At 70.3% G+C, this 55,259-nt stretch carries 53 protein-coding genes (2 of these 53 running past the window's edge); 23 read left to right on the forward strand and 30 right to left on the reverse strand.

Annotated features, from left to right (window positions below; all coding sequences use genetic code 11):
• Together H9L41_RS19480 and H9L41_RS19485 are read right to left on the reverse strand one after the other, a co-directional pair.
• Positions 1-502, reverse strand: partial view of a DUF934 domain-containing protein gene (locus H9L41_RS19480; RefSeq protein WP_051318749.1) — the 5' portion only. Its footprint begins 14 nt before the window's first position; only the first 502 of its 516 coding nucleotides appear in the window; the start codon lies at positions 500-502; the stop codon falls past the left edge of the window.
• A gap of 239 nt (positions 503-741) precedes the next feature.
• Positions 742-2,409, reverse strand: a complete 1,668-nt coding sequence (locus tag H9L41_RS19485; RefSeq protein WP_028445002.1) for a nitrite/sulfite reductase — start codon at positions 2,407-2,409, stop codon at positions 742-744.
• Positions 2,410-2,752: 343 nt separating this feature from the next.
• Here H9L41_RS19485 and pepN point away from each other — a divergent pair, with 343 nt between their 5' ends.
• The 3 genes from pepN to H9L41_RS19500 all read left to right on the forward strand — a co-directional run bounded on the left by pepN (position 2,753) and on the right by H9L41_RS19500 (position 8,573).
• Entirely contained in the window at positions 2,753-5,413 is a 2,661-nt protein-coding gene (pepN, locus tag H9L41_RS19490) for an aminopeptidase N (RefSeq protein ID WP_034606101.1), read from the forward strand.
• Between the two features lie 410 nt (positions 5,414-5,823).
• Positions 5,824-6,258 (forward strand): response regulator, encoded by a 435-nt coding sequence (locus H9L41_RS19495; RefSeq protein WP_028445000.1) that lies wholly within the window; start codon positions 5,824-5,826, stop codon positions 6,256-6,258.
• A gap of 188 nt (positions 6,259-6,446) precedes the next feature.
• Positions 6,447-8,573 (forward strand): putative bifunctional diguanylate cyclase/phosphodiesterase, encoded by a 2,127-nt coding sequence (locus H9L41_RS19500; RefSeq protein ID WP_028444999.1) that lies wholly within the window; start codon positions 6,447-6,449, stop codon positions 8,571-8,573.
• Positions 8,574-8,729: 156 nt separating this feature from the next.
• Here H9L41_RS19500 and H9L41_RS19505 read toward each other — a convergent pair whose 3' ends face one another.
• The 4 genes from H9L41_RS19505 to nadA form a co-directional block, all read right to left on the reverse strand.
• Positions 8,730-9,152: an Mpo1 family 2-hydroxy fatty acid dioxygenase gene (locus H9L41_RS19505; protein WP_028444998.1), complete on the reverse strand. Its 423-nt coding sequence runs from the start codon at positions 9,150-9,152 to the stop codon at positions 8,730-8,732.
• A gap of 98 nt (positions 9,153-9,250) precedes the next feature.
• Complete coding sequence (locus H9L41_RS19510; protein ID WP_211236815.1) at positions 9,251-9,922, reverse strand: AraC family transcriptional regulator; 672 nt, start codon at positions 9,920-9,922, stop codon at positions 9,251-9,253.
• Between the two features lie 567 nt (positions 9,923-10,489).
• On the reverse strand, positions 10,490-11,608 hold the full coding sequence (locus H9L41_RS19515) for a bifunctional nicotinamide-nucleotide adenylyltransferase/Nudix hydroxylase (RefSeq protein ID WP_034606100.1): 1,119 nt from the start codon (positions 11,606-11,608) through the stop codon (positions 10,490-10,492).
• A 121-nt stretch (positions 11,609-11,729) separates the two neighbouring features.
• A complete protein-coding gene (gene nadA, locus H9L41_RS19520; protein ID WP_034606098.1) occupies positions 11,730-12,680 on the reverse strand; it encodes a quinolinate synthase NadA in 951 nt (316 codons plus the stop codon).
• A 263-nt stretch (positions 12,681-12,943) separates the two neighbouring features.
• Here nadA and H9L41_RS19525 point away from each other — a divergent pair, with 263 nt between their 5' ends.
• The 11 genes from H9L41_RS19525 to H9L41_RS19575 all read left to right on the forward strand — a co-directional run bounded on the left by H9L41_RS19525 (position 12,944) and on the right by H9L41_RS19575 (position 22,991).
• Positions 12,944-14,824, forward strand: a complete 1,881-nt coding sequence (locus tag H9L41_RS19525; RefSeq protein ID WP_028444996.1) for a DUF4178 domain-containing protein — start codon at positions 12,944-12,946, stop codon at positions 14,822-14,824.
• Between the two features lie 2 nt (positions 14,825-14,826).
• Entirely contained in the window at positions 14,827-14,967 is a 141-nt protein-coding gene (locus tag H9L41_RS19530) for a hypothetical protein (protein WP_157461869.1), read from the forward strand.
• 14 nt (positions 14,968-14,981) lie between these two features.
• Positions 14,982-15,194 carry a DUF350 domain-containing protein gene (locus H9L41_RS19535; RefSeq protein WP_028444995.1) on the forward strand — a complete coding sequence of 71 codons (213 nt, stop codon included), beginning with the start codon at positions 14,982-14,984 and terminating at the stop codon, positions 15,192-15,194.
• A 71-nt stretch (positions 15,195-15,265) separates the two neighbouring features.
• The gene (locus tag H9L41_RS19540; RefSeq protein ID WP_028444994.1) at positions 15,266-16,765 is read left to right on the forward strand and encodes a polyamine aminopropyltransferase; all 1,500 of its coding nucleotides are present in this window, start codon (positions 15,266-15,268) and stop codon (positions 16,763-16,765) included.
• Complete coding sequence (locus tag H9L41_RS19545) at positions 16,762-18,363, forward strand: NAD(P)-binding protein (protein ID WP_028444993.1); 1,602 nt, start codon at positions 16,762-16,764, stop codon at positions 18,361-18,363. Before H9L41_RS19540 ends, H9L41_RS19545 begins: the two co-directional genes overlap by 4 nt.
• A complete protein-coding gene (locus tag H9L41_RS19550; RefSeq protein ID WP_187523547.1) occupies positions 18,360-19,997 on the forward strand; it encodes a molybdopterin-binding protein in 1,638 nt (545 codons plus the stop codon). Before H9L41_RS19545 ends, H9L41_RS19550 begins: the two co-directional genes overlap by 4 nt.
• A 4-nt stretch (positions 19,998-20,001) precedes the next feature.
• The gene (gene moaD, locus H9L41_RS19555) at positions 20,002-20,259 is read left to right on the forward strand and encodes a molybdopterin converting factor subunit 1 (RefSeq protein WP_028444990.1); all 258 of its coding nucleotides are present in this window, start codon (positions 20,002-20,004) and stop codon (positions 20,257-20,259) included.
• A 1-nt stretch (position 20,260) separates the two neighbouring features.
• Positions 20,261-20,773 (forward strand): molybdopterin synthase catalytic subunit MoaE, encoded by a 513-nt coding sequence (moaE, locus tag H9L41_RS19560; RefSeq protein WP_211236814.1) that lies wholly within the window; start codon positions 20,261-20,263, stop codon positions 20,771-20,773.
• Position 20,774: 1 nt separating this feature from the next.
• Complete coding sequence (gene mobA / locus H9L41_RS19565; RefSeq protein ID WP_028444989.1) at positions 20,775-21,377, forward strand: molybdenum cofactor guanylyltransferase MobA; 603 nt, start codon at positions 20,775-20,777, stop codon at positions 21,375-21,377.
• The gene (moaC, locus tag H9L41_RS19570) at positions 21,374-21,859 is read left to right on the forward strand and encodes a cyclic pyranopterin monophosphate synthase MoaC (RefSeq protein WP_028444988.1); all 486 of its coding nucleotides are present in this window, start codon (positions 21,374-21,376) and stop codon (positions 21,857-21,859) included. Before mobA ends, moaC begins: the two co-directional genes overlap by 4 nt.
• Before the next feature lie 145 nt (positions 21,860-22,004).
• Positions 22,005-22,991 carry an OmpA family protein gene (locus H9L41_RS19575; protein WP_034606095.1) on the forward strand — a complete coding sequence of 329 codons (987 nt, stop codon included), beginning with the start codon at positions 22,005-22,007 and terminating at the stop codon, positions 22,989-22,991.
• 317 nt (positions 22,992-23,308) lie between these two features.
• Here the strand turns inward: H9L41_RS19575 and H9L41_RS19580 are convergent, their stop codons facing one another.
• The 10 genes from H9L41_RS19580 to H9L41_RS19625 form a co-directional block, all read right to left on the reverse strand.
• A complete protein-coding gene (locus H9L41_RS19580; protein WP_028444986.1) occupies positions 23,309-24,529 on the reverse strand; it encodes a GGDEF/EAL domain-containing response regulator in 1,221 nt (406 codons plus the stop codon).
• Between the two features lie 53 nt (positions 24,530-24,582).
• Complete coding sequence (locus H9L41_RS19585) at positions 24,583-25,716, reverse strand: protein-glutamate methylesterase/protein-glutamine glutaminase (protein WP_034606094.1); 1,134 nt, start codon at positions 25,714-25,716, stop codon at positions 24,583-24,585.
• Positions 25,717-25,739: 23 nt separating this feature from the next.
• Positions 25,740-26,249: a chemotaxis protein CheD gene (locus H9L41_RS19590; RefSeq protein WP_034606093.1), complete on the reverse strand. Its 510-nt coding sequence runs from the start codon at positions 26,247-26,249 to the stop codon at positions 25,740-25,742.
• Positions 26,250-26,251: 2 nt separating this feature from the next.
• The gene (locus tag H9L41_RS19595) at positions 26,252-27,100 is read right to left on the reverse strand and encodes a CheR family methyltransferase (RefSeq protein ID WP_051318747.1); all 849 of its coding nucleotides are present in this window, start codon (positions 27,098-27,100) and stop codon (positions 26,252-26,254) included.
• Positions 27,100-27,633, reverse strand: a complete 534-nt coding sequence (locus tag H9L41_RS19600; protein WP_028444984.1) for a chemotaxis protein CheW — start codon at positions 27,631-27,633, stop codon at positions 27,100-27,102. The genes H9L41_RS19595 and H9L41_RS19600 overlap by 1 nt, the downstream gene beginning before the upstream one ends.
• A gap of 79 nt (positions 27,634-27,712) precedes the next feature.
• A complete protein-coding gene (locus tag H9L41_RS19605) occupies positions 27,713-29,458 on the reverse strand; it encodes a methyl-accepting chemotaxis protein (RefSeq protein ID WP_051318746.1) in 1,746 nt (581 codons plus the stop codon).
• Positions 29,455-31,671, reverse strand: a complete 2,217-nt coding sequence (locus H9L41_RS19610) for a chemotaxis protein CheA (protein WP_028444983.1) — start codon at positions 31,669-31,671, stop codon at positions 29,455-29,457. Before H9L41_RS19610 ends, H9L41_RS19605 begins: the two co-directional genes overlap by 4 nt.
• Positions 31,668-31,994, reverse strand: a complete 327-nt coding sequence (locus tag H9L41_RS19615) for an STAS domain-containing protein (RefSeq protein ID WP_051318745.1) — start codon at positions 31,992-31,994, stop codon at positions 31,668-31,670. The genes H9L41_RS19610 and H9L41_RS19615 overlap by 4 nt, the downstream gene beginning before the upstream one ends.
• A complete protein-coding gene (locus tag H9L41_RS19620; protein WP_028444981.1) occupies positions 31,991-32,374 on the reverse strand; it encodes a response regulator in 384 nt (127 codons plus the stop codon). Before H9L41_RS19620 ends, H9L41_RS19615 begins: the two co-directional genes overlap by 4 nt.
• A 133-nt stretch (positions 32,375-32,507) precedes the next feature.
• A complete protein-coding gene (locus H9L41_RS19625; protein WP_028444980.1) occupies positions 32,508-32,846 on the reverse strand; it encodes a hypothetical protein in 339 nt (112 codons plus the stop codon).
• Between the two features lie 214 nt (positions 32,847-33,060).
• On the opposite strand from H9L41_RS19625, the gene ompR reads away from it, so the two are divergent.
• Together ompR and H9L41_RS19635 are read left to right on the forward strand one after the other, a co-directional pair.
• Entirely contained in the window at positions 33,061-33,726 is a 666-nt protein-coding gene (gene ompR, locus H9L41_RS19630) for an osmolarity response regulator transcription factor OmpR (RefSeq protein ID WP_308419539.1), read from the forward strand.
• Between the two features lie 349 nt (positions 33,727-34,075).
• Complete coding sequence (locus tag H9L41_RS19635) at positions 34,076-35,398, forward strand: ATP-binding protein (protein WP_034606091.1); 1,323 nt, start codon at positions 34,076-34,078, stop codon at positions 35,396-35,398.
• A gap of 273 nt (positions 35,399-35,671) precedes the next feature.
• Here the strand turns inward: H9L41_RS19635 and H9L41_RS19640 are convergent, their stop codons facing one another.
• On the reverse strand, positions 35,672-36,496 hold the full coding sequence (locus tag H9L41_RS19640; RefSeq protein ID WP_028444978.1) for a phosphate/phosphite/phosphonate ABC transporter substrate-binding protein: 825 nt from the start codon (positions 36,494-36,496) through the stop codon (positions 35,672-35,674).
• Between the two features lie 124 nt (positions 36,497-36,620).
• Here H9L41_RS19640 and H9L41_RS19645 point away from each other — a divergent pair, with 124 nt between their 5' ends.
• Positions 36,621-37,154 (forward strand): SRPBCC family protein, encoded by a 534-nt coding sequence (locus H9L41_RS19645; RefSeq protein WP_028444977.1) that lies wholly within the window; start codon positions 36,621-36,623, stop codon positions 37,152-37,154.
• Between the two features lie 150 nt (positions 37,155-37,304).
• On the opposite strand, the gene H9L41_RS19650 is transcribed toward H9L41_RS19645, so the two are convergent.
• The 3 genes from H9L41_RS19650 to H9L41_RS19660 all read right to left on the reverse strand — a co-directional run bounded on the left by H9L41_RS19650 (position 37,305) and on the right by H9L41_RS19660 (position 41,327).
• Complete coding sequence (locus tag H9L41_RS19650; protein WP_034606089.1) at positions 37,305-37,685, reverse strand: hypothetical protein; 381 nt, start codon at positions 37,683-37,685, stop codon at positions 37,305-37,307.
• Between the two features lie 85 nt (positions 37,686-37,770).
• Positions 37,771-40,611, reverse strand: a complete 2,841-nt coding sequence (gene uvrA, locus H9L41_RS19655; RefSeq protein WP_028444975.1) for an excinuclease ABC subunit UvrA — start codon at positions 40,609-40,611, stop codon at positions 37,771-37,773.
• A 236-nt stretch (positions 40,612-40,847) separates the two neighbouring features.
• A complete protein-coding gene (locus tag H9L41_RS19660) occupies positions 40,848-41,327 on the reverse strand; it encodes a VapA/VapB family virulence-associated protein (protein ID WP_028444974.1) in 480 nt (159 codons plus the stop codon).
• Positions 41,328-41,549: 222 nt separating this feature from the next.
• Between H9L41_RS19660 and H9L41_RS19665 the strand changes: the two genes are divergently transcribed.
• Both H9L41_RS19665 and H9L41_RS19670 read left to right on the forward strand, forming a co-directional pair.
• Positions 41,550-42,983, forward strand: a complete 1,434-nt coding sequence (locus tag H9L41_RS19665; RefSeq protein ID WP_028444973.1) for an MFS transporter — start codon at positions 41,550-41,552, stop codon at positions 42,981-42,983.
• A gap of 77 nt (positions 42,984-43,060) precedes the next feature.
• On the forward strand, positions 43,061-43,603 hold the full coding sequence (locus tag H9L41_RS19670) for a single-stranded DNA-binding protein (protein ID WP_028444972.1): 543 nt from the start codon (positions 43,061-43,063) through the stop codon (positions 43,601-43,603).
• 130 nt (positions 43,604-43,733) lie between these two features.
• Here the strand turns inward: H9L41_RS19670 and H9L41_RS19675 are convergent, their stop codons facing one another.
• From H9L41_RS19675 to H9L41_RS19700, 6 genes are all read right to left on the reverse strand, one after another.
• Positions 43,734-44,021, reverse strand: coding sequence for a hypothetical protein (locus H9L41_RS19675; protein ID WP_028444971.1), 288 nt, complete (start codon positions 44,019-44,021; stop codon positions 43,734-43,736).
• A 65-nt stretch (positions 44,022-44,086) separates the two neighbouring features.
• Complete coding sequence (locus tag H9L41_RS19680; protein ID WP_051318744.1) at positions 44,087-44,833, reverse strand: hypothetical protein; 747 nt, start codon at positions 44,831-44,833, stop codon at positions 44,087-44,089.
• A 43-nt stretch (positions 44,834-44,876) separates the two neighbouring features.
• Entirely contained in the window at positions 44,877-45,134 is a 258-nt protein-coding gene (locus H9L41_RS19685) for a hypothetical protein (RefSeq protein ID WP_028444970.1), read from the reverse strand.
• 8 nt (positions 45,135-45,142) lie between these two features.
• Positions 45,143-45,472: an ArsR/SmtB family transcription factor gene (locus tag H9L41_RS19690; RefSeq protein WP_028444969.1), complete on the reverse strand. Its 330-nt coding sequence runs from the start codon at positions 45,470-45,472 to the stop codon at positions 45,143-45,145.
• 211 nt (positions 45,473-45,683) lie between these two features.
• Positions 45,684-47,849 carry a UvrD-helicase domain-containing protein gene (locus H9L41_RS19695; RefSeq protein ID WP_028444968.1) on the reverse strand — a complete coding sequence of 722 codons (2,166 nt, stop codon included), beginning with the start codon at positions 47,847-47,849 and terminating at the stop codon, positions 45,684-45,686.
• Positions 47,846-48,607 (reverse strand): DeoR/GlpR family DNA-binding transcription regulator, encoded by a 762-nt coding sequence (locus H9L41_RS19700; RefSeq protein ID WP_051318743.1) that lies wholly within the window; start codon positions 48,605-48,607, stop codon positions 47,846-47,848. Before H9L41_RS19700 ends, H9L41_RS19695 begins: the two co-directional genes overlap by 4 nt.
• Positions 48,608-48,745: 138 nt before the next feature.
• On the opposite strand from H9L41_RS19700, the gene H9L41_RS19705 reads away from it, so the two are divergent.
• The gene (locus H9L41_RS19705; protein ID WP_028444967.1) at positions 48,746-49,129 is read left to right on the forward strand and encodes a VOC family protein; all 384 of its coding nucleotides are present in this window, start codon (positions 48,746-48,748) and stop codon (positions 49,127-49,129) included.
• Positions 49,130-49,167: 38 nt separating this feature from the next.
• Complete coding sequence (locus H9L41_RS19710; protein WP_028444966.1) at positions 49,168-49,425, forward strand: SemiSWEET family sugar transporter; 258 nt, start codon at positions 49,168-49,170, stop codon at positions 49,423-49,425.
• A gap of 151 nt (positions 49,426-49,576) precedes the next feature.
• On the opposite strand, the gene H9L41_RS19715 is transcribed toward H9L41_RS19710, so the two are convergent.
• The 3 genes from H9L41_RS19715 to H9L41_RS19725 all read right to left on the reverse strand — a co-directional run bounded on the left by H9L41_RS19715 (position 49,577) and on the right by H9L41_RS19725 (position 52,161).
• Entirely contained in the window at positions 49,577-50,728 is a 1,152-nt protein-coding gene (locus tag H9L41_RS19715; protein WP_028444965.1) for a CaiB/BaiF CoA transferase family protein, read from the reverse strand.
• A 63-nt stretch (positions 50,729-50,791) separates the two neighbouring features.
• On the reverse strand, positions 50,792-51,424 hold the full coding sequence (locus H9L41_RS19720; RefSeq protein WP_028444964.1) for an FMN-binding negative transcriptional regulator: 633 nt from the start codon (positions 51,422-51,424) through the stop codon (positions 50,792-50,794).
• A gap of 122 nt (positions 51,425-51,546) precedes the next feature.
• The gene (locus tag H9L41_RS19725; RefSeq protein ID WP_084299859.1) at positions 51,547-52,161 is read right to left on the reverse strand and encodes a pyridoxamine 5'-phosphate oxidase family protein; all 615 of its coding nucleotides are present in this window, start codon (positions 52,159-52,161) and stop codon (positions 51,547-51,549) included.
• Positions 52,162-52,229: 68 nt separating this feature from the next.
• Between H9L41_RS19725 and pdxR the strand changes: the two genes are divergently transcribed.
• A complete protein-coding gene (gene pdxR / locus H9L41_RS19730) occupies positions 52,230-53,723 on the forward strand; it encodes a MocR-like pyridoxine biosynthesis transcription factor PdxR (protein ID WP_051318742.1) in 1,494 nt (497 codons plus the stop codon).
• 142 nt (positions 53,724-53,865) lie between these two features.
• Here pdxR and H9L41_RS19735 read toward each other — a convergent pair whose 3' ends face one another.
• On the reverse strand, positions 53,866-54,474 hold the full coding sequence (locus tag H9L41_RS19735) for a TetR/AcrR family transcriptional regulator (RefSeq protein ID WP_028444962.1): 609 nt from the start codon (positions 54,472-54,474) through the stop codon (positions 53,866-53,868).
• Between the two features lie 126 nt (positions 54,475-54,600).
• Between H9L41_RS19735 and H9L41_RS19740 the strand changes: the two genes are divergently transcribed.
• Positions 54,601-55,259: the 5' portion of an MBL fold metallo-hydrolase gene (locus tag H9L41_RS19740; protein WP_034606221.1), read on the forward strand. The gene runs 424 nt beyond the window's last position; 659 of the gene's 1,083 nt are visible here — the first part of the coding sequence; it begins with the start codon at positions 54,601-54,603; its stop codon lies beyond the right edge, outside the window.

A 55,259-nucleotide genomic window follows, 5' to 3' on the forward strand; every position in this document is an offset into this window, starting at 1 on the left:
GACGGAACAGCGGCAAGGGCTGGTCGACGCCGCTCTGGTAGAACTCGCTGAAGTCGTCGAGGCCGCGCGCGGCGTCCTCGACGTCCTTGTCGGCGCGGATCTCGAAGGCATCGAAACCGCAACGCCGCAGGTAGAGCAGCGTGTCCTTGAACACGTCGCCGACCGCGCGCAATTCGCCGGCGAAACCGTAGCGCTCGCGCAGCAGCCGGCCGATGCTGAAGCCGCGGCCGTCGGTGAAGGCCGGGAAGTCGACCGCGATCAGCGCCAGGCGCGCCGCATCGGCGCCGAGCGCCTCGGGCTCGTCGTCGGGCGCGAACCAGACGCCGACGTCGGCGCGGTCGAGCAGCTCGTCGCGCCGCTCGAGCCATTCCTTGAGCGGCAGCAGCGTGTGCGCCGGCACCGCGTCGTCGCAGCCCTCGGCCACGCGGATCCAGTGGTTGGCGACGATCTCGCGCGCGCCGGTGGCGCGGTCGAGCTTGACGATGTGGGGATGCTTACCCATGGGACTGGCCTATTCAGATACCTGCCGCACGCCGGTTCCAGGAACCGCGAACGCGCGTCGGCGAGGCTCCCTCTTGCCCACCCCACAAAGTCTCCGACTTTGCGGGGACCCCAGGGGCGGCGAGGGCGGGGGAGTTGGAATCGATCAGCGAAGGTCCACCGAACCGCCGCTGCCCTTGAACACCCGGCTCCGCCGGGCGCTGCACCGCGAATCGAGCCGACACTGCGGCCTGGGCGACTTCACCCATGGGCGCGCTCCTTTTGGTAGATACGCGCCTTGAAAGGGTCGATTCCCAAGCGGTCGTAGACGTCGAGGAAGCGCTCGTCGCCCTGCCGGTTCTCGACGTAGACGTCGATGATCTGCTTGACCACCGCCGGCACGTCGTCCTGGGCGAAGCTCGGGCCGATCACCTTGCCCAGCGTGGCGCCGTGGCCCTGGCGGCCGCCGAGCGAGACCTGGTACCACTCGGAACCGCTCTTGTCGACGCCGAGGATGCCGATGTGGCCGACATGGTGGTGGCCGCAGGAATTCATGCAGCCGGAGATGTTGAGGTCGATCTCGCCGAGGTCGAACAGGTAGTCCTGGTCGTCGAACACGCGCTGGATGCCTTCGGCGATCGGGATCGACTTGGCGTTGGCCAGGTCGCAGAAGTCGCCGCCGGGGCAGCAGACGATGTCGGTGATCAGGCCGACGTTGGGCGTGGCGAAGCCGAGCGCCTTGGCCGCTTGCCACACCGCCGGCAGGTCGGACTGCTTGACGTCGGCCAGGATCAGGTTCTGCTCGTGGCTGACGCGCAGCTCGCCGTAGGCATAGCGGTCGGCCAGGTCGGCCACGGCGTCGAGCTGGGCGTCGGTGGCGTCGCCCGGCGCGATGCCGGTAGCCTTGAGCGACAGCGTGACGGCGGCATAGCCGGGCTGCTTGTGGCGGAACACGTTGCGCTGCACCCAGCGCGCGAAGGCCTTGTCGCTGGCCTGCAGCGCCAGGAAAACGGCGTCGTCGCCGGCCAGCGCCTCGTAGGCCGGCGCGGTGAAGAAGGCCGCGACCCGGTCGATCTCGGCCTGGGTCAGCGTCATCGGGCCGTCCTTCAGGTGCACCCACTCGGCCTCGACCTTGGCGGCGAAGGCCTCGGGCGTCATCGCCTTGACCAGGATCTTGATGCGCGCCTTGTACTTGTTGTCGCGCCGGCCGTAGCGGTTGTAGACGCGCAGCACGGCGTCGAGGTAGCTCAACAGGTGCTGGCGCGGCAGGAATTCGCGGATCACCGCGCCGACGATCGGCGTGCGGCCGAGGCCGCCGCCGACGATGATCTTGAAGCCGACCTCGCCGGCCTCGTCGCGCACCACGTGCACGCCGATGTCGTGCACCCAGGTGGCGGCGCGGTCCTCGACCGAGCCGGAGACGGCGATCTTGAACTTGCGCGGCAGGTGGGCGAATTCGGGGTGGAAGGTCGACCACTGGCGGATCAGCTCGCACCACGGCCGCGGATCGATCAGCTCGTCGTAGGCGACGCCGGCGAACTGGTCGGTGGTGGTATTGCGCACGCAGTTGCCGCTGGTCTGCACCGCGTGCATCTGCACGGTGGCGAGGTCGGCCAGGATGTCGGGCACGTCCTCCAGCCTGGGCCAGTTGTACTGGATGTTCTGCCGGGTGGTGAAATGGCCGTAGCCGCGGTCGTACTTGCGCGCGATGTGGGCCAGCATGCGCAGCTGGTCGCTGCGCAGGTGGCCGTAGGGAATCGCGACGCGCAGCATCGGCGCATGGCGCTGGATGTAGAGGCCGTTCTGCAGCCGCAGCGGGCGGAATTCCTCGGCGCCGAGCTCGCCGGCGAGGAAACGCCGCGTCTGGTCGCGGAACTGGGCGACGCGCTGGTCGACTATCTTCTGGTCGTAATCGTCATAGACATACATGGGGTCAGCCGAATCGGGAAGCTGGCGGGAGCGTTGCAGGATAGCAGCGGCCCCATATGCAAAAAACGAATCTTTGCGTCTATCCATATCGTCGCAGCCACTCTAAACCCCGTGCCGCGGCAGACATGCGACGCGCTTGCCTTTCCGTACCCATGCGACGGCGTCGGCCATCCGACCCGTAGACCGAACGCCTGCGACTGGCGGACCAGGCCGCAGCGGGCATTTCCATGCTGCGCCGCCACGAGCCCTGCGAGGCGCGCAGGTCTATAATCCGCGCTTTCCGAATTCCCTCCCCCGGGCTGCGGCGATCCCGCACCCGCCGCAGCCAGAGAAACCGACACCCATGGCCAAACTCGACGCCACCGCCCCGCAGCCGATCCAGCTCAAGGACTACCTGCCGCCCGCCTTCCTGATCGACAAGGTCGACCTGACCTTCGACCTGGACGAGGACCACAGCCGCGTCACCTCGCGCCTGGTCCTGCACCGCAATCCGGCCCACCCGGATACGCGCGCGCCGCTGCGGCTCGACGGCCGCGAGCTCGAGCTCGAAGCGCTGCGGCTCGACGGCGAGCCGCTCGACGGCAGCCGCTACGAGCTCGACGCCGAGTCGCTGACCATCGCGTCGATGCCCGACAACGCCATTCTCGAGATCGTCACCGTCATCCACCCCGAGACCAACACCAGCCTCAACGGCCTGTACCGCTCGGGCGCCAACTTCTACAGCCAGTGCGAGGCCGAGGGCTTCCGCAAGATCACCTACTACCTCGACCGCCCCGACGTGATGGCGCGCTTCACCACCACCATCGTGGCCGACAAGGCCAAGTGGCCGGTGCTGCTGTCCAACGGCAACAAGGTCGGCGAGGGCGCGCTCGACCGCAACCGCCACTGGGTCAAGTGGGTCGATCCGTTCAAGAAGCCGGCCTACCTGTTCGCGCTGGTGGCCGGCAAGCTGTCGAAGCTGGCCGACAAGTTCACCACCGCCAGCGGCCGCGAAGTGGCGCTGGAGATCTGGGTCGAGCCGGCCGACCTCGACAAGTGCGACCACGCCATGGCCTCGGTCAAGAAATCGATGGCCTGGGACGAGCAGCGCTACGGCCTCGAATACGACCTCGACACCTACATGATCGTGGCCGTCGGCGACTTCAACATGGGCGCCATGGAAAACAAGGGCCTCAACATCTTCAACACCAAGTACGTGCTGGCACGGCCCGACACCGCCACCGACATCGATTTCGACGGCATCGAATCGGTGATCGCGCACGAGTACTTCCACAACTGGACCGGCAACCGCGTCACCTGCCGCGACTGGTTCCAGCTCTCGCTCAAGGAAGGCCTGACCGTGTTCCGCGACCAGGAATTCTCGGCCGACATGGGCAGCGCGCCGGTGCAGCGCATCGAGGCGGTGCGCGCGCTGCGCACCCACCAGTTCGCCGAGGACGCCGGCCCGATGGCCCACCCGGTGCGGCCCGAGAGCTATATCGAGATCAACAACTTCTACACCGTGACGGTGTACGAGAAGGGCGCCGAAGTCGTCCGCATGTACCAGACCCTGCTGGGCCGCGACGGCTTCCGCCGCGGCATGGATCTCTACTTCAAGCGCCACGACGGCCAGGCCGTCACCTGCGACGACTTCCGCGCCGCCATGGCCGATGCCAACGGCTACGACCTCGACCAGTTCGCGCGCTGGTATTCGCAGGCCGGCACGCCGCGGCTGACGGTGCGCGGCCGGTACGACGCCGCCGCGCGCAGCTATACGCTCGAAGTCGCCCAGAGCTGCCCGGCCACGCCGGGCCAGGCCGAAAAGCTGCCCTTCCACATCCCGCTGGCGCTGGGCCTGGTCGGCCCGGACGGCGCCGACCTGCCGCTGCGGCTGGCCGGCGAAACCGAAGCCACGGCCGGCACCCGCGTGCTGTCGGTCAAGGGCGCGCGCGAAACCTTCGTGTTCGAGGACCTGGCGGTCGAGCCGGTGCCTTCGCTGCTGCGCAATTTCTCGGCGCCGGTGCAGCTCGACTTCCCCTATACCCGCGCCCAGCTGATCCACCTGCTGGCCCACGACGGCGACGCCTTCTGCCGCTGGGAAGCCGGCCAGACGCTGATGCTGCAGGATCTGCAGGGCCTGATCGAAGCGGCCCGCGCCGGCAAGCCGCTGGCGCTGGCCGACGATTTCGTCGCCGCCATGCGCCAGGTGCTGGCCGACGAGGCGCTCGACCCGGCGCTGGTGGCGCTGATGCTGACGCTGCCGGCCGAGACCTACCTGGCCGACGGCCAGGCCGGCCACGGCCTGGACATCGACCCGGACGCGATCCGCGCCGGCCGCGAGGCGATGAAGCTCGGCCTGGCCCAGGCGCTGCGCGGCGAATTCAAGCAGGCCTACGTCCGGCTGCAGGACGACGGTCCCTACCGCTTCGAGGCCGCCGCGGTGGCGCGCCGCTCGCTGCGCAACGTGGCGCTGTCCTACCTCGGCGAGCTCGACGAGCCGGTGCTGATCGAGCTGGCCGGCAAGCAGTACGCCGCCGCCAACAACATGACCGACGCCCAGGCCGCGCTGGCGGTGCTGGTCAACTGGGCCGAGGGCGACGCCGCGCTGGCCGCCTTCGCCGCCAAGTGGGCCCACGATGCGCTGGTGATGGACAAGTGGTTCACGCTGCAGGCCGGCAGCCGCCGGCTCGGCACTGTGGCGCAGGTGCAGCGGCTGATGCAGCACCCGGCCTTCTCGCTGGCCAACCCGAACAAGGTGCGCTCGCTGGTCGGCGCCTTCGTCCACAACAACCTGGCCGGCTTCCACGCCGCCGACGGCTCGGGCTACGACTTCGCCGCCGACACCATCCTGGCGGTCGACAAGCTGAACCCTCAGATGGCGGCCCGCCTGGCCGGCTGCTTCAACCGCTGGAAGAAGCTCGAACCGGGCCGCCGCGGCCTGATGCATGCCGCGATCGAACGCGTCGCCGGCCACGCCGGCCTGTCGCGCGACGTGTACGAGATCGTGTCGAAAAACCTGCAGTAAGCGCCGATCGCCGGCCGATCCGATCGGCCTGCGAAGCCCTCGGGCGAAGCGAGGTTTCCCCTGGACCGCCCCGCGAAGTCTCCGACTGCGCGGGGCCCCGCTGGCGGCGCGGGCGGGGAGCAGGAATGGACCGGGGGAGAGCCGACGATCGACCGCGCATCGATCGCGAACGCCCGGCCATGCCGGGCGCTGCGCTTCCGCCAGATCCACCGCGGATGGCGATCGAACCGCCGGCTCTCTTGCCCGCGGGGCGGGGCGTGGTCTAATGTTGGGACGTTTCGCGTCCGCGTTCGATCACGCACGCCCGTCGTGCGGTATCCGTGACGCCCGGCGCAAGCCGCCGCCGCAACACCCTATCTCCGCCCGATCTCGCGACACGCGGGGCAGCCGCCCCGGACAAGGACAGCGCCATGCACGCGCCGATACTGCTGGTTGAGGACAATCCGGACGACGAGGCGCTGACCATCCGCGCCTTCAACAAGAATTCCATCCAGAACCCGATCACCGTCGCGCGCGACGGCCAGGAGGCGATCGACTGGCTGTTCGGCCTCGGCGCCCATGCCGGCAACGAGAACCGCGACCGGCCGGTGCTGATCCTGCTCGACATCAAGCTGCCCAAGCTCAATGGCATCGAAGTGCTGCGCCAGATCCGCGCCAACGAGGCGACGCGGCTGATCCCGGTGGTGATGCTGACGACCTCGAAGGAAGAGGACGACCTGGTGAAGAGCTACAGCCTCGGCGCCAACAGTTATATCCGCAAGCCGGTCGACTTCATGCAGTTCATGGAAGTGGTCAAGCAGGTCGGCATCTACTGGCTGATGCTGAACGAGCCGGTACAGAACTGAGCCGGTGCGGACCCGTTGCGGAAACCGATTCCAACAGGATGCCGACCTGCCGGTGCCGGGCATCCGCCGCAGTACGCCGCAGCCGGTGGCCGCGCGGCGAAGAGGAAGGCAGTGAGCGACATGATGATGAGCAGGACCGGTGAGCAGCGCCGCCGAAGCATGGCGGATCGCGGACAGGGCGCGCACTGATGGTCGAGCAGCCGGAAAACAGCAAGCAGCTGCGCGTGCTGGTCGTCGACGACTCGGAGGACGACGCGCTGCTCAACGTGCTGGCGCTGCGCCGCCAGGGCTTCGAGGTCGACTACAGCCTGGTCGACACCGCCGAGACCATGGCGGCCGCGCTGCGCGAGCGGCCGTGGGACCTGGTGCTGTCGGACTATTCGATGCCGCAGTTCTCGGCCCAGGAAGCGCTGCAGGTGTTCCGCCAGCACGGCCTGGTGGTGCCCTTCATCGTGGTCACCGGCACCATCGGCGAAGAGTCGGCGGTCGCCATGATGAAAGCCGGCGTCAACGACTTCGTGCTCAAGACCCACCTCAAGCGGCTGGCCAGCGTGGTCGAGCGCGAGCTGCGCGAGACCGGCAACCGGGTCGCCAAGCGCGAAGCCGAGTCGGCGCTGCGCGAAAGCCAGGAACGCTACGAGCTGGCCATCCGCGGCGCCAACGACGGGCTGTGGGACTGGAACATCCGCGACGACACCATCTATTTCTCGCCGCGCTGGAAGGCGATGCTCGGCTACCGCGAGGACGAGCTGATCGACCCGCTGCCCGAGACCTGGCTGGCGCTGGTGCACCCGGACGAGGGCGAGGGGCTGCGCATGCAGCTGATCCGCCACCTCAAGGGCGATACGCCGCACTTCGAGGCCGAGCACCGCATGCGCCACAAGGACGGCAGCTGGCGCTGGATGCTGACGCGCGGCATGGCGATGATCGACCCGGCCAGCCGGCTGGCCTACCGCATGGCCGGCTCGCTGACCGACATCACCGAACGCAAGCGCGCCGAAGAGCAGATGCTGTACGACGCGCTGCACGACAGCCTGACCGGCCTCGCCAACCGGGCGATGTTCACCGACTTCCTCGGTTTCGCGCTCGGCCACGCCACCCGCGATTCGGGCTACCTGTGCGCGGTGCTGTGCCTCAACCTCGAGCGCTTCCGCTACATCAACGACAGCTTCGGCCATGCCACCGGCGACCGCATCCTGCGCGTCACCGCCGAGCGGCTGCAGCAGGTGCAGCGGCCCGGCGACGTGGTGGCGCGCTTCGGCGGCGACGAATTCGCCATCCTGCTCGACGCGATCGACGAGCCGGCCGACGCGATCCGCTACACCGAGCAGATGCTGGTCGAGCTGGCCAAGCCGATCGACATCGAGGGCCACGAGATCTACCCCGGCGCGCGCGTCGGCATCGCGCTGTCGTCGGGCGGCTATGCCCACCCCGAGGAGATGATCCGCGACGCCGATACCGCGATGCACCGCGCCAAGCAGTACGGCAAGGGCAAGTACGAGATCTTCGACCGCGCCATGCAGGGCACCATGCTGCGCGCGCTCAAGATGGAGCAGGAGATGCGCCGCGCGCTGGCCGCCGGCGAATTTCTGCCCTACTACCAGCCGATCGTCGACCTCACCAGCGGCCGCATCGCCGCCTTCGAGGCGCTGGTGCGCTGGAAGCGGCCCGACGGGGTGCTGGTCAGCCCGGCCGAGTTCATCCCGCTGGCCGAGGAGATCGGGCTGATCAACGCGATCGGCTACCAGATGCTGGAGAAGAGCGCGGCCCAGATCGCCGCCTGGCAGCGCCGCTTCCCCGACCTGACGCTGCGCGTCAGCGTCAACCTGTCGGGCAAGCAGTTCAACCAGCCCGACCTGGTCGAGCAGATCGACCGCGCCATCGAGCAGGCCGGCATCGCGCCGGGCCTGCTGGAGCTCGAGATCACCGAGAGCATCCTGATGGACAACACCGACGCCATCATCGGCATGCTGCAGGCGATCCGCGCGCGCGGCATCCAGATCCTGATGGACGATTTCGGCACCGGCTACTCCTCGCTGTCCTACCTGCACCGCTTCCCGTCCAACGTGCTGAAGATCGACGGCTCCTTCGTCCGCCGCATCACCGACGACCTGTTCAGCCGCGAGATCGTGCGCGCGATCGTGCTCTTAGCCAGCAACCTCGGCATGGCCGTGATCGCCGAGGGCGTCGAGACCGCCGACCAGCTCGCCGCGCTGCGCCACATGGCCTGCGATTTCGCCCAGGGCTACCACTTCGCCAAGCCGCTGCCGGCCGAGGCGGCCACGGCGCTGATCGAGGAGCGGCGCAGCTGGTGAGCGCCGGAGGGCCGGAGGGCCGACACTACGGCCATCCGTAGGTCGGGATTTATCCCCGACAACGCCGACGGAAGCAGCGCTGTCGGGAATAAATCCCGACCTACGAAAAGCCCCGCCATGCAGGCGGGGCTTTTTCATGGCCGAACCGGGGCAGGCTCAATAGGCGATCCGGTAGCGCCGGTAGATGAAGCCCAGCAGCCAGGCCGGCCCGACCAGCAGGAACTTGATGTCGTCGAAGAAAGACGGCTTCTTGCCCTCGACCTTGTGGCCGATGAACTGGCCGATCCAGGCCAGCACGAAGATGGTCAGCGAGACCGCCAGCACCGCGGGCATCTGGCTCAGGATCGCCAGCATCGTGCCGGCCACCAGCAGCATGCCGAGCGCGATCGGCAGCGACAGCTTGATGTAGTAGGCCAGCGCGAACAGCGCGAAGCCGAGCGCCAGCCACGGCGAGGCGGCCCACAAGAGGCCGAGCAGGCTGAAGGTGATCAGCGGTACGCAGATCCAGTGCACGCGCTTGTTGAAGGGATTGCGATGGCTTTCGCCGTAGCGCTCGAACAGGTCGTCGATGGGGCGCATGGCCGTCTCCTCGTTGTCGTTGGAACACCGGATGCTAAGCCGCCGCCGCGCCGCCGCGCTTGAACGTTTCCGCTATCGCGCGGCCCTTGGCCGCCGCGTCAGCGGGTGGTGATGACGATGCGGCTCAGCGTCGACGGCACCACGCCGAAGGTCGCATGGAACACCCGGCTCATATGGGCCAGGTCGGCGAAACCGGCGGCGTGGGCGGCGGTGGTCAGGTTGGCGCCGGCCGCCAGCTGGTCGACCGCCGCCAGCTGGCGCATCCACAGCTGATAGCGGCGGAACGGCAGCCCGGTGTGCTGGCTGAACAGGTGGCTGAAGCGGCTCAGCGACAGTCCGGCCGCGGCCGCCAGCGCGGCGGCGTCGCGTTCCGGATCGCGCGCCAGCTCGGCCAATGCCTGGGCGACGCGTGGATCGGGCACCGGCGCGCGCTCGTAGCCGGGCAGCCAGGCCGCCTGCCAGGCGGTGACCAGCTCCTCGCAGGCGGCCAGCGGCCGCGGCATGCGCCACAGTTCGAGCAGGCCCTGGCACGGCGCCGATTCGGCCGTCGGCGCGGCGGCCTGCCAGGCGCGCAGCGAGCGCTGGCCGGGATCGATGAACAGGTGGGCGATCAGGGCGCCGTTGGCGGCGATGCGGTGCTGCTGGCCCGGCAGCAGCACCGCGGCCCGGCTGCGCTGCGGCCCCTGGCCGAGATCGAGGCGGAACTCGCCCTCGAGCGCCAGGCTCAGCTGCAGCGCGTAATGGCTGTGCGGCGTGGAATCGGATTCCACGCCCAGCACCAGCGCCCTCCCCCGCCACAGATACATGCGCCCCTGTTTCATCGTCCCAGTATAGGTGGGGCGGTTCGATCCGCGTCGACCTGCCGCTCAGGCACCCGGCAAAGCCGGGCGCTTGTCCTTGGTGAACGCTGAACCATGGGACGATCCCTGATTCACCCCGACTCCCCCGCCCTCGCCGCCGCGAGGGAGCCTCGCTGGCGCTCGTTCGCTCTCCGTTGCACCTGCGGTTAGGCATGTCGCTGCGCTCATGCCGGTTGCCGGCACTGTCGGCAGGTTTTGTAGGAGCGGCTTTAGCCGCGAATGGTCGAGCCTATCCGGCGATTCGCGGCTAAAGCCGCTCCTACAACGCGGCGAAATCGGGTCGATGTGCGCGAATGGTCGAAATTGTCGCTGACGAGCGCCAGCGAGGCTCCCTCGCGGCGGCGAGGGCGGGGGGAGTCGGGATGAATCAGGGGAGCGCCAACGGTTCAACCAACACGAATGGTCAGCGCACGGCTCCGCCGGGCGCCCGCGCTGCGCATCGGGCACCGCAACCGCCCGAGCAAAGCAGCGCGACGCTCAGACCTGGCCGAGGAACCAGTTGACGATGTAGAAATGGTCCTCGAACAGCTGCTCTTCCATCCGGTTGAACTCGAACAGCGGCACCCACTTGGCGCGGTCGGCGTCGTCGTCGCCGCGGACCTTGGGCAGGCCCTCGCTGGTCGGCGCCAGTTCGATCAGGAAAGCGTGGGTGATGGTGCGGCCGCGCAGCGAGCGCTGCGGGTGGTCGAACACCCGGCTGGAACGGACCGAGCCGGCCAGCACCGGCGCCGGCACCTTGAGCCGGGCCTCTTCCTTCAGTTCGCGGATCACCGCGTCCTTGATCCGCTCGTCCGGGTTGACGAAGCCGCCCGGCAGCGCCCACAGCCCCTTGCCCGGCTGAGAGCGGCGGCGCACCAGCAGCACGTGGCCCGAGTGGATCACCACCGCGTCGACGGTGACGAAGGTCGGCGGGTAGGGCGCCGCCGCCCAGCTCTGGCGGTAGCGCTTCACGAACAGGTATTCGTCCTGCAGCTTCAGATAGGTCTCGCCGCCGCGGAAGGCGTGCAGCCAGTCGAACACCCGCGCCGGCAACAGCGCCGCGCAGGCCGGCCAGTCGCCGCCGCGCTCGGGATCGAAGAAGGCATGGCGGATGCGCGAGGCCTGCACCTCGGGCAGCTCGGGCGCCTCGACCCGGCTCCACTGCGGGAACAGCTCGAGGTATTCGGCATTGCCCCGGCGGATGCCGCGCGCCGACTGGGCCGCGGCCGGGCCGGCGTCGGCGTGCCGCGCGCGCGGCGGCCCGACGATGCCGATGCGGAACTGCGCCTGGCGGCTGCCGACGTCGGAGGTATCCACCGCGATGACGCGGTCGACCAGGTGCTGCACCTCGGTCAGCCACTGCTGGTCGTTGTACATGCGGTCCGAGATGCCGACCACGAACACCCGCGACTGCTCGGCCTCGTCCAGCGACATGCGGATCATCCGCTCGCGGTCGTCGACGGTGAACGGGTGCATCGGATTGCGCGCCTGGCGCGCCGAGCCGCACAGCACGATCACCTTGTCGGCCAGTTGCAGCGCGTGCTGCAGCGTCCACAGGTGGCCGTTGTGGAAGGGCTGGAAGCGGCCGATGAAGATCAGGTAGTCGAATTCGCGCATGGCTTGTGCAATCGGGATTTGGAACCTGCGGCGGAGTGCCGGCCGCGGCCGGAGCGAGGGCACCGGGCGGCACCGGCCATGAAAAAGGGCAGGATGGCCTGCCCTCGTGACATTTCGCCGGTCAGGCCGGCACCGCCACCCTGGGCGCCGCCGCGGCCTTCATCTGCGCCTCGCTGAAGGCCAGCATGCGTTCGATCGGCAGCCGCGCGGCGTCCATCTGCCCGGCCGTCAGGTAGTCGATGCGGGTGCCCTCGCCGGCCTGGGCGCGGCGCACGCGCTCGACGTTGTTCATCTTCATGTAGGGGCACTGGTTGCACTGGCAACCGGCGTAGATCGGCGCCTGCACGATCTTCAGGTCGGGCCGGGCCAGGCCCATGTTGTAGAGGATGCCGTCCTCGGTGGCGACGAAGATGGTCGCGTCGGGTTCGCGCGCGAAGCGCTTCACCCAGTTCAGCATGCCGCTGGTCGAGCCGACGTAGTCGGCGCGCTTGAGCACCGGCAGCGGGCTCTCCGGATGGGCGATCAGGTACTTGGCGCCCTCGACCGCGGCCATGCCCTCGTTCAGCGCGGTCTCGTTGAACTTGTCGTGCACCTCGCACACCGCGCTCCACAGCGGCATGTCGTAGCCGTACTGGTAGTTCAGGTAGGCGCCCATGTTGCGGTCGGGCGAGAAGATCACCTTTTTCCCCTCGGCATAGAGGTGGGCGATGATGTCGTCGACGTTGCGGCTGGTCACGATCCAGTCGCTCAAGGCCTTGTGTTCGGCCGAGCTGTTGATGTACGAGACGTGGACGTGGTCGGCGTGCTTCTCGCGCCAGGCCTTGAGCCGCTTGACGTCGGTCTGGGTGACCAGCGAGCAGGTGGAGCCGGCGTCGGGCAGGATCACCTCGGCCTCGGGGTTGAGGATCTTGGCGGTCTCGGCCATGAAGCGCACGCCGGCGAAGACGATCACGTCGGCATTGGCGTCGCGGGCGAACAACGAGAGTTCGAGGGAGTCGCCGACCTTGTCGGCCATCTGCTGGATTTCGGGCGCGGTGTAATAGTGCGCGAGCGTGACGACACGCTTGGACATGGCAGTTCCTTCCATGTGGAGCGCCGCCTCTCCGGCGGCCGACTGGGCCCGGTCACCCGGGCGTTTCCTGCTGGCTGCCGGCGGAATCCCCGCCGTTTTGCGTGCAGCACGGCCGCACCATAACAAAATCAAGGGTTTCGCGCCAGCCGCCGGCCTGCGGGCCGGTCCCGGCTTGCCTCCCTTCCGCGCTGTGCTAGGCTCCGCTGGCCCATGGCGTCCCGCCGGGCGCAGCCGCCCGGCCACTTCCACTCCTCATCCAAGCAATGTACGCAGCTCCCTGCACCTCCTGCGGCGCCCAGGTCGAATTCCATTCGGCCGCCTCGGTCATGGCCGTCTGCGCGCATTGCCGCAGTACGCTGGTCCGGCGCGACCTCGATCTCGAACAGCTCGGCACCATGGCGGTGCTGGCCGAGGACCGCAGCCCGTTCCGGCTGCGCTGGCGCGGCCATTATCGCAAGGTCGGCTTCGAGCTGATCGGCCGGCTGCAACTGCGCTATGCCCAGGGCTACTGGAACGAGTGGTACCTGCGGCTGGACGACGGCCGGCTCGGCTGGCTGTCGGAAGGCTCGGGGCTGTGCTACCTCACCTTCGAACGCACGCTCAAGACCGTGCTGCCGCCGATCGACGCCTTCGCGGTCGGCATGCAGGCACGGCTCGACGGCCAGGCCTTCGAGGTCACCAATATCGAACGGGCGCAGTGCGTGGCGGCCGAGGGCGAGCTGCCCTTCCTGGCCCGGCCGGGCTACGAGGCGCCGGCGGTCGACCTGCGCGCCGACGAGCGCTTCGCCAGCCTCGACTACAGCGAGACGCCGCCGCGCTGCTATCTCGGCGAGGTGGTCGCGCTGGAATCGCTGCTCGACCGCAGCGCGCCCAACCCGCCGGCCATGCCGCGCCGCGTCGACGCGCGCAACTTCAAATGCACCGCCTGCGGCGCGCCGCTGACCGTGCGCAGCGGCGAGATCCACGCCGTCGGCTGCGCGCACTGCGGCACGGTGATCGACCCGGACAGCCCCGAGCTGGCCATCCTCGACCGCGCCCGCAAGGCGCTCGCGCAGCCGCTGTTGCCGCTCGGCGCACAGGGCCGGCTGCTGGGCCGCGACTATGCCGTGATCGGCTTCCTGAAGCGCACCACCACCATCGAGGACGTCCGCTACGGCTGGGACGAATACCTGCTGCACGGCGAAGAAGCCGGCTATGCCTGGCTGACCTGCAGCGACGGTCACTGGAGCCTGGCGCGGGCGACCAGCCGGCAGCCCAGGACCGAGCGGGGCAACCGGTCCGAGCTGCATTACCTCGATCGCCGCTACCGGCATTTCCAGCGCTGCGAAGCCGAAGTGGAACAGGTGATCGGCGAATTCACCTGCCAGGTGCGCATCGGCGAAACGGTCACGGTGGACGACTACGTGTCGCCGCCCTACCTGCTGTCGTGCGAGCGCAGCGCGCAGGAACAGAGCTGGTCGCTGGCCGAATACCTGCCCGCCGCCGCCGTCGCCGCCGCCTTCAAGCCGCCGGAGCCGCTGCCCGAGCCGCGCGGCATCGCACCGAACCAGCCGTCGCCGCATTCCGGCAGCGGCCGCTTCTGGCGCGCGTTCGCCGGCTTCGCCGTGCTGGCGCTGCTGCTGCAGATCGCCCTGGTGGCGCGAACCGGCCAGCGCGAGATCTGGCGGGGCAGCCTGACCGTGCCGGCCAACGCGCCGCGCGGCCAGCTGCAGAGCCCGCCGTTCCGGCTCGACGGCGAGCGCAACCTGGCCATCGAGCAGGACGCCGGCCTCGACAACCGCTGGCTGTACACCGACCTGTCGCTGGTCCACCAGCAAAGCGGCACGCGCATCGGACTCGGCCGCGAGATGAGCTACTACCACGGCGTCGACGAGGACGGCGGCTGGAGCGAAGGCGAGCGCAGCGACCGCGCGCTGCTGACCGACCTGCCGGCCGGCGACTACCTGCTGGAGGTCGAGGCCGAGACCGAGCCCCTGCCGGCCGAGGCCGTCGACCGCATCCGGCTGGTGCAGGACGTGCCGGTCTGGTCCAATTTCTGGCTGCTGCTCGGCGCGCTCGCCCTGTTCCCGCTGGCGGCGTGGTGGCGGGCCGCCCGCTTCGAAGGCCGCCGCTGGGCCGAGAGCGACTACGGCGGAGGCGACTGACGATGCGCTACTACCTGCTGCTCGGCGTACTGGCGACCTCGCTGTACGGCTGGGCCCAATACCGCGGCTACTCGCTGTTCGCCGACAACGGCGAGCGCGACACCCGCGGCCCGGCCGGCTACAGCCGCATCCACCACAAATGAGGGAAGGAATCCCGATGGAACTGCTCAAACTCGACTACGTGCTGGCCTCGCTGGTCTATTCGCTGCTCGGCGTGGCGGTGTTCTGGCTCAGCTTCATCGTGATCGACCGGCTGACGCCCTACGACCTGTGGAAGAACCTGGTCGAGGAGCGCAACCAGGCGCTGGCCACCGTGGTCGCGGCGATGTGCCTCGGCATCGCCATCATCGTGGCCTCGGCCATCCACTGAACGCCCGCCGGGCACCGGGCCGGACCGCGCTGCGGCAGCGCCCGCCGCGCCCGGCCGCCTCCCCCCATCGCATGCAACACGTCCTGCTGTTCTCCGTCTTCGTCGTCGCCGCCTGCGGCCTGGCCTACGAGCTGGTCGCGGCCGCGCTGTCGAGCTACCTGGTCGGCGACTCGGTCACCCAGTTCTCCACCGTCATCGGCGTCTACCTGTTCGCCATGGGCGTCGGCTCCTGGCTGTCGCGCCACGTCCAGCGCGACCTGGCCGCGCTGTTCGTGCGCGTCGAGCTGGCGGTCGGCGTGCTCGGCGGCTTCTCGGCCGCGCTGCTGTTCTGGGCCTTCGCCTGGCTCAGCGGCCCCTTCCTGCTGCTGCTCTACCTGCTGGTGTTCCTGGTCGGCGTGCTGGTCGGCCTCGAGATCCCGCTGGTGATGCGGCTGCTCGAGCCCAAGCTCAAGTTCAAGGAACTGGTGTCGCAGGTGCTCAGCGTCGACTACCTCGGCGCGCTGGCGGTGTCGCTGCTGTTCCCGCTGTGGCTGGCGCCGCGGCTGGGGATGGTGCGCACCGCGCTGCTGTTCGGCCTGTTCAACGTGCTGGTGGCGCTGTGGACGCTGCGGCTGTTCCGCGACGAGCTGGCCGGCCGCCGCGCGCTGTGGCTGCAGGGCGGCGTCGCGCTGGCGCTGGTGGCGGCCGGCTTCGCCGGCGCCGAGCGGCTGTCGGGCCTGGCCGAGGAGGCGCTGTTCGAGGACCGCATCGTGCTGACCGAGACCACGCCCTACCAGCGCATCGTGGTCACGCGCTGGAAGTCGGACTGGCGGCTGTTCCTCAACGGCAACCTGCAGTTCTCCTCGCGCGACGAATACCGCTACCACGAGGCGCTGGTCCATCCCGGCCTCGCCGCCATGCCCTGGGCGCGGCGGGTGCTGGTGCTCGGCGGCGGCGACGGCATGGCGGTGCGCGAGATCCTGCGCTACCCGGCGATCGAGCAGGTGACGCTGGTCGAGCTCGACCCGGCCATGCCGCGGCTGTTCCGCAGCCATCCGGCGCTGCGCCGGCTCAACGGCGACGCGCTCAACTCGCCGCGGGTGCGCATCGTCGAAGCCGACGCCTTCCGCTGGCTCGACCAGACCGAGGAGCGCTTCGACTTCGTGGTGGTCGACTTTCCCGATCCGACCAACTACGCGGTCGGCAAGCTCTACACCAATACCTTCTACCGCCTGCTCGAACGCAGCCTCAACGCGCGCGGCCGGGCGGTGATCCAGTCCACCTCGCCGCTGTATGCGCGGCAGAGCTACTGGACGGTGGTCGCCACCGTCGAAAGCGTGGGTCTCAGGACCGCGCCCTACCATGCGCTGGTGCCGAGCTTCGGCGAGTGGGGCTACATCCTGGCCGGCCGCGAGCCCTATGCGCCGCCGCCGGCGCTGCCGGCCGGCCTGCGCTTCCTGGCGCCGGCCAGCGTGCCGGCGCTGTTCCAGTTCCCGCCCGACATGGCCCGGCTGCCCGCCGAGGTGAACCGGCTCAACAACCAGATCCTGGTGCGCAGCTTCGAGCAGGAGTGGAAGCAGGTGATCCGGTGAGGCGGCGCGACTTCCTGGCCGCCGCCGGCAGCGCCGCCCTGCTCGGCTGCAGCCGCAAGGCCGGTGCGCCGCTGCCGCCGGGCGAGCTGCTGGGGCCGGACCTGGCGCTGGGCCATCGGCTGCGCAGCGGCGACCTGCCGGCGCCGGCCGAGACGCGCCGCGTCGGCGCGCTGGTGGTCGGCGGCGGCATGGCCGGGCTCGCCTGCGGCTGGTGGCTGCGCCGCGGCGGCTTCGACGATTTCGCGCTGCTGGAGCTGGAAGCGGAAGCCGGCGGCAATGCGCGCGCCGGCCGCAACGCCGTCTCGGCCTACCCCTGGGGCGCCCACTACCTGCCGCTGCCGGGGCCGGAGGCGCGCGAAATCCGCCTGATGCTGGCCGAGTTCGGCCTGCTGCGCGGCGATCCGCTGGCGCTGCGGCCCGAATACGACGAGCGCCACCTGTGCCACAGCCCGCAGGAGCGGCTGTTCATCCACGGCGCCTGGCAGGAGGGCCTGCTGCCGCAGTTCGGCATTTCCGCGGCCGAGCGCGCGCAGCAGCAGCGCTTCATCGAACGGATGGCCGGATTCAAGGCGGCGCGCGGCGCCGACAGCCGGCCGGCCTACGCGGTGCCGAGCGCGCGCGGCGGCGCGCCCGACCCGGCGCTCGACCGGATCAGCCTGCGCGACTGGCTGCTGCGCGAGGGCTTCACCGCGCCGAGCCTGCACTGGTGGGCCAACTACGGCTGCCGCGACGACTACGGCACCGACTATGCCGCCACCTCGGCCTGGGCCGGCCTGCACTACCACGCCGGCCGCCATGGCGAGGCCTCCAACGCCGAGGGCGACGACGTGCTGACCTGGCCCGAGGGCAATGCCTGGCTGGCGCGGCGGCTGGCCGAACGCGTCGGCGAGCGGCTGGTCGGCGGTGCGATGGTCTGGCGCATCGGCGGCGACGAGCGCGGCGTCGAGGTCGACGTCTACCTGGCGGCCGAGCGCCGCAGCGTGCGCTACCGCGCCGAGCGGCTGGTGTGGGCCGGGCCGGCCTGGCTGCTGCCGCGGCTGTGGCCGCAACGGCCGGCCGAGCTGGCGGCGGCCGCCGCCGCGCTCGACCATGCGCCCTGGCTGGTGGCCAACCTCACCCTGCGCGAGCCGCCCGACGACGCTGGCCCGGTTCCCCTGAGCTGGGACAATGTGCTCTACCGCGGCCAGGGACTAGGCTACGTGGTCGCCACCCACCAGCAACTGGGCCTCGGCCGGCGCGGCACCGTGCTCACCTATTACCGGCCGCTGAGCGAGACCGGCCCAGCCGCCGGCCGCCGCCTGCTGCTCGAGACGCCGCGCGAGCGCTGGGCGGCGCAGATCCTGGCCGAGCTGGGCCAGGCCCATCCGGACATCGCCGCGCAATGCGAGCGGCTCGACGTCTGGCGCTGGGGCCATGCCATGGTGCGGCCACGGCCGGGCCTGCTCGGCGGCCCGGCGCTGCCGGTGCTGCGCCGGCCGCACGGCCGGATACTGGCGGCGCATGCCGACCTCAGCGGCTTCTCGCTGGCCGAGGAGGCGCATTACTGGGGCGTGCGGGCAGCGCGCTGGCTGATGGACGACGCGGAGTGGAACGCATGAACGGCCTGCACCTGACCGCCGACCTGCTCGATTGCACGGCGACCGGCCTGCTGGTCGACGAGGCCGGCCTGGCGGCGCAGTGCCGCACGGCCGTGGTCGCCGCCGGCCTGCAGCCGGTGGCCGAACGCTGGCATCGTTTCCCGGCCGGCCCCGCCGGCGCGGGCGGCCTGACCGGGGTGGTGCTCCTGGCCGAGAGCCACCTCGCCGTGCATACTTGGCCGGAACGGGCCGGCGTGACGCTCGACGTCTATGTCTGCAATTTCGGCCGCGACAACTCGGCCCGCGCCGAGGCGCTGCTGGCCACGCTGCTCGCGCTGTTCTCGCCGGCCCGCCACCGGCTCCAGCGCCTGCAGCGCGGCCTGGACGACGCCCGCCCTCCCCCGGCGCTACCGGCGAACCATGACCCGCCCCGGAGATCCCCCATGTCACTGATCAGTTTCGACGAGGCGCTGGCGCGCCTCCTGGCCGGCGCACGGCCGGACGCGCGCAGCGAAACGCTGCCCCTGCTCGACGCCGACGGCCGCGTGCTGGCCGCCGACGTGGCGGCGCCGATCGACGTGCCCGGCTTCGACAACAGCGCGATGGACGGCTACGCGCTGCACCTCGCCGATTTCGCCGCCGTGCCGGCCCGCCTGCCGGTGGTCCAGCGCATCGCCGCCGGCGAGACCGGCCAGCCGCTGGCCGCCGGCCAGGCGGCGCGCATCTTCACCGGCGCGCCGATCCCGCCCGGCTGCAACGCGGTGGTGCCGCAGGAAGAAGTCGACGCCGCCGACGGCACGATCGGCCTTGGCGCCAGGGTCGTGCCCGGCCAGCACCTGCGCCGGCGCGGCGAGGACATCGCCGCCGGCAGCACGGTGCTCGCCGCCGGCAGCCGGCTCGGCCCGCCGCAGCTGGCGCTGGCCGCCTCGGTCGGCATCGCCGAGCTGCCGGTGCGGCCGCGGCTGCGGGTCGGCCTGCTGTGCACCGGCGACGAACTGACCGAACCGGGCACCCCGCTGGAACCGGGCGGCATCTACAACTCCAACCGCTACGCCATCGGCGCGCTGCTCGGCCGGCTCGGCTGCGCGGTCAACGACTACGGCCAGGTGGCCGATACGCCGGCCGCGACGCTGGCGGCGCTGGGCGAAGCGGCGCAGGAGAACGACGTGGTGATCAGCTGCGGCGGCGTCTCGGTCGGCGAGGAGGATCACGTCAAGGCCGCGGTCGAGCAGCTCGGCCGGCTCGACCTGTGGCGCATCGCCATGAAGCCGGGCAAGCCGCTGGCCTTCGGCCGGCTCGGCGAGGCCGACTTCATCGGCCTGCCCGGCAACCCGGTCAGCACCTTCCTCACCTTCGTGCTGCTGGCCCGCCCCTTCCTCCTGGCACGGATGGGCGCCGCGGCCCAGCCGGCGGCCGCGCTGGCGGTACCGGCCGGCTTCGCACGGCCGCGCGCCGACAGCCGCCGCGAATTCCTGCGCGCCCGGCTCGAGACCGATGCCGAGGGCCGCGCCGTCGCCCGCCTGCACGACAGCCAGGGCTCGGCAGTGATGAGCGCGCTGGCCTGGGCCGACGGCCTGGTCGACGTGCCGGCCGGCGCCACGATCGAAACCGGCCAGCCGGTACGCTACCTGCCGCTGGCGCAACTGATCGGATAAGGCCATGAACATCCAACTGCGCTATTTCGCCCGCCTGCGCGAGTCGTTCGGTCTCGACGGCGAGGCCATGGAAGTGCCGGCCGGCATCGTCACCGTGGCCGGCCTGCTGGCCCACCTCGCCGCGCGCGGCGGCGTCTGGGCCGAGGAACTGGCCAACGGCCGGGTGTTCCGCGTCGCGCTCGACCAGGAGCTGGTCGACTTCAGCGCGCAACTGCACGAGGGCGCGGAAGTGGCGATCTTCCCGCCGGTGACCGGGGGCTGAGATGAGCAAGCTGCCCTCGACGCGCATCTCGGTCGCGGTCCAGGCCGCCGACTTCGACCTCGGCGCCGAGCATGCCGCGCTGTGCGACGGCGACCGCGGCATCGGCGCGGTGGTCGCCTTCGTCGGCTGCGTGCGCGACCTGAACCTGGCCGCCGACGTGGTGGCGCTCGAACTCGAGCACTACCCGGGCATGACCGAGACCGCGCTGATCCGCATCGCCGAGGAGGCCGCGGTGCGCTGGCCGCTCAACGGCGTGCGCATCGTGCATCGCGTCGGCCGGCTGCATCCGGGCGAGCAGATCGTGCTGGTGCTGACCGCCAGCGCCCATCGCCACGCCGCCTACGAGGCCAACACCTTCGTGATGGACTACCTGAAGACGCGTGCGCCGTTCTGGAAGAAGGAATGGACGCCGGACGGCCCGCGCTGGGTCGATGCGCGCGCGAGCGACGTCGGCGCGGCCGCGCGCTGGCACCAGGTGGTCAGCCAGCGCTATGGCAACGACGAACACGACTGAGATGCCGGCCTACGCGGCGCTGATCCTGGCCGGCGGCCAGGGCAGCCGCATGGACGGGCGCGACAAGGGCCTGGTCGAATGGCAGGGCCGGCCGCTGTTCCGCCACGCGCTGGCGCGGCTGGCGGCGCAGACCGTCGCGCCGGCTGCCGTCCTGCTCAGCGCCAACCGCAACCAGGCCGTCTATGCCGAGGCCGGCCTGCCGGTGCTCGCCGACCTGCGCGCCGGTTTCAACGGCCCGCTGGCCGGCATCGAGGCCGGCTTGCGCGCCAGCCCGCACGACTGGCTGCTGTGCCTGCCCTGCGACATGCCGCGGCTGCCGGCCACGCTGGCGGAACGGCTGCTGGCCGGCGCCGCGGCGACCGGCGGCACGGCCGCCCATGCCGTGACCGCGGACGCGCCGCAGCCGGTCTGCTGCCTGCTGCGGCGCGAGCTGGCCGCCGATCTCGCCGCCTGGCTCGACGCCGGCCAGGGCCGCGTGCGCGGCTGGCTCGAGCGCGTCGGCGCCGTGCCGATCCATTTCGACGAAGCCGACGGCTTCGCCAATTTCAACACCCTGGCGGAGCTGGCCCCGGCCCGGCCCGCCGCCCCGGAGCCGCGAGCATGAGCGAGCTGACCCATTTCGATGCCGCCGGCCAGGCCCATATGGTCGACGTGGCGGCCAAGCCCGAGACCCACCGCGTCGCCGTCGCCGCCGGCCGCATCCGCATGCTGCCGGCCACCTTCGCCCGCCTCGCCGGCGGCGCCGCCCACAAGGGCGACGTGCTCGGCGTGGCGCGGCTGGCCGGCATCATGGCGGCCAAGCAGACCGGCACGCTGATCCCGCTGTGCCACCCGATCCCGCTGACCCGCGTGACGGTCGAGTTCGCGCTCGACCAGGCCGGTTCGAGCGTGGCCTGCACCGCCACCACCGAGACGGTCGGCCGCACCGGGGTCGAGATGGAGGCGATGACGGCGGCCTCGGTCGCGCTGCTGACCATCTACGACATGCTCAAGGCGGTCGACCGCGGCATGGCGATCGAGTCGGTCCGGCTGGTCGAGAAGCGCGGCGGCAAGTCGGGCCACTGGCGGGCCGACCCCGCCGGCTGATCCGCCCGCCGGCCGCCGGCTGGCAATTCGCACATTTATTCTTCCGTCATGGCGAGGCTACACTCGCGCCTCCGGCCACCTGCCGCGCCAGCACTGGATGCAGCGGGCACGGACGGGCCGCCACCGACGAGAGGAGTTTCACCGCATGAAGCTTATCCACATCGTGCTGCTGGCCGGCCTGCTCGGCCTGTCGCTCGCGCCGCAAGCCGCCGACGCCAAGGGCGGCAAGGATCACCCGCTGGTCAGCCGCTACGCCGGCGCCCAGCTGATCGCCCAGTCGGCCGAGGAATACGCCGAGCTCGAGATCATCCAGAGCGGCAAGATGCCGGCCGCCAACAGCGGCCGCCGCTATGGCGACGCCAAGGTCGGCGGCCGACTGACCACCACCGCCTACCTGGCGCCCGCGAAGCGCACGCCGCTCGAGGTGTTCCGCAACTACGAGCAGGCGCTCAAGCAGGGCGGCTTCGAGCTGCTCTACCAGTGCGAGCTGCAGGCCTGCGCCGACCGCCAGCTGACCGGCTACGGCCGCTACGCCGGCATGCTGGTCAACAACCGGCTGCAGGACTGGATCGAGACCGCCCCTTCGGCCGAGTGGACCGAAAACCCGTCCTACTTCCTGTCGGCCCGGCTCAAGCGCGCCGGCGGCGACGCCTACGTCGCGCTGTGGGTGATGCCGGGCTATGCCGGCGGCCCGCGCTCGGCCGTGTTCCAGTCGGTGCTCGAGGCCAAGCCGGCCGACACCGGCCTGGTCAGGGTCGACGCAGCGGCGCTGGGCCGCGGCCTCGGCAGCGAAGGCCGCATCGCGCTGTACGGCATCCTGTTCGACACCGGCCGCGCCGAGCTCAAGCCCGAATCGAAACCGCAGCTCGAGGAAATGGCCAAGCTGCTGAAGCAGGATGCCAAGCTCAAGGTGTTCATCGTCGGCCACACCGACAACCAGGGCCAGCTCGACGCCAACCTGGCGCTGTCGCAGAAGCGCGCCGAAGCGGTGGCCGCCGCGCTGAGCCGCGACTACGGCATCGACGCCAAGCGGCTGGCCGCGCGCGGCGTGGCCAACTTCTCGCCGCTGGCCTCCAACCGCGACGAAGCCGGCCGCGGCCGCAACCGGCGGGTGGAACTGGTCGAGCAGTAAAGCGCAGCCGGCCAAAGGCACCAACGAAAACCCGGCCCGTGCTGGGTTTTTCATGGAGTGTCGATTCCGCTGGGCAATACCGATCCAGTCAAACTGGCTACCTCCGGGGCAGGAGGCGCGATCGAGCGCAGCAAGGCTCCCTCTGGACCCACAAAGTCTTCGACTTTGCGGGCCCCTGATGGCGGTGAGGGCGGGGGGAGTAGGAATGGATCAAGGAAATCCGCTGATTCCGTCCTCACAAAAGACCAACACCCGGCTCTGCCGGGTGCTGCACTGCACGGCGATCACATGCCATGCCTTTCAAGAGCGCAAGGATTTCACCCCATGCCAGGCCGCGGCGGCCGCAGATGCTGGGTGCCCTGCTTGAGCCAGCCGGCCAGCGCATCGCCCGCCATCGGCTTGGCGACGTAGAAGCCCTGCGCCACGTCGCAGCCGAGCAGCCGGATCAGCTGCCAGTCGGCCGGGTTCTCGACGCCCTCGGCCAGCGTGGTCAGGTGCAGCTTCTTGCCCATCTCGATCGTGCTCTGCAGCATCACGTGCAGGTGCGGCTTCTCGGACGCGCCGTGCACCAGCGAGCGGTCGATCTTCAGCTCGGTGAACGGGATGCGCGACAGCTGCTGCATCGACGAGAAGCCGGTGCCGAAATCGTCGATCGACAGGCCGAAGCCCTTGAGCCGCAGCCGCGCCAGCGTGCCGAGCGACAGCGCCAGGTCGCTCATCACCGCGGTCTCGGTGATCTCCAGCACCAGGTACTTGGGCTCGATGCCGATCCGGTTGGTGACCGCTGCGATGCGGTCGGTCAGGTCCGGCGTCGACAGCGACTTGGCCGACAGGTTGACCGCCACGCTGATGGTCAGCCCGCGCGCATGCCAGTCACGCAACTGCTTGAGCGCCGCCTCGAGCACCCAGTCGGTCAGCTCGTCGATGACGCCGTTCTCCTCGGCCAGCGGGATGAAATGGTAGGGCGACAGGAGGCCGTGCACCGGGTGCTGCCAGCGCACCAGCGCCTCGACGCCGCGCATCACGCCCGAATGGGTGGTGACCTTGGGCTGGTAGTGCAGCACCAGCTCGCGCGCGACGATGGCCTGGCGCAGGTCGGCCGGGGTGAAGGCGTAGTTCGATTCGGTCTGCGCGGTCGCCTGCGCATCGGCGTGGAACTTGTCGATCAGCACGCCGAGGTTGTCGTACGACAGCGGCTTCTGGGCGATGCCGAGCACCGTCAGGCCGTGCTCGAGCGCCATGGTCTCGACCGTCGACAGCAGCGTGGTCTCGCGGCTCGACACCACGATCAGCGCGCTCACCATGTGCTGCTCGGCGATGTGGCGGATCAGCTCGACGCCGTCCATGTCGGGCATCTCGAGGTCGGTGATCAGGATGTCGGGCTTTTCGCTGCAGGCCAGCACTTCCAGCGCATGCCGGCCGTTCTCGGCTTCCAGCGTGCGCTGCACGCCGAGATTGGCGAGCAGGTCCAGCGCGTGCAGGCGCTGCACCGCGCTGTCTTCCACCACCATGATGCTCAGTTCCGGGTTCACAACCATGGGTCTAGCCTCGTTTTACGCCCAGCGACAACAAAGAATAAATAATATACAGATCAACCTGCGCCCGGTCCAAACCGGCCTGCAGCCTCGATCAGGCCGGCGATCGAATCGAGCCCGGCGACCGATTCGGCGGCGCCGAGCCGGATCGCTTCCTTGGGCATGCCGAACACGATGCAGCTGGCCTCGTCCTGCGCCACCGTGCGGCCGCCGGCGTCGCGCAGTTCCTTGAGGCCGCGCGCGCCGTCGTCGCCCATGCCGGTCATGATGATGCCCAGCGCATTCTTTCCGGCGCATTTCGCCACCGAACGGAACAGCACGTCGACCGAGGGCCGGTGCCGGCTCACCAGCGGGCCGTCGACCACCTCGACGTAGTAGTGGGTCGGCGCGCGCTTGACCACCAGGTGCTTGCCGCCCGGCGCGATCAGCGCGCGGCCGCGGGCCAGCCGGTCGTTGTGCTCGGCTTCCTTGACCTCGATCTTGCACAGGCCGTTGAGCCGCTGGGCGAAGGTGGCGGTGAACTTCTCGGGCATGTGCTGGACGATGGCCAGCGCCGGGCACAGGCTGCCCAGCGCCGGCAGCACCTGCTCGAGCGCCTGCACGCCGCCGGTGGAGACGCCGAGCGCGACCACCCGCTCGGTGGTGCCGATCATCGGGTTGACCCCGCTCGGCGCGTCGAGGATGGCATCGGCGGTCAGCTTGGGCGACTGGATCTTCTCGTTGACGTAGGAACTCGGGCCGCTGGGCCGCGCCGGCGGCGGCGGCACGGTGCGCAGCAGCCGCAGCCGGCCGTTGGCGGCGTAGGCGGCGCGGATCGCGCAGACCAGGTCGGACGAGCTGTCCTGCAGGAAGTCGCGCACCCCGATCGAGGGCTTGGTGATGATGCCGAGCGCGCCCGAGGACAGCGCCTCCACGGTGATCGCGGCGCCCTTCTCGGTCAGGCTCGAGCAGATCACCACCGGCGTCGGCCGTTCGCTCATCAGTTTCTTGAGGAAGGTGATGCCGTCCATGCGCGGCATCTCGATGTCGAGCACGATCACGTCGGGCCAGGCCAGCTTCATGCGTTCCTGGGCGTAGATCGGGTCGGCGGCCGTCCCGATCACGCGGATGTCGGACTCGCGGCCGAGCTCTTCGCTCATGACCTGGCGGACCACGGCCGAGTCGTCGACGATCAGCACATTGATGGGCATGAAGTGGTTCCCTCGTACTCGCTTTATTTGTCCGGCTTCGACAGCGCGATGCCGTCCTGCGGACGGAAGCGCACCCAGACGTCGCCGGTCGCCACGTCGAACACGATATGGCGGTGTCCCTGGCCGGCGAGGTGCTCGCGGCTCAGGCGGAAACCATGGCCGGCGAGCCACTGCTTGCCGTATTCGATATTGCGTTCGCCCACCGCGGGCAGCTTGCCCTTGTCGGTGATCAACACCTGGCCGCCGCCGAACATCTTGACCACGTAGTCGGCCGGCAGCGTGCCGGCCGATTGAATATAGCGCATGGCCAGCTGGAAGGCTTCGTCGGCATAGCGGCCGTCCGGCACGGCGTCGCCGCGCGGCGAATTGTGCGGCCGCTGCGGCAGCAGGTAGTGGCACATGCCGCCGATGCGGCGCTTGGGATGCCACCAGGTCACCGCCACGCAGGAGCCCAGCAGGGTGCGGATGCGGGTGTCGGCGTCGCCGAAATAGACTTCGCCGGGCTGCAGGAAGATGTCGATCTGGAAGCTCATGTTCAGCCTGGCTTGCGATAGATGGTCGGCAGCTCCATCTGCAGGTCGACCGGCGCACCGAGCAGCGATTCGGAATGGCCGACCACCAGCCAGCCGCCGGGCTTGAGCGTGGCGGCCACCGATTCGACCACCCGGCGCTTGGTGTCGGCGTCGAAGTAGATGATCACGTTGCGCAGGAACACCAGGTCGAAGCGGCCCAGCTCGGGCGGCAGCGGCCGGATCAGGTTGACGGTGTGGAAGCGCACGTGGCGGCGCAGCTCGCGGGTGATCAGGAAATCGCCCATGTAGTCGCCGGTGCCGCGCAGGCAGTAGCGCTTGAGATAGTGCGGCGGGATGTGGTGGGCGCGCTCCATCGGGTAGAGCCCGCGGCCGGCGGTGGCCAGCACCCGGCTGGAGATGTCGGAACCGTGGATCTCCCACGGGCCGTCGTCGCCGAGCGCGTCGGCCAGCGTCATCGCCAGGCTGTAGCTTTCCTCGCCGCTGGCGCAGGCGGCGCTCCACACCCGGATCGGCTGGCCCTGGCGGCCGGGCAGGAAGCGCTCGCGCAGCGCGTCGAAATGCTTGGGCTCGCGGAAGAAATAAGTCTCGTTGGTGGTGACCAGGTCGATCGCGATCTGCCGTTCCTGCGCCTCGCCGCCGTCGTCGATCAGCGCGAAGTACTCGCCGTAGCCGTTCACGCCGCGGTCGCGCAGGCGCTTGGCCAGCCGGCCCGACAGCATGGCCTTCTTGATCGGGGCGAGATGGATGCCGGTCAGCCGCTCGAGCAGCGCCTGGTAGCGCGCGAAGTCGGCGTCGCTCATCGGTTCAAGCGTGAAGCCGGCCGGCAGGATGAGGGGCGACGCCAGCGTCATCAGTTGTCCTGCTGGCCTTCGCTGCCGGCCAGCTCGGCCATCTCGTCGATCGACAGCGCGTGCTCGAGCGACAGCACGATGACGAAGCGGCCGCCGATCTTGCCCATGCCGCGGATGAACTCGGCCCTGAGGCGCGCGCCGAAGCTCGGCGCCGGCTCGATCTGCTCGTTCGGCAGCTCGAGCACCTCGTCGACCGCGTCGACGATCACGCCGAGGTCGTACCACTGCTCGCCGAACTCGATCTCGACGATGACGATGCAGGTGCGCCGGCCGATCTCGGTGGCCGGCCGGCCGAAGCGCACGGCAAGGTCGATCACCGGCACCACCGCGCCGCGCAGGTTGATCACCCCGCGCACGAAGCGCGGCATCAGCGGCACCTCGGTCAGGCCGCCGTACTCGATGATCTCCTTGATGTGCAGGATCTCGAGCGCATAGGTCTCGCCGCCGAGCCGGAAGGTCAGGTACTGCGGCTGCTCGACCGGCTCGGCCAGGGGCTGCTTGTTGCTACGTCGGGTCGTCAGGGCCTGGTTCATGGCGGTGTCTCGCTCGGGGCCGGCCGCCGCGGCGGCGGGTCGGCATGCAATGGGGCTGGAATCGGCGGCGTGGCTGGCCTCAGAAGCGGACGAACTGGCTCTCGTCGACCTCGCGCGCCGGCTGCGGCCGCGGCGCGGCCAGCGGCGGCAGCTTGGACGGCGGCGGCTTCTGGCCTGCCGCCGGCGGCCGCGGCGGCACCACCATCACGGTGTGCGGCCTGGGCTTGTCGCGGGCGGCGACGGACGGCGGCGCTGCCGGTGCGGGTTCGGCCGGCGCGGCCACGGCGTCGAGGCGGAAGCCGGCCAGCAGTTCCTTCAGCCGGCGCGCATGGCCGTGCAGTTCCTCGGCGCTGGCCGACAGCTCCTCGGCGCTGGCGGCGTTGCTCTGGGTGCTGTGGCTCAGGTGGTCGACCGCCAGGTTGATCTGCTGGATGCCCAGCGTCTGCTCGCGGCCGGCCGCATTGATCTCGCCGACCAGCTCGGCGGTGCGGCGGATCTCGGGCAGCACGCCGTCGAGCAGGCCGCCGGCGCGCGCCGCCAGGCTGTCCGAGGCCTGCGCCAGCGCGCCGATCTCGCGCGCCGCCGCCTGGCTGCGCTCGGCCAGCTTGCGCACTTCCTGCGCCACCACCGCGAAACCCTTGCCGTGCGCGCCGGCGCGCGCCGCCTCGATGGCGGCGTTCAGCGCCAGCATATTGGTCTGGTAGGCGATCTCGTCGATCACGCCGATCTTGCGGGCGATCTCGCGCATCGCGTCGACCGAAGCCGCCACCGCCTGGCCGCCCTCGCTGGCGACGTCGGCCGCACGTGCGGCCAGCCGGTCGGTCTCGGCAGTGTGGTCGGCGCTCTGGGCGATGCCGGCCCCGATCTGCTCGAGCGTCGAGCAGGCTTCCTGAATGCCCGAGGCCTGCTCGCCGGCGGTCTTGGACAGCGATTGCGCCGACGCTTCGAGCTGCGAGGCGATGCGCACGTTGGCGTCGGCCGCCTCGAACAGTTCGCCGATGATGCCCGACAGCTGGCGGTTCATGCGGTCCAGCGCCGCCATCAGGCTGCGCTCGTCGCCGAGCCGGCGCGCGATGCCGCTGCGCAGGTCGCCGGCCGCCACCCGGCTGGCCAGCTGCACCGCGTGCTCGGGCTCGCCGCCGATCAGCCGGGTCAGGTAGCGGGCCACCAGCACGCCGAGCAGCACCGCCAGCGCCAGGCCCAGCAGCACCAGGCCGAACACCGCGTTGCGGGTGTCGCGCAGGAATTCCCCGCTCTGCCGCATATGGCTGCGCGCCACCTCGGCGTTGAGCGTGACCGCGTCGTCGAGCGCCTGTTCGAGCGGATCGAAGGCCTTGTTCACCTCGCCCAGCAACAGGCTCAGCGCCACGTCCTGGCGGCCGTCGCGGGCGTGGCGCACCACCTCGGCGGCCAGGCCCTGGTAGGCCGGCCACTGGCCGTCGATCGTCTCGATCAGCTCGCGCTCGCGCGGCAGGCTGGGCGTGCGGCGGTAGCGGTCGAGCAGCGCGGCGAAGTCGCGCTCGTGCGCCGCCAGCTGGCCCTGGATCAGGTCGCGCCGGGTCGGATCGGGCGCGAAGGCCATGTCGCGCAGCAGGCGCTGGTGGCGCAGCGCGTGGACGTGGGCGGCCGACAGCTCGAAGGCGGCGTCGTTCCAGTCGCGCTGGGTCGCCTGCAGCCGGTGGTCGGCCTGGGTCAGCGCATAGACCGCCATCTGGCCCAGCACCACCAGCAGCGCCGCCATCAGGCCGAAGGCCAGCAGCAGCTTGTTGAACAGCGACAGCCGGGCGAACCAGGCCACCGGCGTCTTCGTCGTCGTATTCGTCATTGTTCTCTTTCCTCCCTCACCGCCAGCCGGCGCGACTGGCGGGCCGTGCCCTGGGCGAGCCGCCGTCGCTCGTCGCGGATGGCGCGCTGGATCAGGTCCGGCACGTCCAGGATCAGCGCCACCGCGCCGCTGCCGAGGATGGTCGAGCCGCCCAGGCCCTTGACGCCGCGGAACAGCTGTCCGAGCGGCTTGATCACCGCCTGCAGCTCGCCCTCGAGCCGGTCGACCACCAGCCCGGCGCGCTGCTCGCCGTATTGCACCACCACCACCGCCGGCCGGCCCGGCGGCGGGCCGTCGATCTCGAACAGCGTGCGCAGCGGCAGATAGGGCAGCACCTCGCCGCGCAGGTTGAGGTAGTGGCTGTCGGCCTGCGCCTGCTCGATCGGCAGGTCGAGGCATTCGAGCACCATGTCGAGCGGGATCACGAAGCTGACGCCGCCGACGCCGACGCGGAAGCCGTCGATGATGGCCAGCGTGAGCGGCATGCGCAGCCGGATCACGGTGCCCTCGCCCTCGCCCGAATCGATCTCGATCTGGCCCTTGAGCGCCTCGATGTTGCGCTTGACCACGTCCATGCCGACGCCGCGGCCGGACAGGCTGGTCACCGTCTCGGCGGTCGAGAAGCCCGGCTCGAACACCAGTTGCAGGATCTGCTGGTCGCTCAGCACCTCGTCGGGCGCGACCAGGCCGCGCTCGATCGCGCGACGCAGGATGCGCTGGCGCTCCATGCCGCCGCCGTCGTCGCCGACTTCGATCACCACGCTGCCCGATTCGTGAAAGGCGTTGAGCCAGACCGTGCCGTAGTCGGGCTTGCCGGCGGCGCGGCGCCGCTCGGTCGGCTCGATGCCGTGGTCCATCGCGTTGCGCACCAGGTGCACCAGCGGATCGGCGATGCGGTCGACCATCGACTTGTCGAGCTCGGTCTCCTCGCCGCTCATCTCCAGCTGGATGTCCTTGCCCAGCTCGCGCGCGGCGTCGCGCACCACGCGCGGGAAGCGGCCGAAGATCTCGCCGACCGGCACCATCCGCAGGCCCAGCGCCTCGTCGCGGATGCGCTCGACCAGCTGGCCCAGCGAGGCGACCGCCTCGATCAGCGCGCCGTTGCCGCTCTGGCTGGCCGACAGCTGGGCCGCCGCACCGGCGATCACCAGCTCGCCGACCAGGTCGATCAGCGCGTCGAGCCGGCCGGCGTCGACGCGCACCACGCGGTGCTCGCGGGTCTTCTGGGCGGCGTGCTCGCGCTGCTTGTCGAGCGCGGCGGCCACCGCCTGCGGCGGCGCCAGCTGTTCCTCGACCAGCAACGTGCCGAGCTGCTGCGGCTCGCCGGCCTCGGCGCGGTCGCGCTGGATGCCGAGCACCTCGTCGAGCTCGCCCGGCGTCAGCGCGCCGCCGCGCACCAGGATCTCGCCGAGCCGCGACGTGCCTTCGGGCATCTCGCGGATCAGCCGGATGTATTCGGCGATATGCGCGTGCGGCGGCAGGATGCGGACCTTGCTGTCGTCGCGGATGAAGTCGAACACGCTCTCGATGGTCAGCTTGTCGACCTGCGGCCCGGCGGCGAACTCGATCTCGAAGCCGAGGTAGCAGCTCTCCGGGTCCATCAGGTCCGGCTCGGGCAGCAGGTCGTACAGCGTGGTCAGGTAGACGATCCGCCCGATGGTGGCCAGGTAGCGGATGAAGGAGATCGGGTCCATGCCGTTGCGCAGCACGTCCGGGCCGAAGCGCAGCGAGATGTGCCAGTGGTCGCTCGACACCAGGTGGTCGCCGCCGGCCTCGATCTCGACCTTGCTCCTGGAATCCACCGCCACCGCCTTGGCCGCGGCCGGCTGCGGGCCGCCGAGGTAGCTGCGCAGGCCGGCCTCGGTCGACGGCGCCGGCTCGGCCGGCCGGCCGCTGCGGACCGCGGCGACCAGCAGTTCGATCCGGTCGCGGCAGTCGAACAGCAGCTCGATCAGCGCCGGCGTGATCGGCACTTCGCCCTCGCGCACGCGGTCGAGCACGCTCTCGCACAGGTGGGTGAAGGCGACCACCTCGCCGAAGTCGAACAGCCCGGCCGAACCCTTGATGGTGTGGGCGGCGCGGAACATCGCGTTGAGATGCTCGGCGCGCGCGCTGCCGCTCGACGCCTCGACCGCCAGCAGGGCGGACTCCATGGCGGCGAGCAATTCCTCGCACTCTTCGTAGAAGGCCTGCCTGGCCGCTTCGAAATTCATCGCGCCCCCTGGCCCGAGATCACCACCGGGTCGCCGAACACCGCCGCCATGTTGTAGAGATCGATCACCGCGAGCACCGCCTTGCTGTGGCCCTGGAAGGCGATCGGTTTGTTCTGCCGCATCGCTTCGCGCTTGAGCAGCAGCAGCAGCTGGATGCCGGCGGTGTCGAGCTCGGCCACGCCGGCGAGGTCGACCTCGACGATCTGGGCCAGGTTGAGCTCGTCGAGCAGGCGCAGCTTGGATTCGCCGGCCTCGTAGATGGTGAGCGGGCCGTCGATGCGCAGGATGCAGCGGCCGTCGAGGTAGACCGCGGAGATGGTCATGGCAGGATCAGCTTGCCGACCGCGCGCAGCATCTGCTCGGGCTGGAACGGTTTGACCACCCAGGCGCGCGCGCCGGCCATCTGGCCCTCGATCTTCTTGTCCTCCTGCGCCTCGGTGGTCAGCATGATGATCGGGGTGAAGCGGTAGTCCGGCAGTTGCTTCACCGCGCGGACGAAGGCGATGCCATCCATGTTCGGCATGTTCACGTCGGAGATGATGAGATGGATGCGGCGGCCGTCGAGGCGGGACAGGCCCTCGACGCCGTCGGCGGCTTCTATCACGTCGTAGCCGGCGTGGGCCAGCGCGATATGGACCACCTGCCGCAGGCTGGCTGAATCATCGACGATCAGGACGGTCTTCTTGCTGTCGGAGGCGGCCATGGCGAAGCGGTGGAAAAGGGTCGCTTCATTGTAGTGCAGGCCGGCCCGCTGCCAAGCGTGGCGCGGTATCCGGGGGAAGAGGACGGGCGCCGGACGGACGGAAACCGGCGGCGAACGGTGGGCGGGCGGGGACCTACTGTGGTGCGGCCGGCGCAGCGGCCGGGGCCTGCTGCTCGGCTTCGCGCCGCAGCCGCTCCTCGCGTTCGCGCCAGCGCTCGACCAGGCTGCGCCGCGCCTCGAGCCGCTGGCGCAGCTGGGCTGCCTCGTCGGCGCTGATGTCGCCGCGCTCGAGCGCCTCGCGGATGCGCGCCTCGCGATGCATGAAGCGCTGCTGCACCTTCTCGGCCGACGGCACGCGGCCGGGCGCCGGCGGGCCCTGCCGCAGCGGCGGCGGGCCGAGCTGCTCCGCCGGTCCGGCCAGGACGGCGGACGCGATGCAGGCTGCGGCGAGGGGGAGCAGGCGACGGAACATGGCGGTCGACGATAAGGACTGAGGCGAGCATACGCCGGCCCGGAAGCCGGGCTGGGCCGCAATTGTAAACGGGCTTGGCCTGGCCGCCGCACGGCAACGGTTTTTTACATCTGCCCTGCAAGCCCTGCCGACGAGCCGCTAGACTGCCAGCCATGAATACGCCCGCCCCAAGAAGATCCTGCTCGTCGACGACGACCCGCGCCTGCGCGAGCTGGTGCAGCGCTATCTGAACGAACAGGGTTTCTCGGTCGACGCCTTCGAGGACGCCAGCCGGCTCGAGACCCGGCTGCAGCGCAACCGGCCGGCGCTGGTGCTGCTGGACCTGATGCTGCCCGGCGAGGACGGCCTGTCGGTCTGCCGCCGGCTGCGCGCGATGGGCGACAACATCCCGATCATCATGCTGACCGCGCGCGGCGACGACATCGACCGCATCATCGGCCTCGAGATGGGCGCCGACGACTACCTGCCCAAGCCGTTCAACCCGCGCGAACTGCTGGCCCGCATCAACGCCGTGCTGCGGCGGCAGAAGGAGCCGTCGGCGCTGGCGGCGCCGCTGACCGAGGGCGAGGTGTTCGAGTTCGGTCCCTACCGGCTGGAGATCGCCAGCCGCCGGCTGAGCCGCGACGGCGAGCCGATCCCGCTGACCAATGCCGAGTTCGCCCTGCTGCGCGTGTTCGCCAGCCACCCGCGCGTGCCGCTGTCGCGCGAGCGGCTGATGGAACTGGCGCGCGGCCGCGAGCACGAGGCCTTCGACCGCAGCATCGACGTGCAGGTGTCGCGCCTCCGCAAGCTGATCGAGGACAAGGTGGCCGAGCCGCGCTATCTGCAGACCGTGTGGGGCTTCGGCTACGTGTTCGTGCCGGACGGCGGGGACAGGTAATGCCGAGGCTTTCTCTGCATCAGTGGCTTGCTCCTTTCGAGTAGTGCAGTGCCCGGCCAGGCCGGGCATTCGAGGGAAGCAAGCACTCGACCGACGGCACTACCCCTGAGTCATTCCGATCCCTCCGCCCTCGCCGCCCCGAGGCCCCGTGCAGTCGCAGACTTCATGGGGTGGACCGGAGGGAGCCTCGCCGACGCTCGTCAGTGAGACGATGAACCGGCTGCCAGGCACATCGCTGCGCTCATGCCCACCATCGATGCCTGCTGCAGATTTGGGACAGGCTGCAGGAGCAGGCTCAGTCGAATCTTCGCGGATATTTGAAACCACCTTCCCGCCCAGCCATCACGCCATGCCCATCCCGCTCCACCGCCTGTTCCCGCGCACCATCTTCTGGCGCCTGGCCGCGCTGACCGCGCTGGCGCTGCTGCTGAGCCTGGCCTTCGTGGTCGGCCTGTTCGGCTATGCGCGCCAGCAGCTGGTCGCCAACCAGGTGGCCGAGCAGGCGGCCGAGCAGCTGGCTGCCATCGAGGACGCGCTCGACGGCCTGACGCCGGCCGAGCAGCTCGACTGGCTGCAGCGCAGCCAGCGCGGCTACGCGCCGCACCTGCGCAGCCGCGGCGCGCCGCCGCCGGCGCCCTACGCGCCGCCGCTCGGGCCGCTCGAGCGTGCCATCGCCGCCGCGCTGCACGACAAGATCCCCGGCAGCGGCGAGGTACGCGAGGCGCCGCCGCCCCGGCGCCAGCTGTGGGTGCGCGTCAGCATGCTGGGCAAGCCCTACTGGCTGGTGATCCCGCTCGGCCGCTACCGCGCCGATCCGACCTGGACGCTGGCGGCCACCGCCACCATCTTCGCGCTGGCCGCGCTGGCGGTGGCGGCGCTGTTCGCCTGGCGCATCAACCGGCCGTTGCGCGAACTGCGGCTGGCGGCCGGCCGGCTCGGCCGCGGCGAGCGGCCCGAGCCGCTGCCCGAGACCGGCCCGCTCGAGGTGAAGGAGCTGTCGGCCAGCTTCAACCGCATGCTGGCCGACCTCGACGCCACCGAGCGCGAGCGCGGCGTGATGCTGGCCGGCATCTCGCACGACCTGCGCACGCCGCTGGCGCGGCTCAAGCTCGGCGTCGAGATGATGGCCGACGACAGCCTGCGCGACGGCATGCGCGAGGATGTCGAGGACATCGAGCGCATCCTCGGCCAGTTCATCGATTTCGCCCGCGGCCTGGGCAACGAGCAAGCGCGCGAGGGCGACCCGGCCGAGCTGGCGCGCGGCGTGGTGGCGCGCTATGCGCGCGGCGGCTGCGCGGTGGAACTGCTGCTCGACGACGAACTGCCGCTGGTGCCGCTGCGGCCGCTGGCGCTGAGCCGGGCGCTGGCCAACCTGATCGACAATGCGCGCCGCTACGGTGCGGCGCCCTACTCGCTCGGCGTGCACGCCGACGCCGGATCGCTGCGCTTCGTGGTCGGCGACCGCGGCCCCGGCATCCCGGCCGACCAGATCGCCACCGCGCTGCAGCCGTTCCAGCGGCTGGACAGCGCGCGCCGCGCCGACGGCGGCAGCGGCCTCGGTCTCGCCATCGTCGAGCGCATCGCGCGCCAGCACGGCGGCACGCTGGCGCTGGACCCGCGCGACGGCGGCGGGCTGCTGGCGACGATCCGGTTGCCGCTGGCGCTAGGCTGAAGCGCCCGTCGAGCGACCGCAATCCTTCTCCCGCGCGCGGGAGAAGGTGGCCCGGAGGGCCGGACGAGGGCCGTTCTTCGTAGAACCAACCCTCACCCCAACCCCTCTCCCGTGCACGGGATAGGGGCTTTCACAGCGCAGAGTGGTGTTTAGGAACTACAAGGGACCACAAGGGATAAGTCCCCAAAGTCCTGGATCGGGTGCGTGAGTACCGGCCGCCCTGGTAGGCCGGAACTCTCCGGCCCATCGGCCATCGATCCGATCGATACAGGCCTAACCCGGCGCGCCGACCCAGTCGACCACCGCCACGTAATCGGCCGGCTTCGCTTCGACCAGGCTGTCGAGATTGGCTTCCTGCAGCGCCTTGCGGCCGGCCGCGCTCTGGTTCAGGCCGAGCAGCGCCTGCTGCAGCTTGCCGCCATCGTCGCCGACCTTGGGGCTGGCGAGGAAGGACCAGTTCGGCAGCGGCCGGCTCTTCAGCGCCACCAGGCCGCCCTTCTTGGCCCATTCGCGCGCGGCCTTGGAATTGGAGGTCAGCACGCCGGCGTCGCTGAGCTGGCTGTCGAGGCCGAAGATGATCGAATCCTGCTGGCTGGTGGTCTGCACGTGCAGGTCGTCGGGCTTGAGGCCGGCATCGCGCAGCATGGCCAGCAGCACGCGCGACAGGTCGCTCTGCAGGTCGGGCATCGCCACCCGCTTGCCGCGCAGATCGCGCACCGAAGCGTAGCGATTGCCCGCCGGGGCGATCACCACCACCTGCTTGCTGCCGGTATTGGCCGCCATCAGCTTGTACTGCGCGTCGCGGATCGCCCAGCCGGCGATATAGGCGGTGCGGGTATAGACCAGTTCGCACTCGCCCTGGCGCAGCGTCTGCAGCAGCGCGCCGTAGCTCAGCACGCGGATCTTGACCGGCCGCTCGAGCGCCCGGCCGAGCTCCTCGCCGAGCGGACGGTACTTGTCCTTGACCTGGCCGATGTCGCCCTGGCCCGAGCTGCCCTCGGACACCGCCAGGCACAGCGGCCCCTTGTCGGCATGCACGGTGCCGACCAGGCCGAGCCCGGCCAGCAGGGCCAATATCAGCTTCCGCTTCCATTCCATTGGAATATTCCCTCGCAAAAAGCCCGCGATTCTGGCGATTCGGCCAAGGATTGGAACTGTGGGAAACCCGCGGCGCGTTATTGCGGTGAGCTATATTGGCCGGATCGAAACCCGGAGAAAGCCCATGCGCATGCTCAAGAAGATCCTGCTCGGCGCCGCCATCGTGGCGGTGTTGCTGGCCGCCGTCGGCCTGGCGCTGCCCAGCCATTTCGAGGTGTACCGCACGACCCGGATCGACGCCCCGCCGGCCAGGGTGTTCGCCCTGGTCGATGCGCCGCGCGAATGGAAGCGCTGGACGGTGTGGAACCGGCGCGACCCGGCGATGAAGATCGCGTACGGAGGCCCCGAGCGCGGCGTGAACGCGAGCTGGAGCTGGCAGAGCGCGACCGAGGGCAACGGCAGCATGACCTTCGTCGCGATCGAGCCGGGCCGCAAGATGAGCTACCGGCTCGAATTCCCCGACTTCGGCATGACCTCGATCGGCGTGGTGCTGGTCGAGCCGGAAGGCAGCGGCAGCAAGGTGACCTGGACCAACGAGGGCGAGCTCGGCATGAATCCGGTCAACCGCTATTTCGGGCTGTTCATGGACCGCATGGTGGGGCCGGATTTCGAGGCCGGGCTGGCCAACCTGAAGGCGCTGGCGGAGCAGCCGGGCTGAGGCTTCGCCGGAGGACTTTCTTGCCGCGGAGGGCACAGAAGTGCGCGGAGCAGGTCGGGCTTGATGCCCGACGGCGATCTTCATTCGCGGCGCTGTCGGGCATCAAGCCCGAGCTACGAAAACCCGCGTCCTCCGCGGTGAAACCCGGCGCTATTCGACGATCCGCACCCGCGTCACGTAGTACTGCGTATCGCCGAAGCAGCTGCTCGGCACGCCGACGTGTTCCTGGTAGTACAGCGTCACGCGCTTGCCCAGGCTGGCGTTGATCGCCTCGGCCACCGCGTCGTCGTGCACGGTGTAGGCGAATTTCTCGGTCAGCGTGCCGGGGATGTTGATCATCGCCAGCTCGCCTTCCCAGGTCTTGCACAGCCAGCCCTTGCGCGACAGCTTCTGCACGTAGCCGGCGCGCTCGCCCTCGGCGTAGCTCCAGCTCAGCACCGCCCAGGTGTAGGCGGCGAACAGCAGCACGATGAACAGCAGCGAGCCGAACAGCCAGCGGCCCCAGCGTAGCTGGGCGAACGGGTTTTGCATGCGGGATCTCACGATGGTCGGGCAACGGCCCGGGCGGGCGCCATCTTAACGGAAGCGCGACCCGCCGAAGCGAGCCGCATCCGCCTCAACCGAGCAGCTTCTTCAGGTAATGGCCGGTATGGCTGGCCGGATTGGCCGCCACGTCCTCGGGCGTGCCGCTGGCGATGATCTGGCCGCCGCCGGCGCCGCCCTCGGGGCCGAGGTCGATCAGCCAGTCGGCGGTCTTGATCACGTCGAGGTTGTGCTCGATCACCACCACCGTGTTGCCGTGCTCGGTCAGCCGCTGCAGCACGGTCAGCAGCAGGTCGATGTCGTGGAAGTGCAGGCCGGTGGTCGGCTCGTCGAGGATGTAGAGCGTGCGGCCGGTATCGCGCTTGGACAGCTCCAGCGCCAGCTTGACGCGCTGCGCCTCGCCGCCCGACAGCGTGGTCGCGCTCTGGCCCAGCCGGATGTAGCTCAGGCCGACGTCCATCAGCGTCTGCAGCTTGCGCGCGATGGTCGGCACCGCGTCGAAGAACTCGCGCGCCTGCTCCACCGTCATCTCCAGCACTTCGGTGATGTTCTTGCCCTTGTACTGGACTTCGAGCGTCTCGCGGTTGTAGCGCTTGCCGTGGCAGACGTCGCAGGGCACGTAGACGTCGGGCAGGAAGTGCATCTCGACCTTGATCACGCCGTCGCCCTGGCAGGCCTCGCAGCGGCCGCCCTTGACGTTGAAGCTGAAGCGGCCCGGCCCGTAGCCGCGCTCGCGCGAGGCCGGCACGCCGGCGTACAGGTCGCGGATCGGGGTGAACAGGCCGGTATAGGTGGCCGGGTTGGAACGCGGCGTGCGGCCGATCGGCGACTGGTCGACGTTGATGACCTTGTCGAACTGGTCGAGCCCGACGATCTCGTCGTGCGCCGCCGGCTCCTCGCTGCTGCCGTTGATGGCGCGCGCGGCGGCGGTGTAGAGCGTGTCGTTGATCAGCGTCGACTTGCCCGAGCCGGACACGCCGGTCACGCACACCAGCATGCCGAGCGGCAACGCCAGGTTGACGCCCTTGAGGTTGTTGCCGCGCGCGCCCTTGAGCGTGAGCCAGCGGTCGGGCTGCGGCTGGCGCCGCTGGGCCGGCACCGCGATGCTGCGCACGCCGCTGAGGAACTGGCCGGTGATCGAATCGGGATTGGCGGCGATCTCGTCGGGCGTGCCGACGCCGAGGATCTCGCCGCCGTGCTCGCCGGCGCCCGGCCCCATGTCGACCAGCACGTCGGCGGCGCGGATCGCGTCCTCGTCGTGCTCGACCACGATCACGCTGTTGCCGAGGTCGCGCAGCCGCATCAGGGTGCCGAGCAGGCGGTCGTTGTCGCGCTGGTGCAGGCCGATGCTCGGCTCGTCGAGCACGTACATCACGCCGGTCAGGCCCGAGCCGATCTGGCTGGCCAGCCGGATGCGCTGCGCCTCGCCGCCCGACAGCGTGTCGGCCGAGCGGTCGAGCGACAGGTAGTCGAGCCCGACGTTGACCAGGAAGCCGAGCCGGTCGCCGATCTCCTTGACGATCTTCTCGGCGATCTGCGCCTTGTTGCCGGCCAGCGTCAGCTCGCTGAAGAAGCGGCTCGAATCACGCAGCGCGAACTGGCTGATCTCGTGGATGTTGCGCTCGCCGATGCGCACGTGGCGCGCCTCGAGCCGCAGGCGGGCGCCGTGGCAGGTCGGGCAGGGCTGGTTGTTCAGGTACTTCGACAGCTCCTCGCGCACCGTCACCGAGTCGGTCTCGCGGTAGCGCCGCTCGAGGTTGGGGATGATGCCCTCGAAGCTGTGCGAGCGTTCGAACTTGGTGCCGCGCTCGTTCAGGTAGGTGAAGCGGATCTCCTCCTTGCCCGAGCCCTGCAGCACCACCTGCTGCACCTTGGCGCCGAGTTCGTCCCACGGCGCGTCGACGCTGAAGCCGTAGTGGTCGGCCAGGCTGGCCAGCATCTGGAAGTAGAACTGGTTGCGCTTGTCCCAGCCCTTGATCGCGCCGGCCGCGAGGCTCAGGTGCGGGAAGGCGACCACCCGCTTGGGATCGAAGAACTGGATCGCGCCGAGGCCGTCGCACTTGGGGCAGGCGCCCATCGGGTTGTTGAACGAGAACAGCCGCGGCTCGAGCTCGGGCAGCGAGTAGCTGCATACCGGGCAGGCGAACTTGGCGGAGAACCAGTGCTCCTTGCCGCCGTCCATCTCGACCGCGATGGCGCGGCCGTCGGCGTGGCGCAGCGCGGTCTCGAACGACTCGGCCAGGCGCTGCTTGAGGTCTTCGCGCACCTTGAGCCGGTCGACCACCACCTCGATGGTGTGCTTCTTGTTCTTGTCGAGCTTCGGTACCGCGTCGAGCTCGTGCACCTCGCCATCGACGCGGACCCGGACGAAGCCCTGGGCGCGCAGCTCGTCGAACAGGTCGAGGTTCTCGCCCTTCTTGCCGATGATCACCGGCGCCAGCACCATCAGCTTGGTTTCTTCGGGCAGCGCCAGCACGTGGTCGACCATCTGGCTGACGGTCTGCGACTCGAGCGGCTGGTTGTGGTCGGGGCAGTACGGCGTGCCGACGCGCGCGTACAGCAGGCGCAGGTAGTCGTGGATCTCGGTGACGGTGCCCACCGTCGAGCGCGGGTTGTGGCTGGTCGCCTTCTGCTCGATCGAGATCGCCGGGCTCAGGCCCTCGATCAGGTCGACGTCGGGCTTCTCCATCAGCTGCAGGAACTGGCGCGCGTAGGCCGACAGCGATTCGACGTAGCGGCGCTGGCCCTCGGCATACAGCGTGTCGAACGCCAGCGAGGACTTGCCCGAGCCCGACAGACCGGTGATCACGATCAGCTGGTGGCGCGGCAGGTCGAGATTGACGTTCTTCAGATTGTGCGTGCGGGCGCCGCGGATGCGGATCAGATTGTTCGGGTCAGCAGGGCGGTAGCTCATGGCCGGCTCGGGATGCGTGAAGGGCAATCGGCGAGTTTACCGGAGTTGGTTGGCCGCAGTGAAACCGGCCTTGCAGACTGCTGACAAGACAGGACAGGAGCACGGCCGGGACGGGTGGCGGCTCCGCGCCGCGGCCATCCCGGCAGGAAATGCGGCGGCCGCCGCGGGGGCCTCCGCGACGGCAGATCGCCCGGCCGGAATTCGGCCGGGCGATCAAGCGGGCCGCGACTGCAGGATCAGGCCCAGCTGAAGGTTCCGGTCCCGCCGAAGGCCCCGACCTGGATGCTCAGGCCGCCGCCGACCAGGACCCCGACGACCGCGCCGTTTTTCCAGAACGCGATTTCGGTGTGTACCGGGTTGGTCTGGAACGCAAAGCTCACCTCGCCGATCAATTCCTCCGGCGACGCCATGTTGCCGGCCAGCCATACCGCTCCGCCGCCCAGCCCCACGCCCCAGACGTCGGCCTTGAAGACCACCTTCTTGCCGTTGTCGAAATTCAGGGTCGGATTCGAATAGATCCAGGAGTGGATGAAAGCCGAGGCGATGGCGAACATGCCCGTGGCATTGAGGAAGGAGCCTAGCTCCTTGGCGGCTTCGGAAACCGTACCGGCGGCCCTGGCCTGGTTGGACAAGGCGGTCAGTTGCTGCTTCTCGGCCAGCGCCTTGCGGGCGGTTTCCTGCGCTTGGACGATCTGTTCCTGCGTGGGTGTGGACATTTGTTCCTCCTGGCTTGCAATCTGGTTGAAGTATCTGAAAAGAACGAGGCGGCGCCTGGAGCGCCGCCGCTTCAAGCTTAGAAACAGGTTCCTGGCCCGATCAACCTGACAGAGTTACATGCCGAATGCCGGCCGGACCGCAGGATCGGCGGCGGCAACGGCATCCACGGCCAGCTTTGCTAAAATCCCGCCTTTCCTCGCCAATCCTCCTCCCGGAACCGGATGTCCCCGCTCGAACTCCGCGCCTCTGCCGGCCTGGCCGGCCTCTATGCCCTGCGCATGCTCGGCATGTTCCTGCTGCTGCCGGTGTTCGCGCTGTATGCCCGCCATCTGCCCGGCGGCGACGACCACACCCTGGTCGGCCTCGCCTTCGGCATCTACGGCCTCACCCAGGCCTGCCTGCAGCTGCCGCTGGGCATGCTGTCGGACCGCATCGGCCGCAAGCCGGTGATCTACGCCGGCCTCGCGCTGCTGGCGCTGGGCAGCGTGATCGCCGCCACCGCGCACGACCTGGTCTGGATCGCCATCGGCCGCGCCATCCAGGGCGCCGGCGCGATCTCGGCCGCGATCACCGCGCTGCTGGCCGACCTGACGCGCGAGGAGAACCGCACCAAGGCGATGGCCATGATCGGCGGCTCGATCGGCGCCACCTTCGCCGTCTCGCTGGTGCTGGCGCCGAGCCTGGCGCAGTGGATCGGCCTGTCGGGCATCTTCTGGCTGATCGCCGGGCTGTCGCTGGCCGCCATCGTCGGCGTCTGGCAGATCATTCCCGATCCGTCGCAGAGCCGGTTCCATTCGGACGCCGAAGCCAATCCCAAGCGGCTCGGCGACGTGCTGCGCGACGGCCAGCTCTTGCGGCTGAACTACGGGGTGTTCGCGCTGCACGCGGCGCAGATGGCGCTGTTCGTCACCCTGCCGCTGGTGCTGGAGCAGGCGGCCGGGCTGTCGGCGGCCGAGCACTGGAAGGTCTACCTGCCGGTGATGGCGGCCGGCTTCGTGCTGATGGTGCCGGCGGTGATCGTCGGCGAGACCCGCAACAAGCTCAAGCAGGTGTTCCTCGGCGCGGTGCTGCTGATGCTGGCGGCCCAGCTCGGCATGGCGGCGCGGCTCGACACGCTGCCGGTCATCCTTGGCTGGCTGGCGCTGTACTTCATCGCCTTCAACGTGCTCGAGGCGACCCAGCCCAGCCTGATCTCCAAGATCGCGCCGGCCGACGCCAAGGGCACCGCGATGGGCGTCTACAACACCACCCAGGCGCTCGGCTTCGCTGTCGGTTCAGCGGTCGGCGGCTGGCTCTACCACCGTGCCGGCACGCTGCCGGTGCACCTGTTCTGCGCCGCGCTGATCGGCGTCTGGGCGCTGGTCACGCTGGGCCTGAAGCCGCCCATGCCGGTCCGGACGATGATGTACCATATCGACGATGCGCTGCTCAGCGGTAACACTGAGCTAGGCGGCGACGCCGAGCCGGGCGGCAAGGCCGCAGGGCCGGGCGACGCCACCGAGCTGGCCCGCCGGCTCGGCAGCCTGGCCGGCGTGCGCGAGGCGGTGGTGATCGCCGAGGAAGGCGTGGCCTACCTCAAGGTGCTGCGCGAAGGCTGGGACGAAGCCGGCGCGCGGCGCCTCCTGGGCCTGCCGCAGACCGCCCCGGACGCCTGATCCCCCGCATTCCCCCAATTTGCCGCGAGGCTGCGCACGACGCAGCCCCGCCCGACCCCGAACCGGAGAATTACCCCATGGCATCGCTCAACAAAGTCCTGCTCATCGGCAACCTGGGACGCGACCCCGAAATGCGCTACATGCCCGACGGCGCCGCCATCTGCAATTTCAGCATCGCCACCACCGAGACCTGGAAGGACAAGAACAGCGGTCAGAAGCAGGAAAAGACCGAGTGGCACAATATCGTGATGTACCGCCGCCTGGCCGAGATCGCCGGCCAGTACCTGAAGAAGGGCAGCTCGGTCTACATCGAGGGCCGCCTGCAGACGCGCAAGTGGCAGGACAAGAACACCGGGCAGGACCGCTACACCACCGAGATCCTGGCCGACGAGATGAAGATGCTGGGCGGCCGCGCCGGCAGCGGCATGGGCGGCGGCAACGCCGACTACGACCAGTCGCCGCCGAGCTACGGCGGTGGCAACGACTCGCCGGCTCCGGCCCCGCGCGGCGGCGGCATGGGTGGCGGGATGGGCGGCGGCAACCAAGGCGGCGGCCAATCGCGGCCGGCGCCGCAGAAGCCGCAGAGCTTCGACGATTTCGAGGACGACATCCCGTTCTGATCGCGTACCGGCCGGCTACGCGCCGGACAAAGGAAACGCCCTGCATCCACAGGGCGTTTTTCGTTTGCGGGCAAGCCTGCTGGCGTTCCGGCCACGAACAGGCGACGCCGCGACGGATCCGGCGCCGGCCCTATCGCTTGAGGATCTGGTCGCAGTGGCCGCCGATCGATTCGGCCGCCATGGCGCTGGTGCCGCCCTTGGCGGCCTGCATGCATTCGGCGAATGCGTCCTCCTTCGTCCTGGGCCGCTCGCACAGGCCCTTCAATCTCGCGTTTTCCTCGATCAGCACCTGGTTCTGCCTGATCAGGTGATCGACACGTTCCCGATCCGACAAGGGCGCCGTCGGCTGGTCGGCAGCCATGGCGATCGCGGACAGCAAAGCGGTTCCCGCAGCGAATGCGGCGATGGTGGTTTTCATGGCGTCGTCTTTCGGTTTGGACTTCGAGGCGGACTCGGGATGAATGCGCCGGGGATGCGAGCCGATCAGACCAGGGCTCGCGATTGCACCGTTGCGCTGCGCATGCGCCACGATTTCCAGGCCAGGCGCAGCAGCCAGGACAGCATGCACAGCAGCGGCAGGACGACCGGCAGGAAGAGCCAGGCCGACTCGCGCAGATAGGCGGGAAAGACCTGCGGCTGGCCGAGGAAGAGCGAGCCGGAGGCGAAGAACAGCGCCGCGCACATCCGCCACAGGTGGCGCGCGATGCGCGCGGCGCCGGTATACCCCTTGCGCACGATCGCGCCGAGATCGTCGAGGCTGGCGACGGTGCCCAATACCAGGAACAGGTAGAACGACTGGACCGGCGCCCCGTCGACCGTGCCGGTCGGGCTCGCCTTGGCCAGTTGGACCAGCATCGCGCCCGCGATCGCGGTCGCCGCGGCGATGGCCAGGCCCAGCAGGTCGAGCGGACCGGTGCCGCGCCGGCGGCGCCTGAGGGTCAGCCAGCCGCTGACGACCAGGTACAGCGAGAACAGGCCGGCGACGAAGTTGGGCCGCTGGCCGTCGTCCAGGAAGGGCGCCACGCCGGCGCCGATCGCGAAGGCGACGCTCATCGAGGCGAAGAACACGCGGCCGCAGAGGCGATGCAGGCGGCCGCCCTTGGGCAGCAGCAGCACCAGCGTGCCGGCGGCGATGCCCACGGTACCGCCGGCGATATGCAGCCAGAGCAGGGCGTCGGCGGCCAGGTGCGCCAGGAACGGCGCATCCGGGCCGAATGCGAGGGTGGACATGAGGATCGGTCTTTCGTCGAACTGAGTGAACCGCCGGCCGCGCCTACTCGACCGCCTTGAGGATCTGCTCGATGGCCAGCAGCCGCGCCCGCACGTCGGCGAGATTCGCGTCGATGGACGCCACCACGGCCGCGGTCTCGCGCTGCGCCGCCAGGGCCTGTTCCGCCAGCTGGCGGTGGGCCTCGTCGTGGCCGAAGCGCAGCTTCGCCTGCTGGACCGCGGACAGGTAGCGCATGCCGAACACCAGCAGGACCGTCAGCAGCGGCAGGCAGATCGTTAACAGGTAAATGCTCACGTCCATGGGGACCTCTACGTGTCTGCGTTGGGAAGGGATTGCGCCGCCTCGGCGATGGCGGCCGGCGTCAGTTCGACGTCGAATTCGACGACTTCGAAGAAATTGAGCGCCTTGCCGTCCTGCGACAGCTCGAGCCGGCTGACGACCAGGCCGGCCTCTTCGAGCTTCTGCAGATGCAGGTGCAGCAGGGGCCGGCTGATGCCGATCTCGCGGGCGAGCTGGCTGACGTAGTTGCGCCCGCGCGATTTCAGCGCCGCGATGATCTTCAGCCGATGCGGATTGGCCAGCGCGGCCAGCATCGCGAGCAACTGATCGCCGGCCGGGTGCTGTTTCTTCTCTGTCATGTGTAAACAATATCTGACACGTGACATGAAATCAAGCGGGCCGAACGGATCGAAATCCCGGCCGGGCTGGCCGGGCGATATGAAAAAGGCGGGGCCATCGGCCCCGCCTTGCGTTCATGCACTGCCTGATTCGTTCTCGCCCCGCTCGTTCACGCATTACGCCCCGACGCGCCCCCGTTCGCATGCCGGAGCGCGATAGGCGGATGCCGCATCAGGCCGCCTCGCCATCCTCGCGGTTCAACCGCGCGACCAGCGCGCTGAAGGCGGCCCGGCCGCGGCCGTCGTCCGGCGCCCTGGCGACGACGGCCGGTTCGACCGGCGCCGCGGGCTGCGCCGCCGGCAGGGCCGCCGCCTTCGCCTTGCCCCGCATCTGTTCGACGAAGCCGCAGGGCGCCTTGTCCCTGGCATGCAGCACGATCAGCGCCTGGCGCGCCCGCGTCACCGCGACGTACCACAGGTTGCGCTCGGTGATCGCCAGCTCGCGCGAATCTTCGAACGGGTTGGCCAGGTCCGGCCCGACCGGCACCACGTCGGCCGAGGCATCGCCGACGATCACCAGGTCGCGCTCCATGCCCTTGATGCGCAGGAAGGTCGACAGCGTCAGGCTGCCCGAGCGCCGCGCCGCCTGCTCGCTCGACGAGACGGTGGCGTGGGCGGCGACGTACAGCGCGGCCAGCGCCTGCAGGCTGTCCGCCCGGCCGGCCACGAAGGCTTCGAGCGCCTCGAGCACGCTCAGCAGCTCGTGCTGTTGCGAAGGATCGAGGTTGTCGGCGACCAGCAGCTTGCGCAGCTCGAGCCGCTGCAGCAGCGCCTCGAGCTGCACCGCGCCGGCCTCGGCCGGCTTGCGCCCGCCCGCGGCCGTCGCCTGCTCGTCCAGCCAGGCCAGGACCCGCTCCAGCCGGCGGTCGACCTCCTCGCTCACCGGCGACAGCCGGGCGGCGCTGCGCAGCGTCAGCCGGCCGAATTCCAGGCCCAGGCCGGCGCAGGGCTGCTGCCGCACCAGCTCGTCGCGCGAGGCCTGCTGCGCCTCCTGCGGCCACAGCGGGAACAGCAGCGCGGCGGCGGCGCAGATCAGTTCGGCGCGCAGCTTGGGCGTGCAGCCGTCGAGCAGGCCGGCCGGCATGAACAGCAGGCCCATCAGCCCCATGATCAGCGGCTCGTGCGCCACCGAGCGGTGGCCGACCATGGTGTAGGGCTGGCCGCGCTCGACCAGCGCGAACTCGCTGGCCAGCGCCTCGGCGCGGCTGCGCCACAGCACGGCGACGGTCCAGCCGGGCTCGCTCTTGCGCGCATTGGCCAGCAGCGTGCAGAGGTCGGCCGGGCCGCCGCTCGGCCGTACCGAGAAACGGGTGCGGTGCGCCGCTTCCGAGCGGAAGAAGGTGGCGGCGTCGCCCTCGAAGGCCAGCGGCCGCAGCCGCCGCGCCAGCGCCTCGCCGAAGCGGTGGCTGGCCGACAGCGGCATGGCGGTCACGCCGGCGAGCAGCGCCGGCAGATCGTCGCTCAGCACCGTGCTGCTGGCGCCGGTATGGCTCAGCACGCACTGGTGGCGGTCGGCCACCAGCACGGTGCGGCCGCTGCTGCGGCGGGTCAGCAGCACCGCCTCGAGCAGCGCAGGGTTCAGGTCGTTCGCCTCGTCGACCAGCAGCGCGTCGAAACGCACCAGGGCGCGGCGAGAATCGGGCTCCAGGCTGCGGATGCGGATCAGCTCGTTGGGCACGTCGTGGAAGGTATGGAAACCCAGCCGCTCGCGGCAGCGCTCGAAGGCGATCAGGCAGGCCACCACCGCGACCGGCTGCTGCAGGCGTTCGGCCAGCCATTCGAGATCGGGCTGCTCGTCGGATTCCAGCAGGCCGGCCAGGTCCACCCGGCGCTCGCCCTTGATGCGGCCGATCGCCAGGTGCAGCGACTGCAGGTTGGCCGGGCTCGGGTGCGGCAGGTCGATCTCGTCGCCGAGCTGCTGGCGGGCCAGTTCGATCGACTCGCGCAGCACGTCCTGCAGCTCGCCGTCGCGGTCGGTCACCAGCCTGAGCCGCTCGGTCGCCGAGAAGCCGCCGCGGATGCAGTCCTGCAGCCGCGACAGGCAGACCGCGTGGATGGTGCGCGCCTGCGGCAGCGCGGTGCCGTGCGCGCGGCCGAGCGCGGACAGCAGGTCGTTCAGGTGGCCGGCCGCGGTGTTCGACACGGTGACCACGCCGATCCGCTCCGGCGCGATGCCCGACTGCACCAGCGCGAGCGCCAGGTGGGCCAGCAGCGTGGTCTTGCCGCTGCCGGCGATCGCATCGACCAGCACTGCGGCGTCGGGCCGCGCCAGCACGGCGTCGACGATCGCGCGCTTCTCGGCGGTGAGGCCGGACGGCTGCAGCACGGTCTCGCTCATGCCGCGCTCCCCGGCTCGGCCTCGATCACCCGCAGCGCCGGATATTGCGCCGGCAGCCAGGCCGGGCAACAGTCGGTGACGATGCTGTCGAAATCGGCCAGCGGCGCGACGAAATGCGGCGCGACCTGCTCGAACTTGGTCTCGTCGGCCAGCAGGATGCCGCGCGCGGCGCGGGCCAGCATGGCGGCCTTGAGCCGCGCGTCGGATTCCTCGGTCGAGCTGACGCCGAGCCGCGAATGCAGCGCGCAGGCGCCGATGAAGGCCAGGTCGGCGCGGTGGGCCTCGACCTGGGCCAGCGCGGCGGCGCCGGCCAGGTGGCGCTCGCCCGGCACCCAGCGGCCGCCGCAGACGATCAGCTCGACGCCGGCGCGCTCGCTCAGCGCCAGCGCCACGTCGAGCGAATTGGTGATCACCCTGAGCGGCGCGACGTCGAGCGCGCGCACCAGCTCGAGCGTGGTGCCGCCGGCGTCGACGAACAGCGTCTGGTGCGGCTCGACCAGCCGCGCGGCGGCGGCGCCGATGCTGGCCTTGGCGGCCCGCCGCACGCCGGCGCGCACCGGGTAGGTCATCTGGGTGATGGCGAGCGAGACCGCGCCGCCGTGGGTCTTCTGCAGGAAGCCCTGGTCGGCCAGCGCCTTGAGGTCGCGCCGCACCGTGTCTTCCGACACGGCCAGCGCGGCGGCGAGCAGGCCGACTTCGACCCGGCCGTCGCGGGTCAGGGCATCGAGGATGGATTGGCGGCGTTCGGAGGCAAACATGGCGGCAAGTATAGCGCGCGGCGATGGTTTGCGTTTTTGTGCAATATATTGCCGACTCATGCGGGAATTAATTGCAGACTTCGGCACGAAGGCGCACGATACCGTCAACGCAAGCGAGGGCCGGCAAGGAGGCAGACGATGCGCATCGAGCATGTGGCGATCTGGGTGGACGACCTGGAAGGCATGAAGCAGTTCTACACGCGCGCCTTCGAGGGCACGGCCAGCGAGCGCTACGACAATCCGGCGCGCGGCTTCTCGTCCTACTTCGTCTATTACGACGGCAGCGCGCGGCTGGAGCTGATGCGGATGCCCGGCATCGCGGCCGACGAGACGCGACGGCAGCTGCGCGGGCTGAGCCACCTGGCCTTCGCCGCCGGCTCGGCGCGCGCGGTGGAGGAGCTGACCGAGCGGCTGGTGGGCGGCGGCGCGCCGCTGCTGTCGGCGCCGCGGTTGACCGGCGACGGTTATTACGAGAGCGTGGTGCTCGATCCCGAGGGCAACCGGATCGAGATCACCATCTAGGCGCCCTTCCCTCTTCCACCCCACGCAGGAACACGTCCATGCAGGACACCGCAACCCTGGTCGGCATGATCGCCGGCCTGTGCACCACCGCCGCCTTCGTCCCGCAGGTGGTCCGCATCGTGAAGACGCGCCATACCGCCGACCTGTCGCTGGCGATGTACGCGATCTTCGTCGCCGGCACGCTGCTGTGGCTGGCCTATGGCTTGATGATCGGCTCGCTGCCGGTGGTGATCTACAACCTGCTGACCAGTTTGCTGGCCGGTGCGGTACTGGTGATGAAATTACGCTTCGGGTGATCGCTGGCACGGCGGGCAATCTGATTGATTCACCGCGGAGGACGCAGAGGACGCGGAGGAAAGGCAAGAACCGAAAGTTGCGCATTCGGTCAGCCGTTCCTCTCGCCTTTACCTCGGCGTCCTCTGCGTCCTCCGCGGTGAGACCTGATCTTTAAGCCGGCCGCAGCAACCGCTCGATCGCCGCTTCGTCGAGCCCCGCCTCGCGCAGGATCGCCGCGCCATCCGCCCCCAATCCGCCGCCGGCCTGCGCATAGACCGGCTCGGCACGCGAGAAGCGGATCGGCAGCGCCGGCTGGCCCAGCACGGCATCGCCGGCCGGCACGTCGACCTTCCAGCCGCGCGCCGCGGCCAGCTCGCTCGCGGCGGCTTCGGCCGGCGTCAGCACCGGCTCGACGCAGGCGTCGACCGCGGCGAACACCGTGCGCCAGTGGGCGAAATCCTCCTCCAGCAAGCGCGCCGCCAGGATCGCCTTGGCTTGCTCCGGCTCGCGGCCGAAGCGGCCGGCCAGTTCGGGCAGGCCGATCGCCGCGCACAGCGTCGCCAGGAAGGGCGGCTCCAGGCTGCCGACCGCCAGCCAGCGGCCATCGCGCGTACGGTAGTGGTCGTAGTGGCTGCCGCCGTTGAGCAGGTGGCCTTCGGGCGCCGTGTCCTCGCCCGCCAGCGCGGCGCAGCCGGCCAGCGCGTTGAAGTGGAAGGCGCAGTCGGCCAGCGCGATGTCGAGCTGCTGGCCCTGCCCGTCGCGGTCGCGCTGGCGCAGCGCGGCAAGGATGCCGATCACCGCGTGCAGCGAGCCGGCCAGGTCGGCCGGCTGGAAGCCCAGCGGCGGCGGCCCGCCATCGGCGCGGCCCGAGGCGGCGGCCAGGCCGCTGAGCGCCTGGTAGCCGTTGTCGTGGCCGGCGCGGTCGCGCAAGGGGCCATCCTGGCCGTAGCCGCTGATCGAGCAATAGACCAGCCGCGGATTGCGCGCCGCCAGCGCGGCATAGCCGAGGCCCAGCCGCGCCATCACGCCGGGGCGGAACTGCTCGACCAGCACGTCGGCGCCGTCGACCAGCGCCAGCACCGCCTCGACCGCGCCCGGCGCCTTCAGGTCGAGCGCCAGGTTGCGCTTGTTGCGGTTCAGGTAGGCATGCGCGGCCGAGACGCCGCCGACGAAGGGCGGCGTATGGCGCACCAGGTCGGGCCGGCTCGGCGATTCGATGCGGATCACCCGCGCGCCGAGATCGGCCAGCACGCGGGTGGCGAAGGGGCCGGGCAGCAGCGGCGAGAAATCGAGCACGGTGAGGCCGTCGAGCGGGGCGGGCATTGGGCGTCTCCTGGAGGATGGCGCCAGAATAGCAAGCGATTGCTCGATTCGTCGCCGCGGCGCTCAGTCCGCGGCCCCCTCGCCCACCCGCAGCATCCAGTGCAGCAATGCATCCTCGCCGTCGGCCGCCAGCCCGGCCCGCACGCCGGCCTGGTCCTCGGCGCTGCGGTTCTGGCTCAGCTTGAACTTGCCGACCATCTGGTCGACCTCGATCTCGATGCCGACGATGGCGCCGAGCATCTTCTCGATGTAGGCGGCCGGCGCGTCGTCGATCGACCACGGCGCCGGCCGGCCCGCCTCGAAACGCTCGCTCAGCCGCGCCAGCAGCGCCTGCAGCCAGGCCGCCTCGCGCCGGCAGCGCAGCCGGCCGCGCACCTGCACCAGCGCGTAGTTCCAGGTCGGCACCGCCCGGCCGTCGCGCGCCTTGCCCGGATACCAGCCGGGCGAGACGTAGCCGTCGGGGCCGTGGAACAGCACGGTGACCGCCTGGCCCTCGGCCGCCGCCAGCGGATTGCCGGCCGCGACGTGGCCGAGCAGCCGGCCGTGCTCCCCGCCGCCGGCGTCGAACTGCAGCGGCAGCGGATCGGCCTCGATGCCGTCCGGCCCGGCCCGCAGCACGCTAGCCAGCGGATGGGCGTCGATCAGCGCGTGCAGCAGCGCCGGGCGGGTTTCGGTGAACGAGGCGGGCAAGTACATGGGCACTCCGGCTTGCACATAGGCGGCGGCGGTATGGTGGTCGGGAATTCCGGCGAGCAGTGAAAACGAGGCGATCGCTGCGCGGCTGAAGCCGCGCCTGCGCGGCCCCTGGCCGGCCGGTTTCAGGCCGCCGCCGGCGCCAGGTCGGGGATCGGCTCGCCGAAGCGCGTCTCGATCGGCCGCACGCCGGCCCAGACCGCGATGCCCAGGTCGGCCTCGTCGTCCTTCGGCGGGCCGCTGCGCACCTTGGCCACCGCCTGCTCGATCTCCAGCGCCAGCACCGTGGTGGCGGCGAACTCGCTGGCGTCCGGCCCGCGCACCTTGGCGCGGCGGCCGGGCTCGACCTTGTCCATGAAGGCGTCCAGCGCCTGCCGCTTCTCGTCCTCGCCGACCGGCTCGAAGCGGCCGTAGACCATCGCCGAGCGGTAGTTGATCGAATGGTGGAAGGCCGAGCGCGCCAGCACCAGGCCGTCGACGTGGGTGACGCAGACCGAGGCCGGCGCGCCGTCGCCCAGCGCGCGCAGCAGCCGGCTGCCGTTGCTGCCGTGGATGTAGAGCGTCTCGCCGATGCGCCAGTGCGCGGTCGGGATGCAGTGCGGCTGGCCGTCGACCGCGAAGGCGACGTGGCAGGCCCAGCCGGCGTCGAGGATGGCGTGCACGGTGGCGCGGTCGTAGTCGGCGCGCTGGGCGATGCGGCGGACGCGGGTCAGCGGAGTCTGGGCGTAGCGGTCGGTCATGGCGGGGCTCGATTGACGGGAAGACGGCTCCAGCGTAAATCGATAGCGGCCCCATGTAGAGCACCACTATGCGCAAGTTCGATGGAACCACTTTACCGGCGCTGCACGATTACCTCGGCGCCCGGCTGAGCCGCGAGGCGGCCGAGCCGCTCAACCGCCAGCTCTACCGCGCGCTGCGCGAGGCGATCGTGGCCGGCCACCTGGAACGCGGCCGCGCGCTGCCGGCCAGCCGGGCGCTGGCCGAGGCGCTGGATCTCGCCCGCAACACCGTGCTGCACGCCTATGCCCAGCTGTGCGCCGAAGGCTATTGCAGCGGCCGCGGCGGCGCCGGCACCTTCGTCGCCGCCAGCATGCCCGATGCGCCGCCGCTGGCCGCCGCGGCGGTCGCACCGGCCGGCGACGGCGTCCCGACGCTGTCGCGCCGCGGCCAGGCGCTGCTCGACACGCTGGCGCTGCGGTCCGAGCCGGCCGGGCCGGCCTTCGCGCCCGGCCTGCCCGAGCTCGCCGCCTTCCCCTGGGCGACCTGGTTCAAGCTGCTGCAGCGGCGCCAGCGCGCCGCCGCGCCGGCCGAGTTCGACTACCGCGGCGCCGGCGGCCGGCCGGAACTGCGCGCGGCGCTGGCCGACTACCTGCGGCTGTCGCGCGGGGTGAATTGCGACGCCGCCCAGGTGCTGGTGACCGGCGGCATGCAACAGACGCTCGACCTGCTGGCGCGCACGCTGGCCGATCCGGGCGACACGGTGTGGATGGAGGAACCGGGCTATCTCGGCGCACGCACCGCCTGGCAGGCCGCCGGCCTCGCCATCGCGCCGGTGCCGGTCGATGCCGGCGGGCTGGCCTGGCAGGACCGCGCGCTGCCGCCGCCGCGGCTGGTCTACGTCACGCCGTCGCACCAATACCCGCTCGGCAGCGTGCTCGGCCTCGAGCGGCGCCAGGCGCTGCTGGCCGAGGCCGGCCGCCACGGCGCCTGGATCGTCGAGGACGACTACGACAGCGAATTCCGCCATGCCGGCCGGCCGCTGGCCGCCATGCAGGGGCTGGACCGGGCCGGCCGGGTGCTCTACCTCGGCACCTTCAGCAAGGTGATGTTCCCGGCGCTGCGGCTGGCCTACCTGGTCGCGCCGCCGGCGCTGGTCGAGCCCTTGCGCCGGCTGCAGGCGCGGCTCTACCGCGAGGGCGACTACGCCACCCAGGCCGCGCTGGCCGATTTCATCGCGGAGGGCCATTTCGGCGCCCACCTGCGCCGCATGCGCGGCATCTACGCCCGGCGCCAGGCGCGCCTGCGCGGGACGCTGGCGGCCGAGCTCGGCGACGGCGTGCGGCTGCACGGCGGCGAGGCCGGCATGCACGTGGTGCTGCAATTGCGCGCCGGCAGCGACGACCGCGCCGCCAGCACCGCCCTGCAGGCCATCGGCCTGGCCGCGCCGCCGCTGTCGGCCTATTGCGCGGCCGAGCCGCCGTTCCCGGGCCTGGTGCTCGGCTATGCCGGCGTCGACGATGCGGCGTTGATGCTGGCGGCGGTAAGGCTGGCGCGGGTATTGCGCGCGATGGGGATGGTTTGAGCGGCGGGAAGAAAAGACTTACCGCAGAGGACGCAGAGGACGCAGAGGACACGGAAGAAGGCTGAGCGCGTTCGATCCCGCATCTGCTTTTCCTCGGCGTCCTCTGCGTCCTCCGCGGTCGAAACACAGCGTCGAACGACGTTCAGGCCGCGTGATAGGCCAGGAACATGTCGACCGCCGACTCGGCGATCGCCCGCCGCGCGGCCGCGTCGGGCACCGGCTGGCCCAGCGCGATCTGCGGCCAGAAGGCGAAGGCCTTGAGCAGGCCCTGCAGCTGCTGCGCCGCGAACTCGGGCTCGGCCGGCCTGAGCCGGCCGTCGGCCTGGGCCGCGCGCACCCACGCCGTCACGCCCTCCTCCTTCTCGCCGAAGCGCGCCAGCATCGCCTGGGCACGCTCGGGCGCGTGGATCGCCTCGGCGATCGCCACGCGCGCCAGGTCGAGGAAATTGGCGTCGGCCAGCAGCGCCATCTTCTGTCCCGCCAGCTCGAGCAATTGCTCGCGCAGCGGCCGGCCCGGCCGGTAGGCCAGGTCGACCTGGGCCATGCTGGCGCGCCACAGCTCGAGCATGATCTCGGCGAACAGCTCGTCCTTGCTGGGGAAGTGGTTGTAGACGGTGCGCTTGGACACCGCGGCGCGGGCGGCCACCCTGTCCATGCTGGTGTTCTTGAAGCCGTTCTCGCGGAATTCGGCGAGCGCGGCCGCGACGATGTCCTCGCGCTTGCGGTCGGTGAGGCGGCTCGGTTCTGACATGGCGGATGGCTCTGCAGGATCGGGAATGATGAAATTCTACACTTGCCAGTTTACTTTCCCAAAAACGGAAACTACACTGTGCAGTGTAATTTTTATCCACCGATGCCGCTGGCCGGGACGACCGACATGAACCGCACGCTACGCCGCATCCTGCTGACCGGAGCCCTCGCCGCCATGGCCTACGCCACCCTTACCGCCAGTCGTTCTTCCATCGATCCCGTCTACGCCGGCTCGCCGCAGTTCAGCGAAGGCAAGTTCCGCAACGTGAAGCGCTTCGAGGTGATGAGCGTCGGCAAGACCGCCCTTGTGATGTGGCGCATGCTGTTCGACAAGCCGGCCGACGCCAGCCCGGCCGCGCCGGTGCCGGTGAACGCGCTGAGTCCCGCCCAACTGCTGGCGGCCGCGGACGGCACGCTGTTCCGGCTCGGCCACTCGACCCTGCTGCTCAAGCTGAACGGCGGCTTCTGGCTGACCGACCCGGTGTTCTCCGAGCGCGCCTCGCCGCTGCAATGGGCCGGCCCCAAGCGCTTCCACGCCCCGCCGATCGGCATCGCCGAACTGCCGCCGATCACGGGCGTGATCCTGTCGCACGACCATTACGACCACCTCGACTACGCCGCGATCCAGGCGCTGGCCGGCAAGACCGCGCACTTCATCGCCCCGCTCGGAGTCGGCGACCGGCTGGTGCAATGGGGCGTGGACCCGGCCAAGGTGCAGCAGCTCGACTGGTGGCAATCGACCCATGTCGGCGGCCTGCGCCTGACGGCCACCCCGGCGCAGCATTT

It is taken from the genome of Chitinimonas koreensis, from assembly GCF_014353015.1.
GTDB lineage: Bacteria > Pseudomonadota > Gammaproteobacteria > Burkholderiales > Chitinimonadaceae > Chitinimonas > Chitinimonas koreensis.

Bases quoted from the DNA above. Each gene is read 5' to 3' on its own strand.
- H9L41_RS19485 (WP_028445002.1), bottom strand. From the start codon at position 2,409: ATGTATGTCTATGACGATTACGACCAGAAGATAGTCGACCAGCGCGTC.
- pepN (WP_034606101.1), top strand. From the start codon at position 2,753: ATGGCCAAACTCGACGCCACCGCCCCGCAGCCGATCCAGCTCAAGGAC.
- H9L41_RS19495 (WP_028445000.1), top strand. From the start codon at position 5,824: ATGCACGCGCCGATACTGCTGGTTGAGGACAATCCGGACGACGAGGCG.
- H9L41_RS19500 (WP_028444999.1), top strand. From the start codon at position 6,447: ATGGTCGAGCAGCCGGAAAACAGCAAGCAGCTGCGCGTGCTGGTCGTC.
- H9L41_RS19505 (WP_028444998.1), bottom strand. From the start codon at position 9,152: ATGCGCCCCATCGACGACCTGTTCGAGCGCTACGGCGAAAGCCATCGC.
- H9L41_RS19515 (WP_034606100.1), bottom strand. From the start codon at position 11,608: ATGCGCGAATTCGACTACCTGATCTTCATCGGCCGCTTCCAGCCCTTC.
- nadA (WP_034606098.1), bottom strand. From the start codon at position 12,680: ATGTCCAAGCGTGTCGTCACGCTCGCGCACTATTACACCGCGCCCGAA.
- H9L41_RS19525 (WP_028444996.1), top strand. From the start codon at position 12,944: ATGTACGCAGCTCCCTGCACCTCCTGCGGCGCCCAGGTCGAATTCCAT.
- H9L41_RS19530 (WP_157461869.1), top strand. From the start codon at position 14,827: ATGCGCTACTACCTGCTGCTCGGCGTACTGGCGACCTCGCTGTACGGC.
- H9L41_RS19535 (WP_028444995.1), top strand. From the start codon at position 14,982: ATGGAACTGCTCAAACTCGACTACGTGCTGGCCTCGCTGGTCTATTCG.
- H9L41_RS19540 (WP_028444994.1), top strand. From the start codon at position 15,266: ATGCAACACGTCCTGCTGTTCTCCGTCTTCGTCGTCGCCGCCTGCGGC.
- H9L41_RS19550 (WP_187523547.1), top strand. From the start codon at position 18,360: ATGAACGGCCTGCACCTGACCGCCGACCTGCTCGATTGCACGGCGACC.
- moaD (WP_028444990.1), top strand. From the start codon at position 20,002: ATGAACATCCAACTGCGCTATTTCGCCCGCCTGCGCGAGTCGTTCGGT.
- moaE (WP_211236814.1), top strand. From the start codon at position 20,261: ATGAGCAAGCTGCCCTCGACGCGCATCTCGGTCGCGGTCCAGGCCGCC.
- mobA (WP_028444989.1), top strand. From the start codon at position 20,775: ATGCCGGCCTACGCGGCGCTGATCCTGGCCGGCGGCCAGGGCAGCCGC.
- moaC (WP_028444988.1), top strand. From the start codon at position 21,374: ATGAGCGAGCTGACCCATTTCGATGCCGCCGGCCAGGCCCATATGGTC.
- H9L41_RS19575 (WP_034606095.1), top strand. From the start codon at position 22,005: ATGAAGCTTATCCACATCGTGCTGCTGGCCGGCCTGCTCGGCCTGTCG.
- H9L41_RS19580 (WP_028444986.1), bottom strand. From the start codon at position 24,529: ATGGTTGTGAACCCGGAACTGAGCATCATGGTGGTGGAAGACAGCGCG.
- H9L41_RS19585 (WP_034606094.1), bottom strand. From the start codon at position 25,716: ATGCCCATCAATGTGCTGATCGTCGACGACTCGGCCGTGGTCCGCCAG.
- H9L41_RS19590 (WP_034606093.1), bottom strand. From the start codon at position 26,249: ATGAGCTTCCAGATCGACATCTTCCTGCAGCCCGGCGAAGTCTATTTC.
- H9L41_RS19595 (WP_051318747.1), bottom strand. From the start codon at position 27,100: ATGACGCTGGCGTCGCCCCTCATCCTGCCGGCCGGCTTCACGCTTGAA.
- H9L41_RS19600 (WP_028444984.1), bottom strand. From the start codon at position 27,633: ATGAACCAGGCCCTGACGACCCGACGTAGCAACAAGCAGCCCCTGGCC.
- H9L41_RS19605 (WP_051318746.1), bottom strand. From the start codon at position 29,458: ATGACGAATACGACGACGAAGACGCCGGTGGCCTGGTTCGCCCGGCTG.
- H9L41_RS19610 (WP_028444983.1), bottom strand. From the start codon at position 31,671: ATGAATTTCGAAGCGGCCAGGCAGGCCTTCTACGAAGAGTGCGAGGAA.
- H9L41_RS19615 (WP_051318745.1), bottom strand. From the start codon at position 31,994: ATGACCATCTCCGCGGTCTACCTCGACGGCCGCTGCATCCTGCGCATC.
- H9L41_RS19620 (WP_028444981.1), bottom strand. From the start codon at position 32,374: ATGGCCGCCTCCGACAGCAAGAAGACCGTCCTGATCGTCGATGATTCA.
- H9L41_RS19625 (WP_028444980.1), bottom strand. From the start codon at position 32,846: ATGTTCCGTCGCCTGCTCCCCCTCGCCGCAGCCTGCATCGCGTCCGCC.
- H9L41_RS19635 (WP_034606091.1), top strand. From the start codon at position 34,076: ATGCCCATCCCGCTCCACCGCCTGTTCCCGCGCACCATCTTCTGGCGC.
- H9L41_RS19640 (WP_028444978.1), bottom strand. From the start codon at position 36,496: ATGGAATGGAAGCGGAAGCTGATATTGGCCCTGCTGGCCGGGCTCGGC.
- H9L41_RS19645 (WP_028444977.1), top strand. From the start codon at position 36,621: ATGCGCATGCTCAAGAAGATCCTGCTCGGCGCCGCCATCGTGGCGGTG.
- H9L41_RS19650 (WP_034606089.1), bottom strand. From the start codon at position 37,685: ATGCAAAACCCGTTCGCCCAGCTACGCTGGGGCCGCTGGCTGTTCGGC.
- uvrA (WP_028444975.1), bottom strand. From the start codon at position 40,611: ATGAGCTACCGCCCTGCTGACCCGAACAATCTGATCCGCATCCGCGGC.
- H9L41_RS19660 (WP_028444974.1), bottom strand. From the start codon at position 41,327: ATGTCCACACCCACGCAGGAACAGATCGTCCAAGCGCAGGAAACCGCC.
- H9L41_RS19665 (WP_028444973.1), top strand. From the start codon at position 41,550: ATGTCCCCGCTCGAACTCCGCGCCTCTGCCGGCCTGGCCGGCCTCTAT.
- H9L41_RS19670 (WP_028444972.1), top strand. From the start codon at position 43,061: ATGGCATCGCTCAACAAAGTCCTGCTCATCGGCAACCTGGGACGCGAC.
- H9L41_RS19675 (WP_028444971.1), bottom strand. From the start codon at position 44,021: ATGAAAACCACCATCGCCGCATTCGCTGCGGGAACCGCTTTGCTGTCC.
- H9L41_RS19680 (WP_051318744.1), bottom strand. From the start codon at position 44,833: ATGTCCACCCTCGCATTCGGCCCGGATGCGCCGTTCCTGGCGCACCTG.
- H9L41_RS19685 (WP_028444970.1), bottom strand. From the start codon at position 45,134: ATGGACGTGAGCATTTACCTGTTAACGATCTGCCTGCCGCTGCTGACG.
- H9L41_RS19690 (WP_028444969.1), bottom strand. From the start codon at position 45,472: ATGACAGAGAAGAAACAGCACCCGGCCGGCGATCAGTTGCTCGCGATG.
- H9L41_RS19695 (WP_028444968.1), bottom strand. From the start codon at position 47,849: ATGAGCGAGACCGTGCTGCAGCCGTCCGGCCTCACCGCCGAGAAGCGC.
- H9L41_RS19700 (WP_051318743.1), bottom strand. From the start codon at position 48,607: ATGTTTGCCTCCGAACGCCGCCAATCCATCCTCGATGCCCTGACCCGC.
- H9L41_RS19705 (WP_028444967.1), top strand. From the start codon at position 48,746: ATGCGCATCGAGCATGTGGCGATCTGGGTGGACGACCTGGAAGGCATG.
- H9L41_RS19710 (WP_028444966.1), top strand. From the start codon at position 49,168: ATGCAGGACACCGCAACCCTGGTCGGCATGATCGCCGGCCTGTGCACC.
- H9L41_RS19715 (WP_028444965.1), bottom strand. From the start codon at position 50,728: ATGCCCGCCCCGCTCGACGGCCTCACCGTGCTCGATTTCTCGCCGCTG.
- H9L41_RS19720 (WP_028444964.1), bottom strand. From the start codon at position 51,424: ATGTACTTGCCCGCCTCGTTCACCGAAACCCGCCCGGCGCTGCTGCAC.
- H9L41_RS19725 (WP_084299859.1), bottom strand. From the start codon at position 52,161: ATGACCGACCGCTACGCCCAGACTCCGCTGACCCGCGTCCGCCGCATC.
- pdxR (WP_051318742.1), top strand. From the start codon at position 52,230: ATGCGCAAGTTCGATGGAACCACTTTACCGGCGCTGCACGATTACCTC.
- H9L41_RS19735 (WP_028444962.1), bottom strand. From the start codon at position 54,474: ATGTCAGAACCGAGCCGCCTCACCGACCGCAAGCGCGAGGACATCGTC.